The sequence below is a fragment of the Rhodococcus sp. C-2 genome, assembly GCF_027854095.1.
In the GTDB taxonomy this organism is placed as follows: Bacteria; Actinomycetota; Actinomycetes; order Mycobacteriales; family Mycobacteriaceae; genus Rhodococcus_F; species Rhodococcus_F qingshengii.
In genome coordinates this window covers 1-55,888 of record NZ_JAQGFI010000021.1, presented here as the reverse complement: position 1 = coordinate 55,888, position 55,888 = coordinate 1, and the positions used below count along the sequence as shown (strand labels likewise).

The window sequence follows — 55,888 nt, the reverse complement described above, 5'->3', positions numbered from 1 at the left end:
ATTAGGTGCTTACGTCTTGGTCGTATCGAAATGATCCGATAGGTTTCTCTAACGGCTGTGGATATGACTTGGGTGCAAGATTCGCGGGTCTTGGGTGAGGTGTCTCGTCGCACCCGAGCTGTCCAGGGAGGGCTGTATAACTCTCAGCAAGATCACTTTAGGTTTTGAGCGAGCGTGTCTCGTTCCCTGTTCAGTATCGGAGATTGACGTGAGTAGCACGCATAACCAAGGCCCGTCTCAGTCGGCTGGCGGGCACCGACCACTCGCCGGGACCTTCCGTTCGGCCGCGGCCCGATCGGTCGAGAGCATCGCTTCCGCGTACATCGAGGGTCACGACGACGAAATTGAACAAGGGTCGGAAGTACCCGCGCATGTGGAGCGCCCCGCCGAGACTGAACCTGCTGGAAGCCAACAAGATCGGGAGTCAATCGACCGTTCCTCTGACCTGGATGGGGGAGGGAAGTCGTCAAGTGTTCGGGTGCCGGCAAGGTGCCATGCGAAGCTCGAGGAGATGCGGGCGAGCACGGGGATGACGAACGGTCAGATCTTCATCGTCGCGATCGAGGAGACTCATGATCGACTGCCGGAACTGCTCTACCCTGGCGGTCGAATCGGTGGGGGATTATTCGCAGCCCGCGGCATTCGCGCCAAAACGTCACGTGACGATAGTGAGACGCAGGTAACTTACCGACTATTTCATGCCGACTTCGACGTGATTGACCACCTTGTGGCGGAACTGGGCGCAAAATCCCGCTCGCATCTGATCGCGGCGGCGCTGAGCGGATACTTCTTCAAAGACGACGAGCCCGCAATATGACGAGGGGAGCGACGAGGGCGCCTTCAGCGCTTCTTGTTTGCGAGTACCCAAAGGAAAAGAACAAGCACGGGGGAAAAGGCGACAGGGACGGCGAGTACCCAATGCGTCACTGTCCCTGTCTCCACCTCCCTGTTGATCCAAGTCAGTAGAAGGGCTGCGACGAGCCACAGGAACGCGACGTGGCGCCAGCGCAGCCGCCGCAAGAACAGGTTCAGTCCCGCAGGCAGTTTCAGTCTCGACATTCGGTTTGGCATAGCTGGCTCAATTCAGTTGGATATCGACCATGCGGAGTCGGTCGCCGGCAGAAAAGTAGGCAAGCGCGTCAAAGCACGCTGCCGCCGCTTCAGCCATTTGGACGGCGCTTCCGCGCGCCCGTACAGAAACACCCCATAGATTGCAGGTCTGTTCAGTGGTGGGCATATGGGTAGGTGGGATTCCCAATGCGCCGGCTGTCAGCTGCCGTATATCAGAGTTCTGGTGCCATTTTGGGAACAGATCCAGTTGTGAGAACAGGTGCCTGAGTAGCCCTGTGTGCTCCTCCGGATGGAAGCCGCCCGCGATATGTCCCTCAATGCTGCGGGCCAGCGTTGCGAGCGTGAGGGCCGCCGCGTCGTCGACCAAGGCGTCTCCACTAGCCAGAGAGATCTCCCACGATCGCCCGCTGCCTGTGTCTATTGCCGCAATTTCCCGTACCGGGCGCTCGCCGTTGTCGGTCGCTGCGGTATTGACGTGAACAACAAACAGATCGCGACCGCTGTTGCCGAACGGTGAAGGAGGTGCCATGGCGTGGAGGGTAGCTGCCGGCATGGACTGGATTGCGATCCTTGCCGATGCGGCATTGTCGATCTGAAGTGTCGAAGTCAGTTGTTCTGTGTAGGGGACCGACGATCAGGATAATCGGCGAGGACTGCGGTGGTGAATGCCTGATACTGGGACTCCGCGAAGTCGGCGAAAAGAGTAGCGACCGTCCCGTCGTATGGCTTGCCCTCGATCGTGATTGTTGTTTTCGGCGGGCCCTCGCCAATAGTGGTCTGTCTCTCCAGCGCTCGATGAGTGACTTGGTCCCGCACCAGTTTGAGGAGTCTGAACTTGTTATCGCCCATTAAGGCCTGGCGCCACCGTTCCTGGCCTTCGTGGAGCTGCACACCGTTCTTCCTGATCGCCTCCCTCAGGTGTTCCAGGTCAGACTCGCCATGGCAATCGAACCGCCCTGCTCGTCGCAGTCGATACGCAGCAGCTGCGCAAAGATCGAGGCAAGTCAGGGCCGTGCGCGAGGCAAAATCGATCGGGGCTAGTTGTAGGACATCGAATTGCTCGGGTGCGAAGCGTTCATGGATGTACGTGTCACCCTTGGGGCCAGCAATCTCTTGCGCCAGTCCCGCAGCTATGCGAGTGAACCCCACTTGAAAGGCAGCTGAGGCAATCAGTGCTGAAGCGGCCTCATAGTCTGCGGGGAGTGACTTGAGGCGATCCGAAACAGTGTTTGAGATCGTCAACAGGCGAACGTCGTCACTCGGTCTGCTCATCCCTAATTCTCTCGCACGTCGACGAGTGGATATGTAGAAAATGGGAAAGCGAAAAGGGCCCCACCGTTGGACGGTGAGACCCTTCCCTGGCCGTGCGGTTCATTGTTTGACTGCTTGACTGTGCAGAGATGAGGTCAGGGGAGTCAGGTGGTCACTTTCGCAATCGCGTCGCGGAAGTGGTTGGTCAGATCCTGGAGGGCGGTCGTTCCAGCGGAGTCGATGACCATTTCTCCGTAGCTCTGGTGAGCTCCGGAACCGATGAACGAAGCGAACTTCAGTCCCTCGGTCCCGATCTGTGCCAGTGCATCGGCGCCGTCAGAACCTGCCAGCGCGGTGAGATTCGAGGCGAGCCCACCAAGGTCCCCTGTCTGGGACTGCTGAGTTAGCTGCTGGCCGGTCGCTGACGATGCGGACGCTGCTCCGAGTTTGGCCGGATCAGTCTTCTGTCCACCCCCGAGTGTGCCTACCGCGATCTTCGCGAAGTCGAGGATATGGGGGAGTGCACCCAGACCGGCTCCGATGACATCGCCAGTTTCGATCGCGTGCCAGAGCTGCTTCTGCAGTTCGCCGGCGGAGTTGGCCAAACCGATGATATCGAGGTTGCCTACGAGTCCGACGATCATCGACACGATCTGAGCGGTACCGGACGGGTCGGGGATCATCGCGATGAGTGATGCTGCGGTCTTGTAGTCCAGTCCTGCAGCGAGCTTGACGAGTGGTTCGAAGAGAACATTGATTTGGTCGAACTCGGCGTGCACCGCCTTGACCTTCGCCATGGGATCGAGCGCGGGATCGAGAACGATCTGCGGGATCCGAGTCGTGAAGATGTCGGCGACAGCTGGAATGTTGTTGGCCAATGCGAAGGCATTCGTCCCGATGTGGGTGACCTGATCGATGAGGACACTCGGCTTGATGATCGAGAGCGCGTTCGCGGCAACGGAGAGCCCATCCGCTGGGGTGGACGTCAAAGGTGAAACCTGATTGGCGAGAGCATCGACGGAAGCCTGCAACTGCGGCACCTGCGCCGCGCCTGTGGCTCCCTGGACTGCCTTCGTTATCGAATCGGCGGCCTTCAATGCGCCGGCCACATCGATACCCTTGACCGTCTCGACGATCTTGCCGGCCGCGAACTCGGGCGTCGATGCGTCCGCTGACTTGAGTGATTGTTCGACGGCGGGATTCTGAGTCACCCACTTGGTCGTATCCGCTACAGGGACCAGAGTGTTTGCAATATCGGATGCCGCTGCGCTCACGCTGGCGAGGTCGGGAGATCCAGACTGGAGCTGCTTCTGCAGAGCGTCGACGTTGCCGGCAAGGCCCGGGAGATCAACCTTCGAGTAGTCCGAAACCAGGGCGTTCTGCAGGGCCGCTGTGTTGGGCTGAGAGCCATCACTCTGCTGTGGACCGGATGCAGTAGGGGGCTGTGAAAGTACTCGGCCGAGACCGGCAAGTAACCCGTCCTTGTTGCTGTTCGTCGAGCAGTACAGGTCGTCGGGTGCGCAGTACGACCGCGTTACCGAGGCGGTCTTTCCGAATCCGCCTGGCCGCGCCCCCGCAATACCGACTCCGTCGACAGCTGGACCGACGAGAGTGTTGTCCTCGCTCGGACTCTGTCGGGGATCGGCAACCAAGCCGACCGCGATCAGCTTCTCCGCGGGAATCGGACCCTTGTCGTGCCCGATCAGCCACGTCAGATCGCCCGCGACATCCGCCCCTTGGCTGTAACCACCGAGAGCGAAAACAGTACTAGGGCACTCCGCTGCCCGGGTCTGCATGACTTTCGCGGCAGCCTCTATTCCGGTGGCCTTACTCGTTCCGTAAGTCTTCCCCTTGTTGAACGCGGATGCTTCGTAGGCAGGGTAAGTGACTTTGATGGAGCTTCCGAACTGCTGAACAAGCGGATCAGTCACTTGCTTGAGAAGACCCGTCGCCACCGAAGAATCTGCTTCCGAATCTGTCTCGAACGTCCCCGTCATCATGACCACCTCCGCAGTGGGGCAGCCTGCAGAAGCCGGTGCGGCATGAGCGGTCCCCGGCGTTGAGATCGTGAGCAGAGTTGACGCCACGGCTGCTGTAAGAAGGGCCGCCGAACCCACCGAACGGGCGCGTCGGTAGTCGGCAAATAGGGAAGCGATGGTCGTCATGACAGATCTCTTTTCGTCATCGATTACAGCGAGGGGGAAGTGGAAAAACCGCTGCCCGAATGTGCGGCCACGGTGTTCGGCAGAAGGTCGACGACCGTGAAGACGGCGCGGTGAGCGAGCGACATCAGCTGTCCCAAAAGTTCGGGATGACTCACGGAAGGGATACGTAGCGCAGCGTCGAAACTTCCAGCAGTCTCGAAAAGAAGGGACGATTCCTTCATCACGAAGCCAGCGATCAGGAAGCACACCAGCAACGAAACTGCGTCGAGAGTTCGAGTCATCACAAAGCCTGTTCGATCGGCCGGGCGCTGCGCGATGCACGGGCGAAGCGCGCATGATCGGACGTCTGATTCGAAGTTCCTACGCTGTTCCGAATCTTCGACACAGCGCGATAGAGCCGCTGACGAAGTGCGGCCGAGGTCATGCCGATCTCAGCCGCGATCGATGTCAGATCGGTGTCGGTCTGGTCGAGATATGCGCGCTGAATCAAAGCTCGGTCGGTGCCGGTGATGACTCCGTTCCGTACAGCCCAAGCGAGCAAGTCCTGGGCGAGAAATGGGTTCTCGGTTTCCGCCTCAGGAGCATCGGAACGATCCATCAGATCCGACGCCGGGATCTCACCGGCAAAGGTGTTCTCGTGTGCGATCTTCTTCAAAGTCCGCAAAAAGAGAGCTGCATAAATGTTCTCTCCGGACGGACGATACTCGGCTATCAATGACATGAAAGTGGCGATTGTGGTGGCCGCACGCTCGTCGTAAGCGTGGTAGGAATCGAAGCCGGCCACCCGCGCGTGACGGGTCAACGAGATCAACTTCCCGAGCATCAGCTGCAACAGCGCTCGCCCCGCGAGAACGCTGCCCTCCTGGTGGAGGGTCAACAGTGCCAGCAGTACGGCGTCGCGATCGAGACGATGGGCGCCGGCCAAGTCGTTGAGTTCCTGAACCTGACTCAAGGCCGGCTGATTGACCGACCATGTGAGCACCTCTGCCGCTGCTGAGGGTCGTGCGCACAACTGCATCCATTCGGTGTTCAGACGGCTGTAAAGGTCGCCTCGAGCCGCGACATGGGACGGCAGGGCGGACGACGAATGGCTGGGGGCGGTTGCTGCGTGGGTGGACATTTCCACGGGTCTCCTCTGTGCGCGTGCGAGGTTGGTCTCGCGCCCAGTAGAGCAGCCCTATATTGCCTCTGACCTGCATGTTTGTTGTTGCCAGGGGAGTGTTTGTTGTTGCCGGAGATGTTGTTGCCGCGAGCTTCGCCGTGAGTAGATGCGCGTGCATCGAAGGCATCGACGAGCACGTTTGAACCTCTGGCAACAAGCACCTGACCGCGCTCGGAAAAAACTTTGAAAAAAGTTTGGCGAGCTCTGTCACTCAGGTCTTCGCGCCCGGATCTTCCTACAAGTAGAAGCCCACAAAATCGGTGCGGCTTTCACACTCGCCAGTCGCCAGGAGGACCGGATGCACGACTCGATGCAAGCGCTACTGCACGATCTCGGCTACGCCCATGCCATTGCTGAGGAGATCCGTCGAGTCGCCGCGGCTCTCACACGAAACCCATTCGACGAAGAAGCCAGCGCCGCGCTCTCGTTGTTGGTATTCGCAGAGGCGCCGGCCGCTCATGCAGCGCTTGCGCGGGCAATGAGCGCCGACATCTCGGACGGCGAATCAGACCACGACTCGTCCGAGCAGCCGTCCGAGGCAGGTATCCGATGAACATCGATTGGAAGAAGATCAACAACTTCGGACGCACTCCGAAACGGAAACAGGATGGCTCCACAACCGCCGATTCCGCCGAGACGATCGTCGATGAAGTAGAGGAGCGTGTCCGCGCAGAGCGAGTCCAGTGGGGCCTTCGTCAGCAGTGGACAACCCGCGCAATTCGCGGTGCGATCATCGCCGCTCTCGTCGCAGGAATTGTCTCACTGCTGCTCGTCGTATTCGGCTCATCGTCAACTCCGGCAATCGTCAAGGCAACTGACAACGAAGCGCAAAGCATTGACACCGCAGCACAAGCCCAAGCCGAAGATGTAGCCCGTCAACTGGTCGTGACGTGGCTTCAAGGCAGCCGAGGAAACGAACGCGAGATCGAACGGTTCGTTGCCACGCCACCGAATCTTCCGGCATCTGCGCTCTACGTCGCGACGGACCCCGCCATCGCATCAATTGCCTTCGATCACGACGCACGAACCTACGCCGTGACGGTATCGGTCTCGGTACGCCCCGCCAACGATGCCTCCGCAACAATCGTTCGGCGCTACTTCCAAGTTCCTGTTGTTGTGACCGAATCCGGCGCACGCGCCGCCACACTTCCTTCCGAAGTTGCGCAGCCGTCGACAGCCGTGGACGTTCAACTCGGATATAAGTTCCGAGTTGCGAATCACCCGATCGGAACCTCGGCCAACCAGTTCCTCGCCGCCCTCCTGACAGGCAACGGCGAGGTTGCTCGCTACCTGACGCCGGGGGTCTCCATCGCCCCGATCGTCCCGGCGCCATACCGCAGCATCGCACTCACCGATGTGCTGTCCTCGGTCGATCTCAGTGCCTCGAACTCGGCAGCGCCGCGTTCAGATGGCGACGTCGTGCGCTTGTTGATCACTGCATCTTTGAAGATCACCGACGCCGAATCTGTCAACGGTCAGTACGCGCTGACGATGACTTCCCGCGGCGGCCGCTGGGAAGTCAGCGCCATCGACTCAACGCCGCTCTTTGCCGCTACTGCTCCTCGCAGCGGAGTCAATTCGTCGACCACGAGCGCCCCGGCCCCGCCGACTCCGAAGAACGCTCCGTCGACTTCCGCACCGACATCCGTAGCGCCCACTCAGGCTCCCGCGCCAAGCCAAACACCCGGATCGTCGCTTCCAGCTGTCGGCGAAGTCCCACTGTTTTCCCCTTCAGGAAATTGACCCATCGAACCGAAAGGTGACCCATCATGTCCCTCGCACTCGCCGCCGCTGACCCCAACACCGCGATCGTCGCCGCCGGTGTCTTCGAAAAGATCGGAGAGCTGACCAACAACGGAAAGGTCGCCCTCCAATCCGCAGCCAGCTGCCTGGTCCTGTACTTCCTTCTCCGGAACTTGATGCAGTCCTTCACGATCGCCCGGCTGGTCGTCTCCGCCCTCATCGGTGCTGCAGCGCTCTGGGTTGTCTTCAACATGGACTCCCTCAAAGACCGAACCGGAGAGGACCTGGCCATCTCTGTCGTGCAGGTCGTAGAAGCACCGGATCCGGGTCTGGATCTGCCGGTGTAATCGGCGACCGCGCGCCCACTCGAATCGCCCTTCACCGACCCTGACAAGGAGGACTGCAGATGTCCGAGGTAACCACCGCGGCAACGGACGCGACCACACGAGCACACCGACAGAACTCCTCACGCGAGTCGGTGCCCGCATGAACGACGACAACAACGTCGAAGTCATCAAGGACTTCACAACAGCTCGGAAAATCCCTCAGCTGATCGGCCGCACACCCGACGGTAAGAAGCTCCCTTTCGGCCCCTACACAGTCCCGCAAGCAGTCAGTGGCGCCTCTGTCGGAGCAATCCTGTGGCTCCTGCATCCGTTGTGGCTCGGCGACAACATCACGTGGAACGTCGGATTTTTCGTCGCATGCTGCGGCGGCACGGTGTTCGTTGTCGGCAAGCTCCGATTGGCCGGCCGAAGCCCAGCATCTGTCGCTCAAGGGGTCAAAAAGGCCGTCTTCGCGCCGCCTGAGGCCAAGCTGAAGATCAACGGCAAACGCGTGAATATCCGAGCACCGCACCTTGTTCACGCCGGCGGTTACATCACGGTCGATCCGCGCATCGAGGACCAACTCGTCGCTGCTGTGGTTCCCGAATCTTCTTCTGCATCTGTACCGGTCGCATACAACGCTGTCGGCACTCGGTCGCGACCTCAGGAACTGCCCGCCCTGTCAACAAACGACCCCGCCCCGCGTCCCGGCCGATCAAGCGTCAAGGAACTTCTTGCGCTGGCCAACGCCGGAAACCCCGAGTAGAAAGCGATCCGCCGCAATGGAACAGCCAACTCTGTCGATGGCAGCAAATATCCGGTGGACGAAATCCGGTGTCGTGTGGGCCGACTACGTACTGAGCGGAATGGACTACGGCTACCGACCCAACGTCGACAAACGCACCGCCCGGACTCTGCACACGATGCTCGTGCGCGCACTGCCCGGCGAATCGATGTTGATGGGCATCGCGTCGTCGCTGAGTGCGGAAGCGGTCGTGGCGAGGATGACCGAAGGGGTTGATCTCGACGTCCACACAGACTGGGCGATCGAATGCGAAGCGACCCTCGACTCCATCGAGCTCTATCGCCCCGGCCAACGAGTGTTCTATCTGAGCATCCCCCTGACAACGACCGGACTCGCAGGACAGGCAAAAGCCGCCACGCACGCGGCGTGGACGTCGCTGTCGGACTTCATCGGACTCCCTCGAACCTCCGTCCCCGAAGACGAGGTCCGGGCGCGTATTCGCCAAGCGGATCTCATCGTCGCCGATATCCCCGCAGTCTTCGAAGCTCGCCCGGCAACACCAGCACAGATGGTTTGGCTCTGGCAGCACTCCATGACCCGCGGCCTCCATGTCGATCGAGACATGCCTGGCGCCGCGTCCACGCCTTCCCCGAAATCGGGAGCGGCGCTCGCCCCAGCACGACTCGACGAAGGCGCGCAATCAGATCGCGATGCGCCCACGACTTGGTGGCGTCCGAAGGTTCCCACATTCAGTCGAGTTCTCAAGGTCGACCAGCCCTACGACATCGATGATCGGCCGGCGTCGTACCAGGTGATTCTCGCGCTAGCGGATATGCCCTCCGGTGGTGTCCTCTTTCCCGGCTCGGAATTCTTTTCCCTGGCGGATGACTTCGGAGACATCGACGTCGATTTCGTTGCTCGACTCAAGGTGACAGCAGGCGCTGACGTGATGCGTGCGAACAAGCGTGCGCTGGAAAACCTCAAAGAACAGTACGAGCAGCGGGAAGGCGAGCTGGCAGGCGGACAGGGCGCCCTCGATATCGCAGCCTCTGCACTGACCGAGTACAGCTCGCTTCTCGAAACCAACCGTGACGAGGTCGAAGTTGCCTGGACAGCGCTTTTTGCCGTAGGCGCGCCCACCGAAGAGCAGGCCCTCGCTGAAGCCCAAACAGTGAAGAAGTCCTTTGAACATCAGGACTACAAGCTGGTCGCGCCGCTCGGATTTCAAGAGGACTTGTGGTGGGCGATGATTCCCGGCGTTCCCTCGTCGAAGATCGTGCGCGAATTCGGGCACATCACCACCTCGACACATTTTGCTGCCTACATGCCGTTCACTCGCAACGATCTGGGCGACAGTTCCGGACCTCTGCTCGCACTGAACATCACGGCAGCCCGGATCGGTGCGGTACACAACGACATACTCGGTAAGTCCCTCCGCGACCAGTCCTCTTCGTGGGCTGTCACCGGGGAGCTCGGATCCGGAAAGTCCGTCACCATGAAGGTGATTGCCGGTCACGTCGTCGACTGCGGCGGCCAGGTCATCGGTATCGATCAAAGTGACCTCGGTGAATACGCCAACTGGGCTCGGGCGGTCACGGATGCGGTAATCGTTGATCTGGTCGAGCCCGATTACAGCACCGACCCACTGCGGATCTTCCCGCCCAACATCGCGGCGGAGATGACGCAATCGGTGATGCTGGCGTTGCTGCGAATCCAGCCGACATCAACGCACGGCAAGGCGCTGGCCAAGGTGCTCGAACCGTCCTATCGGGCGAAGCACCCCTACGCAGGGCTTGGCGAGCTCACCGAGCACCTCCTCTCCGCTGACTGCCTGATCGACGGTGCCTACGACCTCGGCGAGGAGATGAACGTCTACGCCCGGTTGACCTATGCCGCAGCGCTCTTCGCGAAAGACCTTCCGGCATTGCCGATCACCGCGCCGGCGATCATCTTCCGCACCCACCGCGTGGAGCTCCCCACCCAGCTGCAGACAGAGAAGCAGCACCTGTACGACAATCTGCCGCTCGAGAAGCGATTCGGTCACGCCGTCTACACACTCATCGCGAAGATCGCCCGCGGTCAGTGCTTCGCCGACGCCGACCAGATGGCGCTGTTCCTCGTCGACGAAGCTCATCACCTTCTCAACGCCGACGACGGTATCGACATCGTCGAAGATTTCGTACTTCAAGGCCGAAAGTCCTCTGCAGCAGTGGGATTAGGTGATCAGGACTGCGCGTTCGGGACACCGAAACTTCGCGGCCTCATCAAAACCCGATTTGTTCATCGCCACACCGACGAAGGCCTCGCCAAGCGCGCGATCGAGTGGCTGGGCCTGGACCCAGAGAACCAAGACCTGGTCAAAGAGCTCACGGAGCAGACAGCGCCGGTCACGGGAAAAGACGGCTACGTCGAGCCGCACCGCCGAGGCGAGGGCTACATGCGAGACGGCAGCGGAAACGTCGGCCGCATCAAAACTCTTCTCCCCGCCACCGAATCGCGCCGTGAAGCCGCGCTGACCACCCCGAAAGACAACAAGAAGCTGGTGAAGGCATGACCTCGACCGCGGCGCACCCCCTCGACCAGGACGCTGTCGAGGGCAGTCCCGAAGCCCGCGAGTACTTCAGCGTCCGCGCCGCGGTCACACACTCACTGCGTTGGCTCCTGCACTCCGCCAGCCGGATCGCCCAAGCGTGGATTCCCGAATCCTGGTTGGTCGTCATCATGTACGTGAGCAAACCGATCTCTCGCTGGCTGTGGTCACGCTGGTGGAGCCGCCTGCTCATTCGGGTGGCCGCGGGATGGCACGCTCTTGGTGCACTTTTGCTGATTTTCGCTACGCCCGCGGCTGCGGACCCCAGCGGAGGAGGAGGTGCATCACCGTTCTTCGCATGGATGGCGCTCAAGGACACGCACGGAATCGACGCCTGGAGCTACTTCCTCTCGATCGACAAGGGCAACGCCTCAATGGGCGGCGGCTGGAGAATGATCTGGGCGTACATCATCACCCTCGAATACGAGGTCTTCCGATTCATGATGGCGACGGCGATCTGGTTCATCACTTACGCGTTGTCCTTCGACTGGATCGAAATGATTCTCACGCCGGTCCGCACCATCGCAGACTCCGTCACCTCGATCACCGACCAATTCGCGCTCACCCCACTGATGTTGACCATCGCCGGATTCAGCGTGGCCGTGTGGTTCGTACGCGGGCGCTTCTCCACGGGCATCTACGAACTGCTCATGTCGTGTGTCATCGCGGCCGCGGCCGTCGGATTTCTCGCCAACCCCCTCGACCGGGTCGTCGGTAACGACGGCCTGGTCTTCGCTGCACGCGATGCCGGACTCGAAGTCGCGTCGGGACTGGCGAACGGTGGAAATACCAGCGGCAACGCCGATCAGCAGATCGACACCATCAAATCGACCCTCGTAGATACCTTCCTGCGCCAGCCCACTCAGCTGATCAACTTCGGGGTCGTGCTTGATGCGCCGGACAACAACGGCAAGTGCGTCAAGGAATTCGACGAGGCTTACGCCGCGACCCCGGACGGGCCCGGGGTCATGGACAAGGTGCAAGAGAAGGTTGGTGACATTCTTCCCGGCGCGGGGGCGGCCCTGGATCTGCTCAATCCGGATGACAAGCCTGAAGATCGCATCAAAGACGCGATCGCGGCGTGTGATGGCGATGACGGTCCGATGAAGCAATACGCCGACAATCCTGGCCCTGGTCAAGCGATGGGTCTGCTCTTCTTGATCTTCGCCGGCACTCTGCTGATGCTCTTCGCGATCTACCTGGCGGGCAGGTTGGTTCTCGCTGCAGGGGTTTCGATCGGCAACGCCATCAAATCCATCCCTGGCATCGTCGTTGCCATCGCACCGTCGATGCGTGGACAGTTTTGGCGCACGATCGCCAACGTCGCGATGTCGCTGCTGCAGATGATGTTTTCCATAGTTTTCCTGGTCGGATACGTGCTCGTCGTCCAGGACCTTTTCGCTTCAGACGAATCGAATCTCATCCGCACCGTCTTCTTCGTCGACATCTTCCTGATCGTCGCACTCCTCCTCTTCCGTCGCGCGATCAAGGGTCTGCAACGGATGTCGGACAGTCTGGCGTCGATTTTGGCGAAGCGACCCGATGCCGCACCGACATCCATCACCAGATCTACCCCTACGTCGGGTCGAGATATCGCGTTGATGGCTGCGCAGGGCCGGCAGATCTACCGTGGCGGCAAGGCCGCGGTCCAGGGTGCAGGCAAGATCGCGAAGAAAGCGACTACATCAACCAAGGCCGTTGGCTCAGTAGCTGGCACCGCGACGTCGACTGCGGTAACGGGAGGCGTCGCTGCCGCAGTCTGGGCGGGCACGAAAGCAGTTTCCGGAGCGAAGAAGGCCAAGAAGTCGATCGACAATCTCTCCGACCCGGCCACGATGGCCCGTTCACAGTCCTCGGGTTCACGGTCCTCTACGAGCTCACCGAGCCGTGGAACCGGTGCGGATAGCGCGGCGGCCGCGGTGCGCAGTCGACTTTCGAAATCGGCTGTCGCAGACAAACCGGGCATCAAGAAGTCGATTGGCACGGCGCCGTCGGGTCTTGCTCCGGACCGTGGACAAGTTCGCAGTTCAGCATCGAAAACTGTTGCACCAGACGGTCGGGCCTTCCGCGAATTCACCACCGATTCCGGTGCGCCGCTGCTGTTGCCCACCACTCCCACCCGCGCCCCGAAGGCGCCGAAGCCAACCGCCGCGCCGGCACGTCCGCCCGCCGCTCCAGTTGTTCCCGCCGTCAACATTCCCACCGGATCCGGCTCCAGAACTGCCGGACTGATGGCGGCGGCAGCTCAAGCAGGAGCGGGTAACGCGAGGACCCCGCAGCCGAGCTCGCTGACCCGGCGGCCTCGCTGATGACGCTCCTCGCCGCACCACCGTCCCCCGATTCGGAAAGTTCGTCGAAGAAGTGGTGGTGGATCCTCATCTCCGTGCCGATCGTGTGCATGGTCGTGCTGATGGCGCCGATTCTCGTCATCTTGTCCCTCACCGGTGAGGACACCACCTGCGGTCAGCCGACCGGTACCGACATTCGTGCAGACGGATCGTTGGTAGGTCTGAAACCCGGATCTCTGGCAGTTCCGATGGCCGAAGGTACGTACACGATCAGCTCGCCGTTCGGCATGCGAGAAGGCGGAATGCATGACGGACAAGATTACGCGGCCCCGCTGGATACCCCCTTCTACGCTGCAGGAGACGGTGAAGTCGTCGTCGCTGGACCGGCCTCGGGCTACGGACACTGGATCCGCATCCGGCACACCATCGACGGGCAGACCGTCGAATCTCTCTACGGGCACATGACCGCAGCAGGAGTGCTCGTCAAAGCCGGCGACAAGGTCACCGCAGGCCAACTCATCGGCAAAGTCGGCAGCGAAGGACAATCCAGCGGCCCGCACCTGCACTTCGGTATCTACCCAGGACAATGGTCGATGGGCGGTGGAGTCGACCCGGTTCCCTGGCTCAAGCAACGAGGAACCGCCTCCCCTGCAGCAGCCTCCGCCCCAACGCAGCCCGATGCAGAGTTGGTGGCGAAATCCACCCCCGCCGGCACGGGCGGTCTCAACGCAAGCCAAACGGCGCTGGCGAAACAAGCTGTCGCCATAGGCGAGTCCATGGGCGTTCCTGATCAAGGAATCGTAGTTGCCTTGGCCACCATGAGCCAGGAATCGACCTACCGAATGCTCGCCAGCTCCAACGTGCCCGAGTCGCTGCAATATCCCCACGACGGCGTCGGAAGCGATCACCTCTCGGTCAATCAATACCAACAACAAGTCGGCATCTGGGGCACCGCGGAAGAGCTGATGAACCCCGTAACGGCGAACGTCAAATTCTTTGACGCGTTGCTCAAAGTTTCGGGCTGGCAATCCATGCCAGTCACCGTCGCCGCCCAAACCGTGCAGGGATCGGCTCACCCGGAGGCATACGCCGACGACGAAACGCTCGCTCGGCAACTAGCTTCGCAGTTCAAAGGTTCAGGCAAAGACCTGACGCCGCAGGAGCTGGCAGACATCGTCAAGGGTGGCGCCGCAACAACGATCATCGACGGCGGCGCCTGCGCGCCTGGGACCTCGAACCCCGGTGGACCTCAGTTCAAGCCGGGTGGGCCGTTCGGAGCGAACGTGATCGCTGCGGCCTCCCAATGGATCGGAACAACGTACGCGTGGGGAGGCGGAGATCAGAACGGTCCAACGAAAGGCATCAGTGATGGTGGCGGGGCAGGAGATGCGAACGGCGATTCGAACAAGGTCGGCTTCGACTGCTCAGGCTTGGCGTTGTACGCGGTTTACCAAGCCTCCGGTGGCCAAATTTTGCTCCCTCACTTCACCGGAAGTCATTCCAACCCCGGCCAGCTGTACGACTCCCGAGGCCAAGACATTCCGTTCGACCAGAAGCGTCCAGGTGACCTGATCTACTTCGGCGCAGGCGGCGACACCCATCACGTCGGCATTTTCTACGGCACCGAAAACGGTCAGGACATGTTGCTCAACGCCCCGGAATCGGGGAAAAGCGTCTCGATCATGCCGCTCTCCGGCTGGGCCGGCGAAGAGATGTACGTCAAACGATTCGGATAGGAACCTTCACCATGATTACTCGCAATCGCTCGCTCGCGCTTGCTGCTCTCACATCTGCCGCGTTGGTACTGACAGCGTGCGGAGGAAGCGACGAACCCGAAGATCATCCGGTGGAAACGAGTGCCGAGGCCGACACCTCGTGGACGGTGCCCCCACTCCCATCGACAGACGTCTTCGCTGAGGGTAGCCAGTCCGGCTCGGCGCCGACGACAGTTCCGTCGCCGCCGACCGCCCCTCCAGCCCTGACCACCACTCCGCCTCCAGCGCTCCCCGACACACTGGCCGGAGCCAACGAGAACGATGCAGAATCGGTCATGCTCGCCGTCGCTCGCACCCTGCTCTCCTACGCGCCAGGCAAGGACGTAAACCAATCCGCGGCAGCTCAACGGGCGGCGCCACTTCTCGACGAGAGGTACTACGCCGCGAATGCCGACTCATTCATTGCGCTTGCACCGATCACCGGTAAGCAATGGCAGAACTGGGCAGACGACCACGCGATCGTCATTGCCACAGCGAGCATTGCCGGCGACGAACACCCTGCTGATCAACCCGCCAAAGTTTCCCGTGTGCTCGCAGTGACACAAACTGCCACCGGACCTGATGGAAAAGAACTGAGCAAAAACACCTTCGCTGTCTACATGAGTGCCATCAAAATCGGCGTCTGGCGTGTAAGCGCAGTAGCCGTCCGATGAACTAGTGCCCCGTCGAGGGGGCGACATGTGTGTATCCGTAGGCCGGCCCCAGCCACGACGCCCGCAACGCCTTCGATCATCTCGGTGACAGGTCCGGTCGTTGTGGGGCGACCACCGCGGACATGCAGCCTGCGAGGGCGACGAGGGGCAGCCGGAATCGCGCGGATGCCTTCGTGAGTCAGTCGTCGACGTTCTCCGCCAACAGCGTGCGGAAACTGGCAGCCAGTCGAACAACTGTGTTCGCGTTGTCATGGTCGACCAAGCGCACGCTTCCGTCGGCAGCGATCCAGATCGGATTCCCCGACCCGTCGTCAGCGAACACCACCCCGTCGATGGGGGCGCCGTGGAAATCACTGCTCGATCCGTTCGCCCCGGTGTTGTTGCCACAGCTCGACCACGCGATCTCCGCGAGGTCGAGCTCATGACGACTTTCGGATTGCAGGATCTCGCCAGCAATGTACGTTGACCAGCTCGAATGATCGTTGGCAATAACGGCCAGTGCTCGGATCCGAACATCAGCGTCGAACCCCGCCACCTGGAGACCACCGCAGATCGCCGCGCTGGATCCAACGAGTCGGCATCTGCATGTTTTTGCGTCGGTCATCTGTCTGATTCGGGCAATGCCGGCCGTTACGATCGCACCGAGCGCCGAAGCTCCAGGCCGAGATTCCGGCGCCGCGATGGAGGGGTCAGGATGTTCGGTTGGAAGAAGAAGCGCAACGATTCGAAGATGACGCTCGACGATGTGATGTCGAAGCTCAGGCCTGACCTGAGTCGGGAATCGCTCGGCGTCGGGCCCGACTTTCCGGGCGTCGCCCCGAACCCGCTCATGAGCAGTGATGCACGCAAGCGCAATGCGGAACTGCGGAGGGGGGTGCTTGCGCTCGGCGTTCTCGTCGACTGGCGGGAGGTCAACAGCAATCCACGCGTGGTCCTGATGTTCGACGTGGAGACCTCCGACGGCATCTTGTTCCGCGGTATCGCAGACGAAGACCTCACGATCACCGAGCTGACACGACTCGCCCCAGGACAGACGTTGCCCGTGCGCTACCGGCCGGCCGTCATGGACCACTACGTCGCCCTTGCCCGGGACGCGGACGCCGCCCACGTTCAGCAGCTCTCCGACGAGATCGCGAGCCGCAAGCGGACCTGACCTGAAGCCATTGCCCGGGAACCCTAGGCGCGACCCGTCGCCCTGGGTCAGGGTCGAAAGGCATTTGCAGGACCGGCGAGGACGTTCCCCAACTTGTGTGCCGAAACTTGCGATGTGGGAATCTGCTCGAACTTGTGTGGGTGAGACTCGCGCGAAACGGCTCGCGGCCGGACACATCGCAGGCTGTTGAACAACAGGTGCGTGGCCGTTGATTGGCTAAGGGGACGGGCTTGGGACGCCCATGGGAGAAGGTTCTTTTCAGATTGTCTGTTGGCTGAGGCGTGGGATAGATGGACGGCTCGGATCTTCGTTCCGGAGCCCCGCAACCTGCTGAGCAGCGCGAATCGGTGTAGTTGCCGGGGAGAGAATTTATCCCCTACGCGGGGGGTCGCTCCGATCCATGCTCACTTCGTTGTGCTGTTCGGAGCGTAACCCACGTGTCAAGGGGTGACGGTGTCATTTCGCGATTGATGTGAGCGCGAGTTTGTTCTACGAGTTCCGCGAAGGGGAGTTGCCGTGGGAGTGCCATGGGATGCCTCCCATGAACATCTCACTCGTGGTGTATCTGATGCGGGGCGGTGTCGGATTTACACGTAGCTGTTCCGGCTTGAGTGAAAGTGGAGAGAGATTTCTTCGGCCGCGATGTCACTCAGCTCGGGTTGGCGGGATCTTCCTGTGAGTAGAAGAACCATTCGAGGCAACTGCGCGTGCGCGCGGTTGGCCGACCACAGGAGGAGCGCCATGCAGATGCAGACCGGATTCGATTGCCGTCGGGTGATCGGGGGTCGGCGATGACGAGTCCTGCGCAGGAAAAGGCTCCCGCCAGATTCGCTCGTACCCCTCGCATAAGTTCACTGCCGGCGCGGTCGCGGACTTGGGTTCGCGACAGCTTCTGCCTCGGAAGCGCGGCAGTGGGTGTCGGCGCCGGGGCGCCGCTGTTCGGGTATGCCGCCTTGTCAGTTCCGGCGGCCGCAGGACTGTCGATAGGCGCGGTGTACGCCGGAGTCGCGGGGAAGAAAAAACAACTGCGCGATGTCGAGGTCGACGAAGTAATCGAACGACTCTGCCCCGTCATGGGCATCCCGGAAGCGACGCGGGCGGTGTTGTCGGTATCGAAGTGGAGCGGAGGGACTCCGGGCGTGCCGGGAAAACTCACCGTGTATTACACGTCGGCGCAGCCGCTGAACGACGACACATGGTTCGACGACATTTGCGAGGTTTTCGAAGACCAGGGGTGGGGGTTCTTTGCACTCGCCGAGCACGATCCCAACCGTCGGCGGTTGATTTTCACGCCCGCAGCGGAGCCGGAACGAGAGCCCTCCGACAGTGAAGCGGTGGCGCGTGCAAAACGCTATGTCGGGCAACTGCTGGGACCGACCGCAACAGTGACTGCGATTGATGTCGATACCAAGACCGGTGAAGTCACCTCCATGATGGTGCGGCACGAAATCGGATCGAAGCTCGTGTCTGATGGCTATCGCACTCGTGTCGAACGCGCGATCAATGCGATGTTCCCCGGACGCTGGCGTGCAAAGTGGAACCATCACACGGACGAGGTGACGTTCGAGCAACGTGCTGCGTTCCCCGACAGCGTTTGGTTGCCCGCCCCGGACATCGACCCGGATGTCGATTTGTTGGCCAGCTACGACTCGGTGGAGATCCCCTACGGGGTCGACGAAGACGGCAACGAGGTGGTGTGGCGCCCCGCGATCGATCCGAATCTGATGCTGATCGGACCTCCCGGTAGCGGCAAGACAGTGACGGCACACAACCTGTTGGTCAACTTCTCGCGCCGCGGATGGCCGATCTGGGTGCTCGATGGAAAATATGTCGAATTCCTCGGCTTCCAGGACTGGCCCAACGTCCAAGTGGTCGCCACGACCATCGAGCAGCAAGTCGCGATGGTGCATCGTGCACGCGACTTGATGGAGTACCGCTACCAGAAGATCGTCACCGGCGAGGCAACGGAAGCGGATTTCGAACCGGTGCTGGTGTTCCTCGACGAGTGGGCGGAATTCCGCGGCAATGTCGAAGACTGGTACACCTCGGTCAAACCGAAAGGCGGCCCGAGACAACCACCGGTGCTCGCCATGCTGGCGTCGATGGCACGCAAAGCGCGTACCTCGCGAGTGCATCTGGTCTTCGGTACTCAGCGTCCCGACGCGATCTACTTCCTCGGCGACATGCGCGACAACTTCGCGATGCGCATCTCCATGGGACGGCTCTCGCCTCAAGCGGCCACCATGATGTGGCAGTCGCCGACGATTGGCACGAGCGTTCCGCGCAAGTGCCGCGGGCGAGGCACCACTGTCACCGACAACTATCAGCCGCTCGAAATCCAGTGCTACCGCGTGCCGGATCCACGAAAGACCCGTGACGGTACTCCGGACGCTGATCTCCTCGACAGGCTTCGGCCACCGGTGACCAGACACCCGCGGTTGCTGATCGTTCCTCCGGAATCTCTCCCGGACATCGACGCCTCCGACGAAACGTCAGAACCCGCTCCTCTGACCTATTTCGACTACGTCGCCGCTGACTGGGTCCTTGCCAGTGACCGACCCGACCTCGACCCGGTACTCAAGCGAGCACGGATGAACCGCGATACCGATCGCCGAATCGCATCGCCGACCGCATTGTTGGGTCTGTTGGGGGCGCCCGAAACTCCGACGAAGCGACCAGCGATGGCGGACTTCGTCGACCTCGACACCTACCGCAGGCCGACGCTCGCGAAAAACGATCCCGCAGCTGCGGCGGCGTTTCTCGACAAACTGGCCGATCCTGCAATCCGAACAGAACAGTCGAACCTCGACCAGACCCGAACCAGACTCACCGTCGTCAAGGAGGCGGTCGATGATGCGGCTCCAAGCGAGGAATCGGACTATGCATTCGCCAGTGGAGACGAACACGAGGACCAATACGGACCTGTCCAGGATGTTCGCGCCGCTGACGTGGCACTGGGTGATCTGTTGTTGATGGAGGACACCGACGAGTGGGTCGTTGTCGACACCGAACCCGAGCCCGACATCATCGAAGACTCGTTGCTCTCGTTGACCTGGCGCAGTGACACCGACGAGGTGGGCGATCTTGCGATTCCGGACAGTTCCTACGTCTCGATCCGCAAGCCTGTTCAGGTACCTGAACTGGTGTGACCTCAGTCGAGCTCGGCCGGCACCCACTGCCGCGCGGCGGGGTCCCATGTCCCTGTGGATCTCCGCCCCGACAGCAATGGAGACAGTGCACGGCTGAGCTCGGCGAGTGCGTCGTCGAGCGTATGAAGCTCGGATTTCAACGATGTCTTCGACGCGAGTGCACGATAGCCGGCGGCCCAGCTCGGCCCGGGAGATGCAAGCGTGTGGGGGAGTGTGAGCACGCGGCGGGTTTGTTGGGCCCGTAGTGCGTTCACAGTGTCTTCGGCGTCGACCGTGCATGAGGTGATGATGAGTAGCAGATCAACGAGATCACGGAATCGCGTTGAGGGGGTGACCTTCTGAGGCCCGTGAAGTTCGTACATCGCGCACAGTTTGTCAGCGATCTGGTCAGCGATAGGTACGACCGTGAAGGCCGGCAGCGTCGAGACGTCTGCGATCTCGACGGCGGGGCGGGGCTGCAGTCGTTCCACCGGTCCGATCAAGGTGCGTTCGATCGCAATGTCGATCGGAAAGTTTCCTACGCGCGTAGTGCCGAGATAAACGGTTGCTTTCAATTGAGCACCCCGACTGACGCCGGTCAGTGATCCTTTCGCCTCGATCTCGAAAGTGAACCGGTCCAGGTCCGGGCGGACGCTGAGAGCTCGTAGTTCGTCGACGGCACCGATGATGTCTGTTCCGGGATGAAGCAGATCGACGTCTTGGCTGTGACGGGCCCCAGGGATGCGAACGAGCATTCCACCGCCTCCGGTGAGGATCCACCGCGAATCAGGTGACGAGAACACCCTCGCCAGGAACCGCTGGGTGAAGTACTCGCGTTGAAGTTCTTCAGTCGTGCGACCGGATGTCTTTGCCTGGCTTCCCAGGCGTGCCAGCAGTGCCCGGTGAAATGCTGCTGCCGACGGATAGTGTTGTGCCACTATACGATTCCTTGTTTACGCAGCGCGCGAAGTGCGGCGGGCAGGGCGGGATCACGCAGAATATTCAGGACGCCGGGACCGTGCCCGACCTCGTCAGCGGCTTCCTCCTGGCGAGAGGCTCTCGTATCGGTCGGTGTGGACATCAGGTCCGAGGCGGCGACATCGTCGATGAGGGCGGCGATCAATCCTGCTCCGTCACCGAGGGGTGCGCCGTAGAGGTGCGCAAATGGGCGCAGTTGGGACTCCAACTGTCCCCGCGAGACCTGATCGGTGCGCAATGCATCCCACACCACGCCAGCGAGGTGTCCACCGTCTGTTCGAGAAGATGCGAGGTCGACGATCGTCCTTGCTGTCGTCGTGACGGGCAGGCCGTCGAGTAGAGACCAGTGTGTGGGGTCCAGCGTGGCGACGTGGAAACGGACTCCGTCGCTACGTGTGTTGCGCCGGCGCGGAACGGTGAACTCTGCAATGTCAGCATCGATGTCGCCGAGTTGTCTCAAGTCGGCAGCCGTTCGATGAGAGGCGACCCCGCGGGGATCGGCACTGCCGATGCGCTCTGTCGCCGAGCGTGTCGGGTCGAGTGCAAGCCACTGGGCGCGCACGTGATCGGTGGGGTGAATCGGCGTCCCTGTCAGCCGGTACACGCCATGTCTGATGCGGGTGAGGATGAATCGGTCTGCCAACCGCTTGAGGTGTTGCGCACTTACGCCCGACTCTGCGGCCTGCGCTGAGGTGAACATGCCCCACTGGTCCTGGGCGAGGTCAGCCAGTGCGAGGAAGCGATCATCACCTTTCATGCACCAATAATATCACTCTAGGTGTAATTATTGACGATCCAAAGTGGAGTTTCAGTGAAACTTCCCCGCATCTGACGAAGACCGCAAGCGTGTCAATCACCTGCCCGTCACGTGCGCCGCCCAGGTTCCGAAATTTGTTTGCTGACGCGTGTCACACAGGACGTCTCGACCGGATCTTCCTACTCGTAGAAGCCCAATTCCGGCGACACGAGGAGATCGGTCATGTTCGAGAGCCAGTCAGAACCCCAGCGTCCCACCCCGGGTACGGCGAACGCGGCAGGACTGTCTGACGCGGATCAGATGTCCCTGCTGATGGCAGCCCCACTGATCTTCGGAATCGTCGTCGGCGCCATTCCGGCCATGTCGGCAAGGGCCACGGCCTGGCTTCTCGAACACAACATGATCATCGCCGCAACGGAATCGCCCTTGCTGGCCCTTCCTGGCGCGGAAGGCGCTGGCCTCGATATCCGCCGGCTCATCGTCGTCGCTGCGGTGCTTGCGGTAGCGGTAACCCTGGCGGTCAGCGGCTTACGCCAGGCAGTTGATCGTCGTCGTCAGCAGCGGCTGCGAGTGGGTGATCAAGGATGAGGAAACTCGCAGGTCCGGGATGCGCGCTAGCTGGTCTTGGGAAGAGGGCGGAGAGGTCTGGTTCGAGCTCGGATGAACGCGGCACGGATCGTCTGGATCTCCACATGCAGAGCCTCGCTAAGTGCGGTGGCGTGGCGATCGGCGAGAGTCCCTTCGCCGCGCTCGATCCTGCCGATCGTCGTGGTGCTCAGGCCCGTGCGGCCGGCGATATCCTTCTGGGTCATTCCCGCGAGATTGCGCAGGTCAGCGATCGTCCTGTTCTTCTCTGGCACGACGATCAGTTGATCGAGAGGGATGCCGAGTTGCTCAGCGGCACGCGCCAGATGGTCGGGCGACGGTTGCGATCGTTCGGTTTCCCAATTGTGAACGGTGGTCGGGTCCACGCCGATTGCGCGGGAGAGATCGCCACGGCTGATCTTGGCCGCGGTTCGAGCCTTTTCGAGGGCCTTCGGCTGGAAGCCGTTCAAAGGCAGTCTCACCTGGATTGTCCGTTCATCGCTGGACATCCTATTGAAGATGTAGATACCATCGTTGCATACCGGGTTTAGATTCCAGTGATAAACACCAGAACGGCCTCAACCAGCGAGCATTCGCTGTTCTCGACGACCCGGTGCGCTCGAGTACGAACTGTTCACACGTACATGCGGCCTGACCAGCCGCTAACGGAAAAGAGCTTCCGATGACCACCAGCACCGCAGCACCACAACGCACGTCCGAAATCTCCAGCAGCCGACGCGGCTGCCGTTCCTCTGCACGCCAAGCGTCGGTAGCTAGACTGAATACAGCCGGAATCCCCGCCCGGTCTACTACACCCAGTCGCGACGACGGGTGGTTCCAGACATCGCGACAATCGGGTTCAGGGGGACGTGACGGGCAGGCTTGGACACCTGCCCGTCACGTCGATACATCAGTCGACCTCGCAGACGTTCGCTACCACGTCAACGCTCTGATGTGCGCCGGAATGACAACCGAGCTGATCGCTCAACTTGCATCACTGCCCGTCGAAATCATCCGGGCGTTGCGCAAGACTTCCACGACGTCAGCACCACAGCGTGTCGTCGACGCTGTCCTTTCAATCACCTTCCACCCCAGCCGCGGCCGCGATCTCACGCCGGCTGTCGGAGCGCACCGACGTCTGCGTGCACTCAACGCAATGGGCTATGGAGACGGTCTCCTGGCAGCTCGTCTCGGCGTCGACATCGACGTCGTCACTGGCATGCCGACCAAGAGCCTCATCCCCAGTGGGCTATGGAAGGCGATCGCCGGCATCTACGACGAGCTGTCCATGCACCCGGGCCCGGATGCCGAAATTCGTGACCGATCACGCGCGGATGGCGTCGTACCGCCGCTCGGGTGGGACGACGACGAAATCGACAACCCCAAGGCGCGGAGTCAGGAACGAGTTCAACCGCGACACGGTGGGGGAGGTGTTCCCGTTGACGAGGCAGTCGTGATCCGCCGGCTCGGTGGGGAGCAGTTGCCGCTACGCCTCTGCGAGCGACGCGAGATCGTGCGCATTGCGTTCGAACAAGGTTGGTCTCCTTCCGAGCTCGCGGCACGGCTTTCCATCAAATACGACTCGGCAGTCACCGAATTGAGCCGCTACCGGCGCGCACTTGCACGTGATGCAGCGGTCGACAGCGATTCATCGACAGAAGAGAGTGGCTCACAGGAAACAGCCGTTGAAGTCCTTGGTGTTCGCGAAGAATCCGACGAACTGTCTCCTGTCGAGCCCCTGTCGGGTCGGGAGCTGGAACCGATCTCGCTCGACGAGGATTTGTCGGAAGATGCGACATCGAGCGCTCACGCGTCCGCCGCGCTCAACCGGAGCGTCGAACGAGTCCAGTTGTCTGGTTCTCGGTCGGGACATAGGAATGGCGCGGCACGGCTCCGCCCGCCGCGCCACATGATGCGCACTCTGAGTACGCGGTGCCCCGGTGTAGGCCCTGGCGGCATTTCTCGCCACAAATCCAGCCGAGACATACTGCGTCCCAATCTGATTGATCGATCCATCAAGCCAAATCAACAGGTAGACGATGCAATGCAGCGCTCGCCATCGGCGCCCGCACGCGCCTCGCGGCGGCCCGGTCTCTTTTTCTCAGGGGCCGGCGGGAGGGCATTCACATACGGCCCGGTGGATGGTCAGCTGCGGCGAGAGGTAAACCGTGGCAGTCAACCGCAGGGATACTTGCGCCCGATCGACATTGCCGACACCGGCTGAAGTACATCTCGGCAAGATCTCCCTTGGACTCTGAAAAGCTGTCTCTGACAGCGGATTACAAAATCGCATCACGTTCTATTCATATACAGACATCTCCGGTCTCGACCCGAGACCCCAGACGGGACCTGCTCATGAACACGACATTCGCCTCCGCGCTCAACACCATGACACCCGGCGACGCTGTTATGTGTCTTGCTGCCGGAACGGTCGAGCTTGCTCTCGATGACGCACCTGAATCAATGCGCTGGCACTGGTTCGCCGATCTCCTCGACTCGCAATGGGGGTTGACCGGCAGGCTTGCGCCCATCCTGACCGAGCCGGTCATGTCCGAACTGGAGCAAGCTGCCCGTATGTGCCGCGCCGCAGCACAGCATCCGCTAGACCCACAGGTCTGGTTATCTGCATACCAATCCACAACAGCGCTGGTAGAAGACCCTGCGGTGATCTCAACAGACGCCCTGCACCTCGCGCTCTCCGCAGCCAACGACATCGCACTGGAAGCAATGGACACTCCGCATCCTGATTTTTCGGTCGCCGTCACGCTGGCATTCGAAGCGCTGACATCGGTGGTGGCCGTCGACCGCGAGGTGTCCAGAAGTTGGATTCTGACTGCAATCGGAGAATGGGTCGCGAGGACAGAATCGGATCAGTCAGGCCTCCGATCTGCACAATCGCGCACTAACGCTGACAATAGGCAGATTGCAAATGCTTCCGTTGTTTCTGCAGGATGTAGCGAGAAGACACTGCTGAAAGTGAGAGGGAATGCGTGAAACCGTCGTCCAATCAGAGCCGGTGAGTCCAGGTCATTTCGGTTCACCCAGCCCATCCGTCGTCGGGGACGCGGTCAAAGGAAGGCGACGGCAGAAACGGGCGGGGATTACTCGCGAGAAAATCGTCGATGCTGCCGCACGTCAGTTCGATGCTTGTGGATTTGCCGCGGCAAGTATCAACACCATCATCGAAAACGGGAACCTGACCAAAGGTGCAATATATTTCCATTTCTCTTCCAAAGAGGAACTGGCACAACAGGTTATCGAACGATGGTCAAATATGGTGAATGACGAGTACGTGGCTCTCGGAGAGGCTGGTGATAGGTCCCCCTACCGCCAGCTGGTGCGGTTCTGCAGCGAGATGGCGCACCGTATCGATGCCGATCCCATCCTGCGTGCTGGGTTACTTCTCACTGTCGAACCGTCCGTTACGGGCGGGAAAATTGCATATATGGAGTGGCACAAGAGCATTGATGAATTGGTTGTCCGCTCCATAGAGTCAGGCGAGATAAGAGACCGTCCCGCAAGCTACCGACTATCTGATCAGGTGTGCGCGACATTCATTGGCGGGGCTCAACTTCAGTCGGTTGATGTGGGCTCACCCAATCTGCGAACACGGATAGTCGACGTGTTCGACGGACTTACCGGCGGTCCGGACTAGCCGAAACCTCGCCTTCTACGACGACCCGCAGAGGCCCTGGATCTTCCCCCGGAGCCTTCCAAACCCTGAAAATCTACCGCGCCCGTGTATGCACGTGAGCGGACTCGAATCCCCGGTCGGAAAAGGCCACCCCTAGTATCGGGTTCGTGCCGAACGTGAGAACGCCCGACGCCGATATCTATTACACCGACAGTGGGGGAGAGGGGCCCGTCCTGCTGCTCGGGCATGGATTCTTCATGGATTCGTCGATGTTCGCCCCGCAGATCGATGCCCTCGCCGGCAATATCAGGGTGGTTGCCTGGGACTCGCGCAGGCACGGACGAACAATCGATCACGGCGCCGCATTCACGTATTGGGATTTGGCTCGAGACTCCCTGGCGGTCCTCGACGATCTCGAGATCGAGACAGCAATCGTCGGCGGAATGTCGCAGGGCGGCTACACCGCGCTACGGACGGCTTTGCTTGCTCCCGAGAGAGTCCAAGCGCTCCTGCTACTCGACACCGAAGCATCTGCCTGCACCGATGGCGAGAAAGCCGGATACAAGGCCATGTTCGATCAGTGGTGCAGCGATGCCCCGATCGAACCACTTGTCGAAGCTCTGGCACCGCAATTGATCGGCGGTGACTCGCGAGAGTCGTGGGCGCCGTGGATCGAGAAATGGACGACAAGCGATCGTCGAGCGATTCGACCGGCCGCAGAATGCTTGATCGAGCGCGACGATGTCGTCGACCGGTTGAGTGCTATCGAGGTGCCGGCGTTGATCATCCGTGGCGAACATGACATGTCCGCGCCTGCGGCCAAAGCAAAACAGTTGTACGACCATTTACCGCTCGCAGTTCCAGTCCTCACCATTCCTGGCGCAGGTCACGCAGCCAATTGGACCCACCCGCAGCCCGTGAACGAGACCATCGCGGCCTTCGTGACGATGGTTGAAACAGGCTGGCTGTAGAAGTTTGAGCAGCTATTCGGTTCCCGGGATTCGCACGCCTAGGTACATCTGTACGGGGTAGTCACCACGCATTTCCGTGTGTACCTGGACGTGAACGCGGTATTCCTCGCCGGTGTCGGCATCGCGCAGATGCATGAATGGCTGGTGTCGGCCGAATCGAACATCCTCTTTGTCCCACAGGCGCCGAAATGCAGGGAACTTGCTCAGTTCTTCCAGGGTTTCGATCGCCCATTCAGGGTTGTAATAGCGTCCCATCAATGCGCGGAACCAGTTCACCGTCAAGGTCGTCTCGGCTTCCCACTCCACCATGACTTGCTTGGACTGCGGTGTGGAGAAGAACCAGCGCAAAACATTGCCGTCGTCGAGAAGGCCTGGAAAGGCGCGATCATAGGCAGCGTTGCATTCGATGACATTCCATCGCTCATCCAGATAAGCCACCAGATGTGGATTGAGCGCTGTGATGACCGTGCGCATCTCGGGTGTGATGAGTGATCGGTATTGCTCGATCGTCCACGGGGTGGTCGATGTTTCCCGTTCCGTTTGAGTGCGGCGAGCAAGGTTGTACAGGTGTCGGCGCTGGGCCGGATCGAGGCCGAGTTCCCGTGATGTCGCTTCCAGAAATTTGACTGAAGGGTTCGGCGATTCGTTACGTTCGATCTGCGTGATATGGCTCACGCTCCAGAAAATATTCGCCGCGAATTCGGTCCTTGTCAGACCGTCCGGGTGCTGCGGTGTGGATCTGGTGCGCAACGCGCGCAGGTAATCGCCCAGGTTGGGCGGTCGGACGGTATCCATGCATGACCTTTCGTGAGTATCTGTAACGGGACAAACACCCAAAAGCTGACCTACGGCGAAAAGTCAATACTCGCAGGTAACACTCTTTAGTGGTACCGGCCAGACTCGCGCCGGTCACACAAACCTGCTGTGCTGTTTCGCGAAAGACTCACAGCTGCGTGGCAGGCAGGAGAGTGAAACCAGCAGGGAGGCGAGTCAACACCGGGGTGGGGAGACCCTCGGAGTTGACTCCAGAGGGGGATAGCCATGCCACGTTTACGGCGAGGCTCAAGCAGGCGTTCCAGGAGGTCGCCGCTTGGCCTTCATATACGCCCGATTCACCTGTTCCTCAGAAATCCCCAACGCCTCCGCCAAAGCGGTCTGGATCTTGTCGGTGAGGGCGATCTCACCGCGTTCAATGCGCGTGATCGTCGTGGTCGTCAACCCGCACACTTTGCCGAGCTGGGGTTGGGTAAGTCCGACCAAGCATCGATAGTCACTGAGAAAGCGCTGCTCCGGATCCGTGACGACGACGTCGCCGACTTGGATGTTCAACGCCTTCGTGGCTCTGGCCAGGAAATCTATCTGAGGAGACACGGCGCCGATCTCCCAGTTGCGGATGGTCGCGGCGGTCGTGTCCGCCAGGCGGGCGACATCGCCACGGGACATCCGAGCTGCCTTTCGGGCAGCTGCGAATGCGTCTTTATCGAAGCCGCGCAGGACGTTGCGGCTCATCGGATTGGTCCGTCCATCGCTAGACACCATGCCGCAACCCTTCTAATATGCCATCCAGATTGGCTTTTAGATTTGTCACCAAGATTGACAGGGATTGCGGCGAACGTACCGCCACCGAAAAGCCGAGGCAAACCGTTCTGCAGCGCAGTTGGCGCCAGCCAGTCCAGGTCCCGACCTACTGTCCCCGTACGACCTGCCCACCCTGTCCACTCGTCCACTGTGAAGGACCACCACACATGGCATCCCTACTGACCAAAAAGATCGATTCCATCCGCTCGTCCAGTGACAAACAACCAGCACATAACGGCGCAGACCCGGATAGCCCACCCGACCTGACTACCCGCGCGCGAGTGCGCAGACGCCCGATCTATCTTGCTATCGGCGTTGCGCTTGTCGTCGTCGCCGTGATCGGCATGCTCGCCGCAGTGAGCGCGATGCGCGCCACGACCGACGTCCTGGTCCTCGCGCGCGACGTCCAACAGGGCCAAATCATCGAATCGAAGGACCTCACGGTGAAAACCGTCAATGTCGATGCCGACCTGGGTGCCCTCTCGGCGGGTGAACGAGGTCGTGTCATCGGAATGAGTGCCGGCACTCGATTGCCGGCAGGAACAGTGCTGATGCCTGCGGCGGTCACCGACCAGGTGGTGCCCGGAGAAGGCTTGACGATGGTCGGCATCACCGTGGGATACCCACACCTGCCGTCGGAAGCAATTCTTCCCGGAGACATGATCCGCGTCGTAGACACACCCCGAGAAGGCGACGACCCGCCGGTTACTGGACCTATCAACACAAAGGCGCAGGTCTACTCGACGACCACGATCGCGGAAGCGGGCGAAACCACTCTCAACCTCCTGGTCCCGGAAGCCGAAGCAAACTGGGTCGCCGCGCGGGCTGCGACCAAGCGCGTGTCCATCGTCCTCGACAACCGAGTGCGGTGATTTCCCATGTACCTCGCACTCATCTCTGCATCCGGGGCACCAGGAGTCTCCACGACAGCACTCGCTCTGGCCTTGAATTCACCAAGTAAGAACACGCTCTTGGTCGAAGCCGATCCAATCGGATCCTCGCCCGTGCTGGCCGGATACCTCCTCGGCGGCCGCTACCACGACAAATCATTGATCAACCTCGTCGACGCCAACCGCCACGGACGCCTCAAATCAGCGCTGGCCTCCGAGGTGATCACCTTCCCTGACACCACGGTCTCTGTCCTCCCTGGCCTTCTACATTCCGCTCAAGTCGATGCAATGCGCGGTGTCTGGAGTCCACTCGGAATCCATCTCGCAGGACTTGCCGTCGACGATGCCAACGTCATCGTCGACGCCGGCCGGATCGGACAACACGGCTCACCGGTCGAAATGATCGTCAGCGCCACGACCATTGCCATCGTTACCCGCACGACCCGTCCGGCACTGGCGGCACTGCGCGCTTCGATCAACGGATTGCGTCAACAACTGTCAGCGACACAGTCCACGGCAAGCCTCGGACTCATCCTCATCGGTGAATCTCCGTACAACGCCGACGAAGTAGCCAAGGTCACGGGACTCGATGTCATCGCCGTCATCCCGGATTCGAAGGACGCGAAGATCTTCTCCGACGGCGAGGTGCTGACCAAGTGGCGTCGCCGCCGATCGCTGTATCTCCATGCGCTGCACCGAACCACGTGGCCCAAGATCGAAAAGTTCTCGGCCACCCACCAGGCCGACTGGAAGTCCAGCCTCGCCGTGACAGGAGACCGACGATGACAACTGACGAGACAGCACAGAGTGCGCACAAGAACATCACCGATCTCCCGTTCTTCTCCGCGACGCTTCCTTCCGTCGATCAGCACTCGGCTTCCCCCGAACCAGTGACCCCGGTGTCGGCAGAAACCGCTGATTTCTTCCGCACCAACCACCTTCACGATCTACCTCCAGCACCACGGCATAGTCCTCCGGACGAGGCCGTGCGGTCGCGGCGGAGTACGCCCCCGAAAATCGCGGTCGACCGACAACTCGTCCGCGCCCTGCAGCGAGAAGCGGCCGAGCTACTGCGCGAACACCGCACCAAGCGTGACCGAGAGCTCAACGATCCGAAGAACACCAAACTCGTCGTGCCGTTCACCGAAGACGAAGAACGCGAATACGGCCGAGAAACAATCACCGGATTGGTGAAAAACCACGTCCAACAGACGATCCGCTCCGGCGGCGAAGCCTTCAACCTCGACCAAGAACATGCCCTCATCAAGGCGATCTTCGACGCTCAGTTCCGCCTCGGGCCCCTCCAAGATCTCGTCGAAGAACCCGACATCACCGACATCTACCTCAACGGTGACGCCGTATACGTCAAATACCCCGACGGACACTACGAATACCGAGCTTCCGTCGTCGACAGCGGCGACGAACTTCTCGAGTGGATGAGCCTGCTCGCATCCAGGGCCGATAACGGTGGCAGGCCCTTCTCCAGAATCAATCCCTCGCTTCGACTCAACATGCAAGGCAACCATCGACTTTCGGTCCTGGGGTACACCACCATCCGGCCCTCCGTCGCGATCCGCATCCACCGCCTGACCAACATCACCCTCGAGCAGCTATCGCTCGATCACCACATGATGCCTCCGGAACTTGCGCACATCCTTGGATGCGCCATGCGAGGCGGAGCGTCGACCGGCGTCGGCGGCGGAATGGGTTTCGGCAAAACGACATTCGCCCGCGCTCTCGCCAACGCACTCCCCGTTCACACACGAATCGGAGTGGCCGAAACCGAACGAGAACTCTTCCTCGACGAACTGCCCGGCCGGCGAGACTTCGTCGTCGACGCCGAAATGATCATGGGCGGCGGCGAACGCGGTCCAGACGGACAGCTCGCCGGCGGCTTCAGCCTGAGCGCAATTCTCTATGAGTTCGTCCGCCAGGGACTCGACTACCTCGTAGTCGGCGAAATCGCCGGCCACGAGATCCTCGCCCTGGTCAAGGCGCTCCAAACAGCCAATGGTGGCCTTTTCACTACCCACGCCTACACCGCACGCGGCGTCATCGACCGACTCGCCAACCTCGCCCAAGAGCCCCCGATGAACGCCACCGCGGAATACATCGAACGACAGCTGGCAGAACACGTCGACGTGATCGTCCAGTTGGCGACGAAGGTCAGGGTCAACCGCGAAGGCACCACAACCGCAGTCCGGTACGTCTCCGAAGTCGTCTACGTCGAACCTGGCGACGACAAGCTACCCAGCTTTTCCACCATCTACCGCGGATACTCCGACGGCACAGGGGTATTCGGCACCATCCCACAGCCGCTGCTACGCAAGCTTCTCGCCGGCGGATTCAAGAGACTGAACCTCCCCTCCGACACTCTTCGGAGTTTCGACGAAGAACGTGAACTCTTCGACGACGAAGGAGCTGCATGATGTACCAGCAAATCGGCGTTTTCCTCGTCCTGCTTCTGTGCGCGGGAGTCGGCTGCCTTGTCCTGGGGTGGAGGGACCGCCGCGATCCCACAGCCCCCACTCGGCAGCGTCCACGTAAGGGCGAAAGAGTGAAGATATCCGGGACCACCCAAATGCTCCTGGCGGTCGGGATCGTGGCAGGTGCCAGCGTCTACTACCTGAGTGGATGGCTCTTCACGCTCTTCCTCGTCCCGGCCCTTCTCGTGGGTCTGCCCTACCTCCTGAGCCGACCGGAAGCGGAACACCAGATCCGCCGTCTGGCCGCGATGGACGAATGGACGCGCAACTTGTCGAGCAGCATGCGAGCTGGCTCCGGAATCGAACACACCATCATCTCGACTCCTATCCCGGAAACGCTCAAAGACGAGATCACTGCCTTCATCAACAGGCTCCGCAACAATGTCCCACCGGCCGAAGCGGTCACACGATTTGCATCCGACCTCAACGACAGCGTCGGAGACAAGATCTGCGGCGCCCTCCTCCTTGCCATGCAACTGCGTGGTGTCGGTCTGGCCAATGTTCTCGAAGGCCTCGCCGAAGACGTGGGCGATACCGTCGCCCGCCGCCGGCGCATCGAAGCGGACCGCAAATCGACTCGAACACAAGCCAAATGGGTCACCATCATCACCATCGCCGTCCTTGCTGCAGCTTTCGCCTTCACGAATTTCATGGAGCCATACCGTTCAGGCGGCATGCAGATCGTCCTACTGATCCTGCTGACGCTCTTCGCTGCGGATCTGTACTGGATGAAACAAGCCACCAAGCCGCCGACCTACCCGCGGTTCATCGGAACCAATGACCGCGTCGAACGCACCGACCTTGTAGGAGCGCAGCGATGAGTATCACCATGACGATCATCGTCTATACCAGCGTCGGCACAATCGGCATCTATCTCGTGGCCCTGTACTTCCTGCGAGCCCAACCTGCCCTCACCGACGTGATGTCCAGGATGTCCGGACCCGCGCCGGAGAAGGCAAGCACAGCAGGGACATCACTCGTCGACGGGCTAGCCAACAAGCTCGGCCTGCGCGTACATCCCTACCTACAAGACAGTCGATTCCTCACCCTCCCCACATCGGACCTCTCACTGCTACACAAAGATCCGGCGCACGTCCTCGGCGAAAAACTTGTCGCGGCATTCTTCGGTCTGTTGATCTTCCCGATACTGAATCTGGTTCTGACCGCGTTCGGATTGGGATTGGCATGGTCGATGCCGGCGATCCTCTCACTCGCGACCGCCGTCTTCCTCTTCGTGATTCCCGACATCGACATTCGGCGCCGCGCCGCTGCGGCTCGCGCCGAATTCGCACAAGCCCTCAGCTCCTACATCGACCTGGTCGCGCTATGCCGACGAGGCGGAATCGGATCCACACAATCCCTCGAGATCGCCGCCCAAGTCGGAGACAGCTGGGTGTTCCTACGACTGGACGAGGAACTGTACGAAGCCGGCCGCTCCGGCGAAGCGCCCTGGAGTGCTCTCACCCGCGTCTCGCAGCAGCTCGGACTCGCAGAACTCGGCGACCTCGCAGACATCATGACGATGACAGGCGACAAAGGCGCCAGCGTCTACACCTCACTGCGAGCCAAAGCCGCCAGCCTGCGCTCCGCACAAACCTCCGCTGAGCAGTCCGCCGCCGTCGAGGCAACAGAGAAGCTCGCCATGCCCCTCGCCGGCCTCGCCGGCCTGTTCATGGCACTACTCCTGATCCCGGCCGTGACCGTCATCAGCGGCTAACCAACAACAAGAAAGGAATGCCCTCTGAACAGGCAAAACAAAGAAGGACCCATCGACCGGACTCATCCAGTCCAGGACAACTGCTACACATCCAGCACACCAATAAGGAGCACGCCATGACCACCAAAGCCATCACCACCACCCGACGCGCAACCCGCGCCGCCATCACCTCCTACCTCACACTCACGATGATGTTCGTCGCCGCACTCGCAGGCAGCCTCCTGCAGCGTGCAGGCGGTAAAAATTCGGACCGCGGCCCCTCCACCCTCGAGTACGTCATCCTCGCCGGAATCTTCGCCGTCGCGGCGATCGCTGCCGGCGCCGTAGTCGTCCAGAAGATCCAGTCCCGCGCGGACTCCATCCCCGACTGAAACTGCCGAGCGCAGTTCGGATGCTGGAGAACAAAACCATGGGCCTATCGATAGCGCTGAGGACATGGAGTGCAACGTCGCTCTTCAGTGCTCGGCGCTATCGATGCACGACCTCAGGCAGTAACCGAAGGGGACAGGAGGAAATGCCGTGATGACGATATTGACAGCGGTAGCGATTCTCTTGCTGTTCGGAATGCTGCTCCTCATCATCCTTGGTGGTGGGACACCGCTGGAGGAAGTGATTTTGTGGGCGGGGTGGTCAGTTATGGTGCTGGCACTTTCTTTCTGCGTATTGGGTCCGTTTTGGGGAGCCGTGGCCGGAGTCGGTGTCGTCGCACTCGCGGGGGGCGCTTCCTACGTTTATCACTACGTCACCTTCCGTCTATCGCTATGCCGCCATCGGTCGTGATTGTTCGTTGCCGAACGAATGATTTGGATCGGCGTCATACGAAACAGAATTCACAGACCCCCAGGCACTGAGAGGGGTGAAGGAGAAGATCAATGATTATCACGATCAGCGTATTGGCAGTCACGAGCTTTTTAATACTGTTCGGTGCCTTCTACACGTTTGACTTGGGGCCGGGCGTCTATTTTGCGCCTGTTGTCGCGGCGACGATCCTGTTGGGGCTGCCGGCGGCGACTCTTCATGTGCTCACCGATGAAAGCACTTCGGGCGCAGTGCAGCTCGGCATACTTGCGGCCGCATTCTCTCTCTCCATAGCCCTCGTCGTTGCCGCGATCTGGACTGCCATGTTCGCGCGCAATCGCGTCGACACCAAACGCAGTACCGCAGCCCAAAAAGGGCTCGCCACCTAGCCCACCCCGCCAACCGGACCGCAGAGAAACGGACAGTCATGACACTGGAACAGCTGATCGACCGGTGGCGCCACGACGACCGGGGCCCCACGACGCTCGTCACCGTCATCGCGATGGTCGCTTTCCTGATGATGTTCTCCGTGATGCTGCAAACCGCCCTGTTCTTCCACGGACGGGACGTCGCCAACACCTGCGCCGAAAAAGCCTTGCAAGCCACGCGTTCTCAGCAAGGGAACCAGGCGCTCGGCCTCGCCGCAGCGAACGCGTGCATCGCGAAATCCGGATCGGGTGACCTTCAAGCGCCGGTCGTGTCGGTGAACAAGACACTCCGCGAGACCACGGTCACGATCACCGGAAAGTCCCCGTCCCTCGTACCGGGGCTGGAATTCGCCATCACCGTCGACCACACCAAACCCACTGAGCGCGTGACCAATCCCGGAGGTGTCGGATGAAGCTGAGCCAGTGGATCGCTCGCTCCCGCTCAAACGATCGAGGAGATGTGACCATCGAGTTGTGCCTCGCGATCATCGTCCTCCTCGTCCTACTCGGTTGGATGTACGCGTACGGCATCAACCGTCAGGCGCATCAAAAGGTCGAGCACGCTGCGGGAGAAGCCGCCCGAGCAGCATCGCTCTCACGTACCGCCGCTCAAGCCAACCCCCTCGCATACCAAGCGGTCCTGGACTCGATGGATGGTCAAGGACTCAAATGCACGACGATGAACGTCAGCGCTGATACCACCGGGTTTCGCACTCGCCCAGGAGTATCCGCCACCGTCGAAGTCACCGTCAGTTGTGAAGTCTCCTACGACGCCCTCGGATGGCCCGGCGTCAGTGGAGGACGAACTATCGAGGTCACTGCAATCTCACCCATCGACACCTTCCGGGAGCGCACCAGATGATTACTGCACTGCGTAAGCGACTCACTTCCAGGCTCCCCGAGGAACGCGACAAGGGGGCCGTGACGCTGATGACCGTGATACTCGCTCCCATCCTCATATTCTTCGTGTGGGGACTCATCGTCGACGGCGGTGGAATGCACACCGCAGCTCAACGCGCGGACAACGTCGCCGAAGACGCCGCCCGCGCGTCCGGACAGCAGATCGTCGGATCCCTCAGTGCGCGAGGGATCGATACGGTTGTCGACCCCGTACGCGCAGTGGCGGCCGCGAAACGCTATCTCGCCGACGCCGGGGTCGAGGGCGAGGTCATCCCCACAGGGCCTCGCACACTGCTGATCACCACCCGCATCGTGTACGACAACAAGCTTTTGCCCCTTGGTTCGAAAGTGATCACGGGTAGTGCAACGGTGAACCTCAACCGCACCAACGCGGGGGAGGTGTACCGGCCATGAGTGCTCGCACAGTCCGATCCCGCCTCGCAGGACTCGGGTACCTCCTGATCCTGCTTCTGCTCGTGGCAGGGATCCCCGCAGCACTGTGGGCATTGCGCGGTAATCCTCTCGACATCCCCTTTTCGGATTTCGAGAGTCTGCTCTCTAGCCCCGACGACGGCAGCCTCCTCGTCGCACTTCTTCCGCTCGTCGGCTGGGTCGCGTGGGCGACATTCACCCTCCCGATCCTTGTCGAGCTCGCAGCCACACTCCGGGGCGTCAAGGCACCGAAGATCCGGCTTCTCGGGTCGCAACAGAAAACGGCGACTTTCCTCGTCAGTGGCGCACTGCTTCTGCTGACAGCCGGCACAGCAACCGCTACACCTGCACTCTCGCAACCGGCGGACAGCGCATCACCTGCGCCCTACGCACCGATCTCCGCACAGCAAGACCCGAGCGGCCCCGCCCACACTCAGGTGGACCCGCGCGCTGCACGGCCCGCAGTTCAACCCGCCGGCCCGACCGTGACCACCGTCCGCGGAGACACCCTGTGGGGACTCGCCCAAACTCACCTCGGCGACGGGCGGTTGTTCACCGAACTGCTCGAACTGAACAAAGACGTTGTGCCCGAAGCGGGATTCCTCGCAGAGGGAATGACGCTGCAACTCCCTGCTGCAGTGCAGGACGTCGTACAAGGCGCCTACACCGTCCAAGCTGGAGATACACTCTGGGACATCGCCGACCGAGAGCTCGGCGATCCTTTGCGTTTCTCTGAGATCACCACTGCGGACGGGTCGCCAGCCGGAGACCTGATCACAGTCGGACAGCAATTGATCATTCCATCCGCGTCCGCCCAAACACCCGTGCCGGCAGCGGAGGCAGCCCCCCAGCCGGCGGCCGTACCTGCGCCGGTTGAGGCGCCGGGGCCAGCTCCCCAGGCGCAGGTGCCCGACGCGGCACCGGAACCGATCCCCGAAGTTGCAGCGACACCGAACTGGCAACTCGACCCCGTCGAGCCTCAGATGCCTGCGAATATGGCTCCTGATGCCGAAGCATCCGTTATCGGCGCCGAGGTAGAAGACGACTCCTCCAGCTCGTCCGACGTCGTCTACATCGCCCTCGGTATCTCCGCGCTCGCCGCCGCCGGCCTGACCGGTCACCTCGCGCTACGCCGTCGGCAACAACAGCATCGCCGCCGCCGCGGCGAGCGCATCGCCCTGCCTGCAAAGGAAGCGATTCTTGCCGAACAGGCATTGACTGCCGCCGTCGATCCGCTGACCACCGCCCATGTCGACACTGCACTGCGGAACCTCGCGCAGTACTGCCGAACGAACGAGATCTCCATCCCCAGTCTCCTTGCCGTTTTCATCGGTGACGACACGATCGAGCTCGGACTGCTCGAGGAGATCTCTCTGCCCCAGCCATGGATGCAATCAGACGACGACACGTGGATGGTCGACCCACGGGCGTTCCCTCGTTCGGTTCCGGACATCGACGTCAGCCCATACCCAGCCCTGACTGCGATGGGAGCCAGCGACGACGGCCGAGAGCTCATGCTCAATTTGGAGGAAATCGGGCATCTCTCCATCACCGGCACACCCACCGCGACCGCAAATGTGCTTCGCGCGATGGCCGTCGAGCTTGCCGTATCGCCTCTAGCCGATTCCCTTCACCTCAACGTCGTCGGATACTGCGGCGACCTCGCAGGCGCAGTGAATACCGGCCGTATCACGCACTCGGACAACACCGACGAGGTGTTGGCGCGCTTGGCCCGCCACCTCGAACGCGACGCCGACATCCTCGACGAGAACGACATCGAATCCATCGCGCATGCACGGAGCGTGTACGAAACCAGCGAGCTGACTGCTCCGGAAATCGTCCTCATCTCCGACCCGTTGACAGCTGAACAAACAGAAATCCTGACCTCGATCGCCCGTAGCGCCCCGCGGATCGCGTTCGCTGCAGTCACAACGCAGAACTCGAACACTCGCTCCGACTGGACATTGGATGTCGCCGACGACGGCACTGCAACACTGGTCCGCCCAGGTATCGCAACCGCACAGCTCACTGTCACAACACTCGACGAAGCCGGCTACGAAAGCATCGTCAGTCTGTATGCCACCACCACGCAGGATCCTTCCCCAGCTACCCAACCCGAAACTGCGGACTTCAGTTGGGAGGGGGCACGTCTCGACTTCGACATCACGACCGAAAATCTCATCACCAGTGCCGACCCTGCGGCATTCACCGTAGTTCGCAACGACGACAACGTAATTGAGGGAGTCAACTCCGAGACAGTCGGTGACATCGACACCGACCGTGTCGGCTACACCGAAACCGAAACCGTCGCATACGAGGCTGACGTCCCCGCAGCTCCACACATCTGGATCCGCGTCCTCGGAGAACCCACCCTCACCCCACTCACCCCAGGCTCAACGGACCGAGAAAACTCGCGAAGCCTCACCGAAATCGCTGCTCTACTCGCATTCAGCGACGACGGAGTGCCCGCAACTGAGCTCACCGCAAAGATGTGGCCCCACGACGTCGAACTCGTCAACGCGGCCAGCACTGCCGAAGAAGCGAAGACGGCAAACGCGCGGCTCCGTAGCCGCCGCAACCAAGCCGTCACACGACTGCGCAGCTGGATGGGAGATACCGACACCGGGGACGCAGCGCTCATCAAGTCCGGAGACCGAACCGGCCGAACGCCACTTCGCCTCCACCCTTCAGTGACCACAGACTGGGACTACTGGAACCAGCTCGTCGACGCTCACCCTGCGACGACGACAACCGAACGCCTTGAATCCGCACTCGCGCTGGTGACCGGTCAGCCCTTCACCAGCGACGACCCGATTGCCTACCGGTGGGCAGATCACATAAAGCAGGAAATGATCTCCGCGATCACCGACGTCGCAGAAGAGCTCGCCGGCCGCTACATCCGCGGCGAACAGGTCACCCAGGACCTCGATGCCGCAGGAAAGGCAGCCCGGGCCGGCCTCACGGTCGACAGTGCTCACGAAGGCTGCTGGCGAGCGGCCATCATCGCCACCCACTTCTCCGGGGACATCGAAACCACCCAAACCCTCATCGACACCCTCAAAAGCGAACTCGACGAACTGCAAGTCGACGCACACCCGGAGACCAACGAACTCCTCAGACAGCTCGACACCACCACCGACTACCGCATCGGAGCCGCATCATGAACCGCCGCATCGCAGCCATGCTCACCCTCACTGCGGCGGCCTGCCTGACCGCAAGCTGCAGCATCCTCAGCCCGGAGCCCGGCACCCTCAACACCAGCAGCGGCCCGACCTTTACCGGCCCCCCTGGATCGGGAAAATCACCTGAACAGCAAGCAGGAGAAGGTGCCCTCGCCAAGATCAGCGAGTACTACACCGTGCTCGCACGATTGAACTCCGACCCCGCTGCCCCGCTCTCTGACCTCGATGCCGTCGCGGCAGGCCGCTTCCTCGACAGGACCAAGAAAGAGATCACAACCAGCCGCAACGAAAACCCGACGCCACCAAGCGATCTCAAAGTACTCAAGAACGTGATTACCAAACACGACATCCCCATCGACGAGACCGGCGCACCGACAGCGGGAACTGCCACGCTCCAAATGGACGTCTGCATCAGCAAGCCTGTGGACAAACTCGAACTCGGAAAACCGATCCTGACGAACCCGTCATGGCCCGACCCAGCAGGATGGAGAGTCACAGCCGACTACACACAACCCGGAACACCCTGCAGCGCCGGAAGCTTCTAGGAGACAACAACATGGCCCACAACAGAATTCGACGAACCACAGCAGCAGCAGTCACAGCTGTTGCCCTACTAGCCGGCGTCGCAGCTTGTTCCAGCAATTCCGACGAGCCGAACGTCACTCTCACTGCGACCGGAAACCCCGCTTTCGATGGTCCAGACGGCAAGACCGAGGCGAAGACGCCCGACGAGCAAGCACGGAGCCAAGCGATCGCCAAGGTCAACGAGTTTTATGCTGCCCTCGGAAGCATTGAAGCTGACCCAACAGCTTCTGTGGATGCGATCAGCGGTGTGGCTGGCGACCCAGTCTTGAACGACCGAGTCGGGGACATCATGCTTCGACGGTCGCAAGGCATCACCAGTACCGGAGCCATTTCCGTCATCAAATCCTCGGTGACGGATCTGAGCGCTCCAGTAGATGATCAGGGAAAACCCCGAGCGGAAGCCGCCTGGGTTCACGTTCAGGCCTGCACTGATATCTCCGGCTGGAATGCCGTATTTCCGGACGGATCAAGTGCGATGAAGCCCGACCGCGGCCAGTTCGAGTCCACCAACATCACCGTTCGGAACCCCGCGTGGCCTGATTCGAATGGCTGGCGCGTCACAAGTCAAACAGTTGAGAAGGTGCAATCATGCGACTAGCAATGAGAATTTTCGCCACTGCGACACTGGTTTGCGGCGTTCTGGTCACGGGGAGTCAGTCAGCGTTGGCGCAGCCAGGCGTAGGTGGAGGTGGAGTTGACGTATCGTCCTCGCCCGGTGGTGCGAATGTGACAGTGGGCGGCGGCTACGTGAGTGCACCCGCGGGCTCAGGCGCCAGCGCGGGGGCCGCGGCAGGCGGAGCGGCTGGCAACGCAGGAGGCGGCGGAGGCGGCGCGGCTACTGGCGGCGCCGGCCCCGCCGCTGCACCTCCGTCTGGGGTCCTCAACGGAATCCTGCAAGGCGCATGCCTCGGCACACCTGGGGGATGCCCCGCACCGCCTGCGGCACCCGGTATCGAGGTCCCGCCGACGCCGCCCTCAATGGCGGAGATCATGAATACGGTGTCTATGGCGATCACCGCAATGCAGCTCGAAAAGCCTCCAATGTGCTGGACACCTGAACCTGCGAACTCAGGTGGAGGTCAACGTACCGGTCTCGTGGGTAAGGAGAGCTGGGCTTTCATGTGCCCCAACGATGTTCGCGAATCCACGACAGGTCCGGTCAACAGAGCGGCGACCTCGGGTGTTGTAACCGTCACCGCGAACGCCATCAACACCGGTGTCCTCATTAATCACGGCGATGGAGACGTGCAACTGTGCCCGGGTGCATTGCTGCCGTTCACTCCGTATACCGATGCTGTTGACGCCAGCCCTCTTTCGCCCGCCAGCGGAACTCCATCGCCCACATGCGGACATCGTCTCGCAAAATCGTCCATCGGACAGCCGCAAGACGTCTTCAAGGTCAGCGCGACCAGCAACTGGGTGGTCACGTGGACTGCCACTTGGCCAGGCGGCACGATGGGCGGCGTAGCCCCCACTCCGTTGACGTCGATGTACGACCGGCGGGTAGGCGAATTGCAGGTCTTGGTCACACCGAACTGAATTCAGCCAATGGATGCCCGCGTCATTTTGAACTGTCCAGTTCGAGTGGCGCGGGCATTTTTGTCGGCAGAACGAGAAGGGAATCACAGGTGGGCACCTATCATCACGTGGTCCTACGCTCGGCGCCAGGCGAATACGTCGCCAGGATAAGGCCGAGCGCATTCGGATGCGACATCAAGGTCGGTAGGGGAGGTTGGTTTGATCAGAATCGGCTCCCGGCCATCATGGCGTTCGCGGAGAAGTATTTCGACTGTTCCCTGACGGCGATCTGGGTAGACGACCTGTCCTGTGACGGTTGGGAATACGACTCGTCACTGGTAGCTCCGTGGGACGGCCCGGTGTCCCTTGATGACGAACCTGAACTTCCTCACCTGGTACCGGCCAGCTCGCCAGGCAAGGCCGTCGCCGCTTATCCGAACATCATTGTCGAGGGGATGTAACTACACGTGCTGACCGGGGATCCGAGCGAGAATACATCGTTGTCATTGAGCGAAATACGCAGGGCCATAACACAATCTCCTGATATGACAGGGAGACAGAAGCTCTCGTATCTGGGTGCGTGGTCGTTTCATGCTCGTGGGGCGTCCCGTAATACAGCCAGGGTTGAGGACTACAGGCAAGTGTCTGATTTTACTGTCCACGTCTCGGCATTGCGCGCCTGCGTGAATGCGGTTGACCCGGAGCTGATTTCGGACTTGTCGGCGACGTTGACCCCATACCCAGAATCTTCCTATTCCACGTCCTTTGAGGATGCGCTCAGGTCTGAATTCGGGGATCCGGTGGGTTCTGCGATCAACAGGCTGTCGCTGGAATGGGATGCGTGGCCCGACCGTCCGTGGCCGATGTCGCTGCACCGCGCCGTTGACAGCACAAGCAGGTATCTGGCCTTGGACAGGGACCGCCTGTCGAGGCTCGATCGGGGAGAGACGCGGTTGGCTGCAGCTTTGGCAGTTGCGATCCCGATGGTGGTGCGTAGCGAATTCGCCGAGATCGGTGTTCGGGGTCGCTATATTTTGTTGTGGCGGGGGCTGGGGAAGTTCGGGGTAAGCCCGCGGCCAGAGGTTTGGCCTGAACTGGCGGCTCGCCGGGTACCTCATGACTACAGTGCGCAGCCGCTGTCGTCGTTTACGGCCAACTTTGAGGTTGCCTTGGATTTCGCGAGGGACGGTGAGGGGATTTTGTTGGCTGAGTTGGTTCCGTTGTCGGCTGTATTTTCGACTCCGCTCGTGATGGGAATTCCGGGATCTGAGGTGGTCGTGCGCGATCATCGCCACCGCTGGCTGGTGCCTCTCCGCCGGACCGAGGGCGCTTGGGTAGTTGACTACAGCCCGCCCTGATTGATTCATCTCCCGAGCGGCCATCGCAGTCTCGCCGTTGCTTGCAGTTGCGTGCTTGTGTTGCGTGTTGGATTACCTTGTGGCGGTGTAGAACTGTGGAGCGTCAGTCTGGTTGAGTTGTGGGTGTCAATATTGTGAAATTCGAGCGGGTGGGGGAGTTTGGATGAGGCAGCTGCCGACTTCGATTCAGGAGGAGAGCGCTTCAGATGGGGGGACGGGCCGTTGGTGGGCGTGGTGGAGCGAGCGGATGCATTTGGTTCTGCCGATCGGTGTCCCCGCGTCAATCCTGCTGTTGTTCTGGGCCAACGTAATTTGGACGTCGATCGACCAGTATCTCAATCCAACTTCGGGGGCGGCAGTGGATGTTTCGCCCGATCCTGGAATTGCGGAGGACGTTATCGCTACTAGCGTGGCGGTGGCGTGCGGGTGGTTCACGTTCTTGGTTGTTCGCAGATTCTGGGGCCCGGTCGATCGATCTGCGCCGTGGCTCGCAGGTGTGGGCCGTCGTCGGCGGTTCCTCGGAGCTGCAGGAATTTGGGCGGTCGGTCAGGCTCTGGCAATTGCGTTTCGGGCATTTGTCGGTGAGGGCTCAACTGGCAGTCCCTCGGTCGAGGGTGGCTGGTTCTCCTGGGACGTCGTGAAGCCGGTCCTGCTGGCGGGGTTGATGGAAGAGGTCTTCTTTGCCGGGCTAGCGGTATTGGTAGGTCTGCGATTCCGGATCAACCTCATCGTGGTGATCTGCATTTCAGCGATTCTTCGTGGAGCCTTACACATATATCAGGGGTGGGAGTTCGCAGTCGGGGCGATGTTGTGGGGAGGGTTTGCTGTTTTCGCGTACTACCGTTATCGATCGCTCTTGGGATTAGTTGTGCCTCACAGTATTTTCAATCTTGGCGTGGCGGCGGGTTGGATGGGACAGCGATGGTTGGTCGTGGCCGTCGCGGTCGTAGTGGTCGGCTTTGCTGTTGTCTACATCGCAGAGATCGAGAGGTCGCGCGGTTCTCGTTTGGGCACTGAGGGTGGGGTAAACGTGGGCGATCGGCAATCGCGGTCAGTTGTGTTGACCGGTGAGCCTTAAAGGCCAGAAGCATCAAAGAAGGCCCTGTTCGAGTGCGTGAACAGGGCCTTTTGCCAACTAGATGCATCGGAGGATTCGTACGGGTGGGTCGCGGGACCGTGCTCAATGTCTGTGTCTGCCCATATCGTTGGGGATATGACGGAGAATCGAAGCTTTCTTGATCGTCCGAAACCGTGGCTGGATGCTCCCCGCCCGGGGCCGACTGTCGTTGTCGACATCGATGGCGTCGTTGCGGATATGCACAATTTCGAGGGGTTGATCGCCGCGCCGTCATACGCCGATCGAGATTGGAAGCGGTTTCATACCCATTTCGGTGAAGCTTCCCTGAACCGCGCGGGCGGAAAGTTGGTTCGGGCGCTCGACAGTGCAGGCTTCACCATTGCTTACAGCACAACCCGCTTGGACCAATTCAATCGGACCTCTGATCGGTGGATCCGGGCGAAGTCGTTGCCGCCCGGTCATATCGAATCACGGAGCTTGTGGGTGGACGGAACTGTGCGTCGGGCGTTTGATGTCAAACGTCGGCATTGGTGGCGGTGGGAAAACCACTACGCAGAGACGAGCCCGATAGTGGCCTGGATCGACGACGAACCAGACGCAGTCGACGCGCTTCGGGGGGAGGGCTGCCCGGCGTGGTTGTTCTCGGAGCTCTTCGATCGCCTCAAAGTCGGCGATGTGGTTCCTGCGCTTGCATCCGGACCGGAACCCGTTGATGTTCTCTCTGCGAGGAAGGCGGAGGCTTTGCCGCGGTGGGAGGAATTCGACGAGCGCTTCAAGGTCAAACACGCGCGGTGGCAGAAACGGCACGCGGAACGAATGCGGAGTCGCCAACAGGATCAACGAGTGGATGGCGATGGAGCTGTTCGCGTCTGAGCCATTCGGTGAAGGTGGCTCACCGCATCGACGATGACATCGATGCGGTGAGCCGGAGCACACTACGCCAGCAATGCGCCGCTGACGATGCTACTGCACCCCTGCTCGGAGGTGCGGAGATTAGGCTCAGCCGCATGACCCTCTGGTTCTTGCGCTCTCGATCCAACAAGTACGCGGTGAGAGTCGACATCGCCGCTGCTGCTGCGGATCTTCGTGGTCGAATGCGCGCTGTACGTGAGATCAGCTCTCCTACAGGCAGTGTGGACTGGGAGTCGGCGCGTGAGATCGCTGGAAAGTGTGATTCTCAATTCGTGGCGGCCGCCCGAACGCTTCCTTTTCTCGAGAGGCGCTTGGCGTTGGCTTGGGAGCGGTCACTAGTCATGAGTTATTGGTATGCCCGAGGTAATCGACACGGCTTCGAGCTCCTTGAGGAACGAGGCTTTGCGCTTATGTCGATGCTCCCGGAAGGGGTTCAAGCGTCGGTCTGTCGCGAGTTCGTCGATGCCGTCGACCACCGCCACGAGATGGGCTCCCGCGTCGACGGGGTAGGCGAGTCGGTGTCTGCGGCGGAACCTGCGCTGGTCGAAGTGACTCAGAAAGCGTTGCGCCGACGAATGAAGGACGAGCGACAACTGATCGTGCTCGAGAGCGTGATCGGTGGCCAGTCCGGACGGATCGGTCAAAGCCTGCGGCATTATGTGCCGTGGCTCGACTTCGCGTGTGAGTATCTCGAGGACCCACGGGAGGTTCAGGAGCTGGAGATGCTTGTCGCTCGTTGGCGCATCGAGCGTTCGAAATACGTTGTGGAGAACCCGGATTATGCACACGTGCGGATTGTCGACGTGAAGACGGCGCAGGGCGGACCGCACCACAGAGAGGGCATGTAGATGAGTACCGAACCATTTCGAATCAGCGAAGGCAGCGCTCTGCACGCCGATGACCCGGATCCGTTGCGGCAGTACTGGTACACCGCTGATGACCTGGTGGATACCTTCGGTTACCGGCGGGACGCCTTGGAAGGTTTGTTCGGTGAAGCGACGCCCGGGCCTGGCGGGTTGGTGGGGTGGACGACGTCGGTGGTGTGGAAGATCGAGAGTGAAGTGATTGTGCCGGCGGTGGAATTGTTGGAGTCGAGTTTCCGCGATCAGGAGTCGATTGATCTCACGGTGTATCGGTCGTCGGCTGGCTGAGGCTCTGCGATTAACTGCCGCTTGCGGGGCCTTACATGTTGAGCTGGTTGGCCAGTCGACTGATCGGGCGCGGCTCGATGCTCAGGTTCCTCGGCTGAGGAACTCCGATGATGTGCACTCCGGCGCTGGCGCGGACGTGTGCGTCGCCGTTCACGGAGACAGAGGAAGTGTCTGTCGCTGCGACGAGAGTATGGCCGGCCGCTTGGACGTGGCACTGGGAGTGGGCGAAAACGACAGCCTGATCTTCGGCGCGAATCTTGGCGTGATCGGTACCGACAATGTGGCTTTTCCCGCGCGCTTCGATGGTGACGCCATCGAATGCTTCGACGTGCGCGAATTCGTAGGCGGTGACACGGGCGCGGTGGCAGGCCTGTAGGAAGCATCGACCGGCGGCAGCGATGGATCCTCCGCTGATTCCGGCACACGATTGACCGATGATCTTCACGTCGACTCCGTGCGGGACATGCCCGAGGTCGAACCACAGGTCAGGGTCGGCGTCGATGATCAGTCGTTTGGCGCCGCCGCGGATGTGGTGGGTGTATTCGCTGAAGGTGTGAACGATCAATGCTGGACGGGAGGAACGTGCCGGGTGGAGTCGTGCGCGGCGGCGGTCAGCTTTTCCGATTGGGGCGTTCATAGGGTGATGTTGCCTCTACTGGTGAGTTTTCGAGTGGTTTTGGTGGCGGCGAGTCCGGTCACGATGCGGGAACATCGTCGTTCGAGAGCAGCACGAGCGGATTTTCAGGCATCTGAGATGTGCGGTCAGTGATAGTCCATGGCATGGACAGCGCACGCCCCAGCGGCCAAACGATGAGTTCGGAAGCCCGCGCTGTCCGGTAGAGCGGTTAGGGTCGGGTTCTGCCTGTGACCACGGGTGATGGACGCGCTGAAGGAGCTTTCCGAGATGGCCGAATCGAATGTGGAGTCGGGAAATACTGCCGACGGTGCTTCGACTTCTCTCTCCGCTGAGGAAGTCGAGTCCACAACGCCTGGCCGTGGTCAGCGACCGGGGCTTGTCACCGCCGCCGACGCAGGAAGGCGGAAACCCCCTCTCTCGACGTATCTGCCGATCCTGGGTGTCATTGCTGTGAGTGTGGCGGTGTGGATCGCTGCTCGCTGGGCGTTCGGTCGTCACGAGCAGGCTGGCCTGTGGTCGGTCGCGTCGTTCGCTGCTCTGGCTGGGGCGGCGGTGAGCGTGGCGGTGCGTCCGATGATGGAAAGTTTGTGTGCACTCGTGCAGATTCCCGTGACGCCGACCAGTCGCTCGATCGGCCCGGCAGTAGCAACAGCAGGATTGTGGTTCGGGGCCGTGATGATCGCCGGCGGCGACGCGATCTTGCCGGCATGGCTCACGGTGGCGGCTTTGTCTGTCTGGGCCGCGTGGATTGACCACTTCACCTTGCGGTTCCCCTTGCCGCTGATTCGTGCAGTCACCGCGGCGGGTCTGTTGCTCGGCGCGATGGCAGTGGTGGTCGATCAGGACCCTGCCGCGGGTCTTCGTGCTGTGGTGGCCGGGGCCGCGATACTCGCCAGTTACCTGGTGTTCGCGATCATTACTCGCGGTCACCCCGGTTTGGCGGATGTGAGGTTGAGCTTCATTCTCACTGCAGCTGTCGGATGGGTCGGTTGGATGAACGTGGCTTCGGCAGTGCTGCTGCCGAATATTCTGGCGGTAGTAGGGGTGGCGGTCACCAAGGTGTTCGGAGGCAGAAAGGTCCGGGGTGTGGAGTTCGGGTTCGCTCCGTACCTCGTTGTCGGAACCGCGCTCGCTGTCGCGTTGCCTGCGGGCTGGTGGCTGCTGTGAACCCGAGCAAACGGATCCGTACCGATGAGAGGAACTGGACATGAGGTGGCGCCGCCGGCGGAATCGTTTCCAATCACCGAACCGGGTGGAACTGGTGGATGAGTTCCTCGACCACGTTCACAAGGTCGCCGAACGCACTCTGCCGGCATCGGATGCACCGGGATCGGCCGGTGTGCGGCGTCTGCATGTGGTGGCCACCTTGATTCGCGAGTTGGAGGAGCACGTCGATACTCGTGAGGCCCGCGGTAGTAACGCTCTCGAGTCGGCGAGTTTGGGACAGTTCTACGTAATGACCGCGCACAGTTGCGCTGCACGACTGGCGGCGGATCTCGATGCGGAAGACACTCCAGGGCGTGATGACGAAAGGCTGTCAGCGCTCGACGAATTCCATGCTGTTCAAGCAGCCACCGGCATCACTGTCAGGGTTCACGGAATGCCTACCTCCCCGGAGGGGGTGAAGGCGCTGACGGAGTTGGTACGACAGGCTCACCGCGGCGAGGAACCTCCAGTAGTGGCCGCCGAGAATGAGCGTGAGGTCGGCAGATTCGGTGCACTTCTCGACGTCCCTGTCCCTGATCGGGACATTCGCGGGCTGGTCGAGCACTTCGAACGCTTGGCGGACAAGTCGTCGGGCCCGATCGGGCGTCGGATGCCGGTGGTGCGTGCCCGTGCGTTGGTCGAGTTCTTCGATCAGTACGCAGCCAGACTGACCAAGACTGGGCGGGATGCGTTGCCTAGCCCGCACGTCCTCGAACACGCAACGGTGTGTCACCTTTCCGAGCGAGCCAGCTGGCATCTCGATCGAGTCAGAAGCATCCGGCGGTAGTAAATCGTCCAGCGACGTATCGAACGGGAAAGTGGAGGAGAGGAACAGGATGGACGACAGAGCTAGGGACGTGAAGTCAGGCATCGTTCACACCGAACTTCCGTGTGAGTTCTGCGCGGAGCATCCGCAGTACTTCGCCGGTGACCCTGTCGGGTTCGTGCGCGCAGCGAGGTGGGCCGCGGTCGTCAAAGACTGTTGTCATGGCAACGCCCCCGTGGACTACTTACTCTGCGACGAACATTGGGCCATGATCCGATTTCAGCAGTTGCCCGGCCAGTGCCGACGATGTGGGCGTATCGCCTACTCGGTAGCCGATATCGTCAGCACCGAGATTCCGCTAGGCCGGACCGCTGAAGGCGCGTGGCCGTTAGTGGGACGTGACATCCCTGTTCCTCGATTCGTTGAATAGGTCCCGCAACAGACTCTTTGAAGGGTGAATAGCAGCGTGTTGATCATGGCGCTCGGAGAAGGTTTGACGCAGGGGCAGGCAACGATCATCGCGGCGGGGATCGCATTGGGGGCGGCGAGCATCGCGTTCTTGGGAATCCTTGTGAAGGCCCGATCCGACAGAGCGTTGCATGAGGCCACGCTTGGTGAGGATCGTGCAGTCCAGCATCGACAGCAGGTGACCGAAGCTCTCTTGTCTGCGCTTGAGGCGATGAACCGGGCTGATGAGTTGGTGTCGAGTAATAACCCGATCATGGAGCGGGACTCTGATGCCTACCGTGACCGCGACAGGCGCTACTACGCATGTGTTTCTGCGACGTTGAAACTGCAGATATTGGGGCTGGAGGATGCGCACTTGGCGATGTCCGAGTTTACGGGTTCGCTTGGCCTCCACTGGGCTATCGCTGACGAGGAAGGCATTGCGCGACCGCACTGGGACACGTTCGGAAAGATCATCGAAGCAAAGGCGTCGTTGCCGTATACGTTCAGCAACACGCTGGCGCAGTTGGATCAACGGGCGTTGCAACACTGACTGCGAACCGATTTGGCGGAGCTCAAATCGCCGAATAACCCGGGGGACACGGAAGAATTTGAGAGTAGATCGGTCCAGCTAGTGCTTCTCAGTCGTTGCCGCTGTCTACATCCACGAGGTCGGCGAGCGCGGTGGGGAATGAGTATCTGCCGGGGGAGTCCATGACAGATTCGATAGTCGCTTTCGCTCCGGTTTCGTCGATGTCGGCGATCACGAAAACCGAAGTGCCTCTCGGTTTGATTCAGACGTAGTCGCCGCTCGTTATAGTCCGCCGTTCGTGCGTTCTTACGGCTGTAAGTCGGACGGGCATGGGACCACGTGGGGGTGGCTCGGGCACACGGTGACAGGAAGCCCGTAATTGTCTTCCGTTGGAAGCCTTTCCGGGTTTTTGCCGTTCTCGATGACCATGACACAGGCGGTGCCACCTATGCCAGCCGCTCCGGCCAACAGATCTGCCTCGTCCGAGCCAATCTGTTTGCGAATAGTGTCCGCCACTTCGCGAATGGTTGTGTCTTTCGATGTGGTGACTTGCCAAGCGGCTTCCTCGAGCTGTCTCACTACGACGTTGTCAGGTGCTTCTGTGTATGCGCAGTCGAGCAGTTCAATCACGGTCCCAGCCGTTTTTTCGATGTCGGTCAGGGGAAGTCGAGCATCCGCGTCGGCTTTCGTGATGGTGTCAGTGTCTACACGTGTGGGGCGCTCGAGCTCACCCTGCAGCAGTAGGTCCACTTTGATCTGACCAGTAGTGGGGACGGGGTGGTATTGCGCTGAAATAGTGGAGGTAACGGCGTCGCCGGCGTCCGGACCGAATGGCACGCATATCCAACTGAGCGGAACTTCCTCCCGTGGTCGGCAGCGGCACCCTGTCGGGTACTTCGAAGGTGTGGACGCTGGCGCCTGATCGAAAGGTGCGCACGGGCAACCATTTCCTTCGTCGTCTTGCAGGTACCACTCGTAGTGTTCACAGTCGGATTCTGGTCCACAGATGGCGCACTCGGGCAGCATGACGCATGCCCGGCCGCCGTCGATTCCCGTGTTTGTGCTGCAAACACATTTTTGCGTGCTGTTGTGTTTCTCAATGACATCGGCGATGGACTGAGCGAACTCGGTGGGGCCGAATCCCTGGCTGCCTGACGAGTGATGTTCGTCGAAAATCGATCTTTCGACATCGGCGATCGACGTGCCACCGATGGTGGCCCTTCCGCTCGACGCGGTAACAAAACCGCCCGCCCCCAGGTGGTAGGTGCGAATCTTCTTCGCGTCATCGTTCAAGATGTGGGCAGGGATACCTGGTTTGCAGGTGCGGCCGTCCGAGGCGAGAACATAGCCGTTGGTTGCACGGGCGAAAATGATGACAGTCACGCGGTTCATTAGAGCTGATCACCGACGGCCCCGACCGAGGGATCCGCCATCTCGGACCGATTCCTTTCGACAGCAAACCCGTCGAGCGCGCTTTCCCACTAGGCCGGGCTTGAAAGAAGGACGGTTCGGAAGGGGACAGCGCGGTGGTTGGCGCTGTCCTGTCCAGGTCCGAACCTATGGTCCTCCCACATGCCGTTTGGACGACGAGGAGTGAGCCTGATGACAGTCGAGATTGTTCGTATTCATCCGACGGAAGCGAAGAAGATGCGCCGGCTCCACCGGCACTGGTCGCCGGGCACCGACGTTCCCGCGGGACTTGGGGGAGCAGGAACGGTGGGCATTGTCGCATCGTCGGAATACCGGCAGCTCGGGTACGCGCTGGCATCAGCGCCTCATGGGGTGGTTCGGACCGCGCGTGAAGCAGGTTGGTCTCCGGAGGGTTGTGAGCGGCTTGCTGCACAAACCCGCATCGTCGACGCTCTCGTCGTCAACCCGGATGTTCCCGACGCGGCCATAGTCAGGGCAGCGCTGATCGAGCGGTTGATCGCCGAGCTCACCGACGACATGGCAGGCAACGGTCGCTTGTACGGCTCGACGGAGGACCTTCCGGAACGGGTGCAGTTCTGGCGCGAGTTGGGCTTCGAGGTGGGGGAGCCGAATACTCCGACGACGTGGGAACATCCGGGATGCCGCACATTGCGAGACAGCGGCGAGAGCCCCGGCTTCCGGCCGTTCACCAGGACTCTGGGAGGGCCGCTGTGAACGGCGAGGAGGGCCGCTCGCACACGCTGGTTGTCGCGGACGGAACCAGACTCGCGGTCCGCGAGGTCGGATCCCGAACGGCGCCGCTGACGGTGATCTTCGTCCACGGCTTCTGCCTACACGCCGGTGCTTGGGCGCCTCAGCAACGCTCTGTGAGTAGGCAGTGGGGTGAGCGGGCGAGGTTGGTGTTCTTCGATCACCGAGGTCACGGTGGCTCAGGGGGTGCGGACGCCGGCACTTACACGATCAGCCAGCTCGGGCGAGACGTCGAGGAAATCATTCGGGTGGTAGCGCCCACCGGACCCGTTGTCCTCGTAGGTCATTCGATGGGCGGTATGGCGGTGTTGTCGTACCTCGCACAACACGCCGACTCGGCATCTCGTGTGGTCGGCGTGGGGTTGATCTCGACCGCCTTGAGTAACGTCGCGGGCGCCGGCATCGGGCGCGCGTTGAATACCCCGGCAGTCTCACTGCTCGGCGGTGCGTGCGCGCATGCACCGAGATTGGTCGGGCGCAGCTGGAGTCTCTCGCGGCGGCTGCTGACGCCCGTCATCGGCGCGACCTGTCCCAGGGCTCCGAGCTCGGGCCTCCGAGCCGCCGCGACGTCGTACGAGATGGTCCACGCGACACCGATTGCGACGGTGGCGGCATTCTTGCGGGACCTGCGTCTCTACGACGCGTCTGCCGCGGTGGGAGCGCTGGGGCGCATCCCGGTATCGATCATGTGCGGAACCAGAGATCGGGTCACTCCGATCCTGCATTCACAGCAGCTGGCTGCGCTTGTGCCGAATGCCGAACTCGTTGCCGTCGCCGGTGGCCGGCACATGGTGGGTCTGGAGCAACCGCAGGTCGTCGGCGAAGCGCTCGATCGGCTGCTTGTCCGTGCGCAGACCTATCACCGGGAGCATTCACCTACAACGGATCTGGTCGGAGCGTGACGTGAGCGTAGACAGTGCAGCAACCGCAGTGCGGTCCATGATCGCCGACATCGACGTGGACCCGGAGAGCGAAGAATTCTTGTGCGCGCTCGACCGGTTGTGGGAGCAGATGCTCAGCGAGCGCGTGGCGGAGATCGTCGGGCTCAGGCGTGAGCAGACGTGGAGTGCTGACGAGCCTGGATGGGAAGGAAATTCGTCGCTCGACTACTACCCGCGGCGCGATGTGTGGCGCACGACGGTACATACCGGTCGCACCGCCGGCGGTGAGGAGGTGAAGATTCCGCTCGCTCTTCTCGCGCCGGTTCTGATCGGACTTGTCCCGGTTCTTGCCGGCGTGACTTCGCCGGCGAACCCATTCGTCGCACTACTTGTCTGCATTGGTCTCGCCGCAGGGATAGAGGCGGTGGGGTTGTGGTGGTGGACCCGGCGCGATCCACTCCGCCTGAGCGCGGAGGACAAAACCGAGATCGGCGTCGCTGTGACAGCTCTGCAGACGTTGATCTCAGCGGGCGGAGCGCATGTCGAGCTGCGGTTGGCGTTGGCGGCATCGGCACTCGTCGACGAGATCCGCACCGTCCCTGTATGGGCCAGTGAGGATCTCGACATAGGTCGCATACGCCTGAATCTCGACGAGCAACTGGCCGAAATTCTCGCGCATGCCGGTGAACTCGCCACAGTGCGAGCAACTTTGGGAGCCCCGGCGGCGGGTAGCAGTCCGCAAGCCCTCGCAGCGAGGGAAGCTCACCTGGTGAGCAGCCGGTGGCTCGAGCGGGTCGAGCGTTCGCTGCTCACACGTGTAGCTGCGCTGTGGAGCTATCGTCGTCATCTGCTCGAGCTGCAGGAATCGATCACTGCCGGTGAATCTCTCGACAGGATTCACGACGGGGACCGGGCCATCGAGGGCCTTCTGGTCAACTCGGCCGGCGATGATGTGGCGGCTTCGGCGATAGACCAGTTGGCGACCGACCTCACAGACCTTCGGCGCGCACGAGAGTCCGCGTTGGCGGAGCTACGCGGAGAGCTCTACGAATTCGAGGAGCGGGACTGATGGGGAGAAGTCACGACAGGATCAGCCCGGACCGCGGTAACGGCGTCTTCGACCCAGATCGGGGAGAGAGCGACATCGCCACCCGCAAAGAAGGTGCCTTGATCTCGGAACACGCCTACAGCACTCGTGCCGACATTCGCAGCGGAGCACGCGAACTCGACCATGCGACAGAGAACTTGCCCGGCCTCACCCGCGCAAGTCGAGACCTCAACCGGGCCTATCCACGCCCGACGCCGGCACCGATCGAGAACCAAAGGTTGCGCCGAGAACTGCCGGCCGCGATCGAACTGCGTCGCTCGTTGTCTGCGCGGCAGAAAAACGCACGCTCTGCCACCAAACGGCAGGTGCTCGATTCGATGCCGCAGGCGCAGTACAACGCCCTGTCGGCATTGACGTCGGATCCGAACGCTTGGAAGGAAACGAACAACGCGCTTTCTGCGGTTGCCGGCGATGCCGTTGAACTCGACGACAACAGGCGTAAGCAGGTGCAACGTGTCGACCGCGCCATTCAACGGTACGAACGTGAATCCGGCCGCGGACATCTCGTCTACACATCCGTCAGCGTTCCCAATGCTGTGGTCAACCCGGCGGACTTGCCTGCCACGCTTCAACCCGGCACGGTGCTGTCCTTCGACCGGTTCACTGCGGCGACGCACTCCTTACACGAGCTCGATTCCACCACTCGCCCGACTGATGTCGTCTTCGAGATCTCGACAGAACGGGGAATGTACTACGGGCAGTCTTCACGGATGAACAACTCGCATCATTTGCTTCCGAGAGGAATCCAATTGGATGTGGTGGGTGCACATTTCGCGCCGTACGAGCGACCTGGACAACAACCTGGCGAACGCCTGATCGTGCAACTGACTGACCACAGACCCGAAGGAGAACAACGATGAGCAAAGACCAGACGTCGCGCCGTCGCCGGCCGGACCTGACATTTCATCCTGACATTCTCGGGATCCCGGCACAGTTCCGAGTCGTAGACACCCGCCGAGCGGAAGAAGCTGGTCCCGACACAGCCGGTGACGCAGTCCGCGATATCGGCGCGCAAGAGAACTGAAGGACGCACACAAAAGAAAAGTCGGAGGCCACCACATGGTGTGCCCCCGACTCACCCGGTGCATTCTCAGTGCCGCCGACACTACCCCACACGGTGGACCAACTCGGCCGGTCCTGCCATTCGCCTGTACCGAATCGGGGCCGCCTCTTGAAACTTGTGCACCCGGATACCGGCTGAATTTCCCCGGCTGACGGCGAATGAAAGGAACCTGAGCTGCAGGTTCTGTACGGAGGTGCGTGCACGGCGTCAACCAGTCCAGGTCCGGAGTTAGCGTGCGGCGATGCCGGACGCACCGCATCGGCTCGCCAGGAAAGGGAGAACCATGACCACGCCGATCGAACCCCCCGATACAACTGTCGCCACGCTCGCCGCACGAGCCAGGGAAGCTGCCGCCGCAGCACGAAACGCGGCCGAAAAGGAACAGCAGGACAGCTCCGAATCCCAAGGTGACGAAGACAGCGGTCGACTGATCGTGATGCTCGACGAACACCCCGCGTTTGCTCCTGCTGCGGATCCGAGCGAGGTGGCCTCCAATTTCGCCCGCAGAGTCAGCCTTTCGTCCGTCGCACCTAACGCCGCCGAATTGATGTGGCCGTCAGCGGAAACGAAGAACCCGTGATGAGGCGCAAGGTCGCCACGTGTGTTGCCGCAGCGGGGCTTCTTATGACCGCGGTCTCGGGGTGTGCAGCGGTTGCCCAGGGAGGCCCCTGGACGGGAATCGAGACGAGTGCACCTGCTGCACCTCTCGTGGTCGCAAAAGTGGCCGACGAGTCGACGCCTCACCTCGACGAATTGCTCGGATCGGTGACTGTCGTCGACAAGTTGCCGAACATCCCTGGTTACGAAAGAGGCTGCGGCACAGGCGAAGCCCCGTTGACTGAACTAAATGCCGAACGGTGCAGGTCTGAAGGGGTGGGGTCGATGTGGGTCGGTAGCTTGCGGACATGAGCGAAGGCGAAAGTCCGAGAGATCTGTCGGGGCTTGTGGTGGCCCGAGTGGGTCGGTTGACAGCGACCGGCCACACGTCGGAGCCTTATATCCTGCAGGGCAGCGACGATGAACGAGTGGAGTCCGTCGAGGTGTTCTTCCGGGAGCTGATCGCTTCCGGGAGGTCGGTG

The 55,888-nt window shown here is 61.2% G+C and carries 60 protein-coding genes; 46 read left to right on the top strand and 14 right to left on the bottom strand.

Annotation, left to right across the window (positions count from 1 at the left end; all coding sequences use genetic code 11):
• Positions 1-529: 529 nt before the first annotated feature.
• Positions 530-817: a hypothetical protein gene (locus PCS43_RS31155; RefSeq protein ID WP_256922264.1), complete on the top strand. Its 288-nt coding sequence runs from the start codon at positions 530-532 to the stop codon at positions 815-817.
• A 261-nt stretch (positions 818-1,078) separates the two neighbouring features.
• Here the strand turns inward: PCS43_RS31155 and PCS43_RS31150 are convergent, their stop codons facing one another.
• From PCS43_RS31150 to PCS43_RS31130, 5 genes are all read right to left on the bottom strand, one after another.
• Entirely contained in the window at positions 1,079-1,600 is a 522-nt protein-coding gene (locus PCS43_RS31150; protein WP_270923197.1) for a hypothetical protein, read from the bottom strand.
• Positions 1,601-1,677: 77 nt separating this feature from the next.
• Positions 1,678-2,343: a hypothetical protein gene (locus PCS43_RS31145; protein ID WP_270923196.1), complete on the bottom strand. Its 666-nt coding sequence runs from the start codon at positions 2,341-2,343 to the stop codon at positions 1,678-1,680.
• Between the two features lie 143 nt (positions 2,344-2,486).
• Positions 2,487-4,487, bottom strand: coding sequence for a cutinase family protein (locus PCS43_RS31140; RefSeq protein WP_270923195.1), 2,001 nt, complete (start codon positions 4,485-4,487; stop codon positions 2,487-2,489).
• 23 nt (positions 4,488-4,510) lie between these two features.
• Positions 4,511-4,768, bottom strand: a complete 258-nt coding sequence (locus PCS43_RS31135; protein WP_270923194.1) for a hypothetical protein — start codon at positions 4,766-4,768, stop codon at positions 4,511-4,513.
• Positions 4,768-5,607, bottom strand: coding sequence for a sigma-70 family RNA polymerase sigma factor (locus PCS43_RS31130; protein ID WP_270923193.1), 840 nt, complete (start codon positions 5,605-5,607; stop codon positions 4,768-4,770). Before PCS43_RS31130 ends, PCS43_RS31135 begins: the two co-directional genes overlap by 1 nt.
• A gap of 340 nt (positions 5,608-5,947) precedes the next feature.
• Here PCS43_RS31130 and PCS43_RS31125 point away from each other — a divergent pair, with 340 nt between their 5' ends.
• The 8 genes from PCS43_RS31125 (at position 5,948) to PCS43_RS31090 (ending at position 15,769) form a co-directional block, all read left to right on the top strand.
• A complete protein-coding gene (locus tag PCS43_RS31125) occupies positions 5,948-6,202 on the top strand; it encodes a hypothetical protein (RefSeq protein ID WP_270923192.1) in 255 nt (84 codons plus the stop codon).
• On the top strand, positions 6,199-7,392 hold the full coding sequence (locus PCS43_RS31120) for a conjugal transfer protein (protein ID WP_270923191.1): 1,194 nt from the start codon (positions 6,199-6,201) through the stop codon (positions 7,390-7,392). Before PCS43_RS31125 ends, PCS43_RS31120 begins: the two co-directional genes overlap by 4 nt.
• 26 nt (positions 7,393-7,418) lie before the next feature.
• Positions 7,419-7,739, top strand: a complete 321-nt coding sequence (locus PCS43_RS31115) for a hypothetical protein (RefSeq protein ID WP_270923190.1) — start codon at positions 7,419-7,421, stop codon at positions 7,737-7,739.
• Positions 7,740-7,878: 139 nt separating this feature from the next.
• Positions 7,879-8,484: a hypothetical protein gene (locus PCS43_RS31110; RefSeq protein ID WP_270923189.1), complete on the top strand. Its 606-nt coding sequence runs from the start codon at positions 7,879-7,881 to the stop codon at positions 8,482-8,484.
• A 37-nt stretch (positions 8,485-8,521) separates the two neighbouring features.
• Positions 8,522-11,017, top strand: coding sequence for an ATP-binding protein (locus PCS43_RS31105; RefSeq protein ID WP_225320451.1), 2,496 nt, complete (start codon positions 8,522-8,524; stop codon positions 11,015-11,017).
• Positions 11,014-13,362, top strand: coding sequence for a hypothetical protein (locus PCS43_RS31100; protein WP_270923188.1), 2,349 nt, complete (start codon positions 11,014-11,016; stop codon positions 13,360-13,362). Before PCS43_RS31105 ends, PCS43_RS31100 begins: the two co-directional genes overlap by 4 nt.
• Positions 13,362-15,077 (top strand): peptidoglycan DD-metalloendopeptidase family protein, encoded by a 1,716-nt coding sequence (locus PCS43_RS31095; RefSeq protein ID WP_270923187.1) that lies wholly within the window; start codon positions 13,362-13,364, stop codon positions 15,075-15,077. The genes PCS43_RS31100 and PCS43_RS31095 overlap by 1 nt, the downstream gene beginning before the upstream one ends.
• An 11-nt stretch (positions 15,078-15,088) precedes the next feature.
• Complete coding sequence (locus PCS43_RS31090; protein ID WP_270923186.1) at positions 15,089-15,769, top strand: hypothetical protein; 681 nt, start codon at positions 15,089-15,091, stop codon at positions 15,767-15,769.
• Between the two features lie 178 nt (positions 15,770-15,947).
• On the opposite strand, the gene PCS43_RS31085 is transcribed toward PCS43_RS31090, so the two are convergent.
• Entirely contained in the window at positions 15,948-16,373 is a 426-nt protein-coding gene (locus PCS43_RS31085) for an SMI1/KNR4 family protein (RefSeq protein ID WP_270923185.1), read from the bottom strand.
• Between the two features lie 90 nt (positions 16,374-16,463).
• On the opposite strand from PCS43_RS31085, the gene PCS43_RS31080 reads away from it, so the two are divergent.
• Complete coding sequence (locus PCS43_RS31080; protein WP_058037113.1) at positions 16,464-16,922, top strand: hypothetical protein; 459 nt, start codon at positions 16,464-16,466, stop codon at positions 16,920-16,922.
• A 791-nt stretch (positions 16,923-17,713) separates the two neighbouring features.
• Entirely contained in the window at positions 17,714-20,071 is a 2,358-nt protein-coding gene (locus tag PCS43_RS31075; RefSeq protein WP_253741145.1) for an FtsK/SpoIIIE domain-containing protein, read from the top strand.
• A 2-nt stretch (positions 20,072-20,073) separates the two neighbouring features.
• On the opposite strand, the gene PCS43_RS31070 is transcribed toward PCS43_RS31075, so the two are convergent.
• The gene (locus tag PCS43_RS31070) at positions 20,074-20,988 is read right to left on the bottom strand and encodes a nucleotidyl transferase AbiEii/AbiGii toxin family protein (protein WP_011331704.1); all 915 of its coding nucleotides are present in this window, start codon (positions 20,986-20,988) and stop codon (positions 20,074-20,076) included.
• On the bottom strand, positions 20,988-21,785 hold the full coding sequence (locus PCS43_RS31065) for a type IV toxin-antitoxin system AbiEi family antitoxin domain-containing protein (RefSeq protein WP_058037110.1): 798 nt from the start codon (positions 21,783-21,785) through the stop codon (positions 20,988-20,990). The genes PCS43_RS31070 and PCS43_RS31065 overlap by 1 nt, the downstream gene beginning before the upstream one ends.
• Before the next feature lie 222 nt (positions 21,786-22,007).
• Between PCS43_RS31065 and PCS43_RS31060 the strand changes: the two genes are divergently transcribed.
• The gene (locus tag PCS43_RS31060; protein ID WP_228233062.1) at positions 22,008-22,373 is read left to right on the top strand and encodes a hypothetical protein; all 366 of its coding nucleotides are present in this window, start codon (positions 22,008-22,010) and stop codon (positions 22,371-22,373) included.
• A 26-nt stretch (positions 22,374-22,399) separates the two neighbouring features.
• Here the strand turns inward: PCS43_RS31060 and PCS43_RS31055 are convergent, their stop codons facing one another.
• Positions 22,400-22,852, bottom strand: coding sequence for a helix-turn-helix domain-containing protein (locus PCS43_RS31055; protein WP_228233067.1), 453 nt, complete (start codon positions 22,850-22,852; stop codon positions 22,400-22,402).
• Between the two features lie 482 nt (positions 22,853-23,334).
• Here PCS43_RS31055 and PCS43_RS31050 point away from each other — a divergent pair, with 482 nt between their 5' ends.
• The 4 genes from PCS43_RS31050 (at position 23,335) to PCS43_RS31035 (ending at position 26,975) form a co-directional block, all read left to right on the top strand.
• Positions 23,335-24,594, top strand: coding sequence for a hypothetical protein (locus PCS43_RS31050; RefSeq protein WP_256922263.1), 1,260 nt, complete (start codon positions 23,335-23,337; stop codon positions 24,592-24,594).
• Positions 24,595-24,725: 131 nt separating this feature from the next.
• On the top strand, positions 24,726-25,364 hold the full coding sequence (locus PCS43_RS31045) for a hypothetical protein (RefSeq protein WP_270923184.1): 639 nt from the start codon (positions 24,726-24,728) through the stop codon (positions 25,362-25,364).
• Entirely contained in the window at positions 25,357-26,025 is a 669-nt protein-coding gene (locus PCS43_RS31040; RefSeq protein WP_270923183.1) for a TetR/AcrR family transcriptional regulator, read from the top strand. The genes PCS43_RS31045 and PCS43_RS31040 overlap by 8 nt, the downstream gene beginning before the upstream one ends.
• A gap of 146 nt (positions 26,026-26,171) precedes the next feature.
• Positions 26,172-26,975, top strand: coding sequence for an alpha/beta fold hydrolase (locus tag PCS43_RS31035; protein WP_228233076.1), 804 nt, complete (start codon positions 26,172-26,174; stop codon positions 26,973-26,975).
• A 12-nt stretch (positions 26,976-26,987) separates the two neighbouring features.
• On the opposite strand, the gene PCS43_RS31030 is transcribed toward PCS43_RS31035, so the two are convergent.
• Together PCS43_RS31030 and PCS43_RS31025 are read right to left on the bottom strand one after the other, a co-directional pair.
• Complete coding sequence (locus tag PCS43_RS31030; RefSeq protein WP_058037103.1) at positions 26,988-27,770, bottom strand: helix-turn-helix domain-containing protein; 783 nt, start codon at positions 27,768-27,770, stop codon at positions 26,988-26,990.
• Between the two features lie 267 nt (positions 27,771-28,037).
• Entirely contained in the window at positions 28,038-28,484 is a 447-nt protein-coding gene (locus PCS43_RS31025; protein ID WP_058037102.1) for a helix-turn-helix transcriptional regulator, read from the bottom strand.
• Between the two features lie 236 nt (positions 28,485-28,720).
• On the opposite strand from PCS43_RS31025, the gene PCS43_RS31020 reads away from it, so the two are divergent.
• The 21 genes from PCS43_RS31020 to PCS43_RS30920 all read left to right on the top strand — a co-directional run bounded on the left by PCS43_RS31020 (position 28,721) and on the right by PCS43_RS30920 (position 45,988).
• The gene (locus PCS43_RS31020; protein WP_270923182.1) at positions 28,721-29,425 is read left to right on the top strand and encodes an SAF domain-containing protein; all 705 of its coding nucleotides are present in this window, start codon (positions 28,721-28,723) and stop codon (positions 29,423-29,425) included.
• Positions 29,426-29,431: 6 nt separating this feature from the next.
• On the top strand, positions 29,432-30,229 hold the full coding sequence (locus tag PCS43_RS31015) for a hypothetical protein (protein WP_270923181.1): 798 nt from the start codon (positions 29,432-29,434) through the stop codon (positions 30,227-30,229).
• Entirely contained in the window at positions 30,226-31,872 is a 1,647-nt protein-coding gene (locus PCS43_RS31010; RefSeq protein WP_270923180.1) for an ATPase, T2SS/T4P/T4SS family, read from the top strand. The genes PCS43_RS31015 and PCS43_RS31010 overlap by 4 nt, the downstream gene beginning before the upstream one ends.
• Positions 31,869-32,750 carry a type II secretion system F family protein gene (locus PCS43_RS31005; RefSeq protein ID WP_228233078.1) on the top strand — a complete coding sequence of 294 codons (882 nt, stop codon included), beginning with the start codon at positions 31,869-31,871 and terminating at the stop codon, positions 32,748-32,750. The genes PCS43_RS31010 and PCS43_RS31005 overlap by 4 nt, the downstream gene beginning before the upstream one ends.
• Complete coding sequence (locus tag PCS43_RS31000) at positions 32,747-33,646, top strand: type II secretion system F family protein (protein ID WP_161121599.1); 900 nt, start codon at positions 32,747-32,749, stop codon at positions 33,644-33,646. The genes PCS43_RS31005 and PCS43_RS31000 overlap by 4 nt, the downstream gene beginning before the upstream one ends.
• A 116-nt stretch (positions 33,647-33,762) precedes the next feature.
• The gene (locus PCS43_RS30995) at positions 33,763-34,017 is read left to right on the top strand and encodes a hypothetical protein (protein WP_011331689.1); all 255 of its coding nucleotides are present in this window, start codon (positions 33,763-33,765) and stop codon (positions 34,015-34,017) included.
• Between the two features lie 151 nt (positions 34,018-34,168).
• Positions 34,169-34,426, top strand: coding sequence for a hypothetical protein (locus PCS43_RS30990; protein WP_270923179.1), 258 nt, complete (start codon positions 34,169-34,171; stop codon positions 34,424-34,426).
• A 92-nt stretch (positions 34,427-34,518) separates the two neighbouring features.
• Positions 34,519-34,833 carry a hypothetical protein gene (locus PCS43_RS30985; protein WP_228233082.1) on the top strand — a complete coding sequence of 105 codons (315 nt, stop codon included), beginning with the start codon at positions 34,519-34,521 and terminating at the stop codon, positions 34,831-34,833.
• Between the two features lie 38 nt (positions 34,834-34,871).
• Complete coding sequence (locus PCS43_RS30980; RefSeq protein ID WP_011331686.1) at positions 34,872-35,285, top strand: hypothetical protein; 414 nt, start codon at positions 34,872-34,874, stop codon at positions 35,283-35,285.
• 47 nt (positions 35,286-35,332) lie between these two features.
• Positions 35,333-35,734: a pilus assembly protein TadG-related protein gene (locus PCS43_RS30975; RefSeq protein WP_270923178.1), complete on the top strand. Its 402-nt coding sequence runs from the start codon at positions 35,333-35,335 to the stop codon at positions 35,732-35,734.
• Complete coding sequence (locus tag PCS43_RS30970; protein WP_058037093.1) at positions 35,731-36,186, top strand: TadE/TadG family type IV pilus assembly protein; 456 nt, start codon at positions 35,731-35,733, stop codon at positions 36,184-36,186. Before PCS43_RS30975 ends, PCS43_RS30970 begins: the two co-directional genes overlap by 4 nt.
• Positions 36,183-39,368 (top strand): LysM peptidoglycan-binding domain-containing protein, encoded by a 3,186-nt coding sequence (locus PCS43_RS30965; RefSeq protein ID WP_270923177.1) that lies wholly within the window; start codon positions 36,183-36,185, stop codon positions 39,366-39,368. The genes PCS43_RS30970 and PCS43_RS30965 overlap by 4 nt, the downstream gene beginning before the upstream one ends.
• On the top strand, positions 39,365-39,931 hold the full coding sequence (locus PCS43_RS30960; protein ID WP_270923176.1) for a hypothetical protein: 567 nt from the start codon (positions 39,365-39,367) through the stop codon (positions 39,929-39,931). Before PCS43_RS30965 ends, PCS43_RS30960 begins: the two co-directional genes overlap by 4 nt.
• Before the next feature lie 11 nt (positions 39,932-39,942).
• On the top strand, positions 39,943-40,569 hold the full coding sequence (locus PCS43_RS30955; protein ID WP_228233091.1) for a hypothetical protein: 627 nt from the start codon (positions 39,943-39,945) through the stop codon (positions 40,567-40,569).
• A 149-nt stretch (positions 40,570-40,718) separates the two neighbouring features.
• Positions 40,719-41,510, top strand: a complete 792-nt coding sequence (locus PCS43_RS30950) for a hypothetical protein (protein ID WP_156423062.1) — start codon at positions 40,719-40,721, stop codon at positions 41,508-41,510.
• A gap of 89 nt (positions 41,511-41,599) precedes the next feature.
• Positions 41,600-41,950 (top strand): hypothetical protein, encoded by a 351-nt coding sequence (locus tag PCS43_RS30945; RefSeq protein ID WP_058037088.1) that lies wholly within the window; start codon positions 41,600-41,602, stop codon positions 41,948-41,950.
• 180 nt (positions 41,951-42,130) lie between these two features.
• Complete coding sequence (locus PCS43_RS30940; RefSeq protein ID WP_270923175.1) at positions 42,131-42,847, top strand: hypothetical protein; 717 nt, start codon at positions 42,131-42,133, stop codon at positions 42,845-42,847.
• 247 nt (positions 42,848-43,094) lie between these two features.
• On the top strand, positions 43,095-43,925 hold the full coding sequence (locus PCS43_RS30935; protein ID WP_270923174.1) for a CPBP family intramembrane glutamic endopeptidase: 831 nt from the start codon (positions 43,095-43,097) through the stop codon (positions 43,923-43,925).
• Positions 43,926-44,060: 135 nt separating this feature from the next.
• On the top strand, positions 44,061-44,798 hold the full coding sequence (locus tag PCS43_RS30930) for a hypothetical protein (protein WP_225320442.1): 738 nt from the start codon (positions 44,061-44,063) through the stop codon (positions 44,796-44,798).
• A gap of 134 nt (positions 44,799-44,932) precedes the next feature.
• Positions 44,933-45,685, top strand: coding sequence for a hypothetical protein (locus PCS43_RS30925; protein ID WP_270923173.1), 753 nt, complete (start codon positions 44,933-44,935; stop codon positions 45,683-45,685).
• Positions 45,686-45,988 (top strand): hypothetical protein, encoded by a 303-nt coding sequence (locus tag PCS43_RS30920; protein WP_054827418.1) that lies wholly within the window; start codon positions 45,686-45,688, stop codon positions 45,986-45,988.
• A gap of 31 nt (positions 45,989-46,019) precedes the next feature.
• Here the strand turns inward: PCS43_RS30920 and PCS43_RS30915 are convergent, their stop codons facing one another.
• Positions 46,020-46,625 (bottom strand): hypothetical protein, encoded by a 606-nt coding sequence (locus PCS43_RS30915; protein ID WP_011331673.1) that lies wholly within the window; start codon positions 46,623-46,625, stop codon positions 46,020-46,022.
• Positions 46,626-46,892: 267 nt separating this feature from the next.
• Here PCS43_RS30915 and PCS43_RS30910 point away from each other — a divergent pair, with 267 nt between their 5' ends.
• The 3 genes from PCS43_RS30910 (at position 46,893) to PCS43_RS30900 (ending at position 49,597) form a co-directional block, all read left to right on the top strand.
• The gene (locus PCS43_RS30910; RefSeq protein WP_270923172.1) at positions 46,893-47,792 is read left to right on the top strand and encodes a hypothetical protein; all 900 of its coding nucleotides are present in this window, start codon (positions 46,893-46,895) and stop codon (positions 47,790-47,792) included.
• A gap of 40 nt (positions 47,793-47,832) precedes the next feature.
• A complete protein-coding gene (locus tag PCS43_RS30905) occupies positions 47,833-48,618 on the top strand; it encodes a hypothetical protein (RefSeq protein WP_270923171.1) in 786 nt (261 codons plus the stop codon).
• A gap of 454 nt (positions 48,619-49,072) precedes the next feature.
• Positions 49,073-49,597: a hypothetical protein gene (locus PCS43_RS30900; protein WP_270923170.1), complete on the top strand. Its 525-nt coding sequence runs from the start codon at positions 49,073-49,075 to the stop codon at positions 49,595-49,597.
• Positions 49,598-49,685: 88 nt separating this feature from the next.
• Here the strand turns inward: PCS43_RS30900 and PCS43_RS30895 are convergent, their stop codons facing one another.
• Together PCS43_RS30895 and PCS43_RS30890 are read right to left on the bottom strand one after the other, a co-directional pair.
• Positions 49,686-49,811 (bottom strand): hypothetical protein, encoded by a 126-nt coding sequence (locus tag PCS43_RS30895; RefSeq protein WP_266104741.1) that lies wholly within the window; start codon positions 49,809-49,811, stop codon positions 49,686-49,688.
• A gap of 71 nt (positions 49,812-49,882) precedes the next feature.
• On the bottom strand, positions 49,883-50,968 hold the full coding sequence (locus tag PCS43_RS30890; protein WP_270923169.1) for a hypothetical protein: 1,086 nt from the start codon (positions 50,966-50,968) through the stop codon (positions 49,883-49,885).
• Between the two features lie 210 nt (positions 50,969-51,178).
• Between PCS43_RS30890 and PCS43_RS30885 the strand changes: the two genes are divergently transcribed.
• The 6 genes from PCS43_RS30885 to PCS43_RS30860 all read left to right on the top strand — a co-directional run bounded on the left by PCS43_RS30885 (position 51,179) and on the right by PCS43_RS30860 (position 55,389).
• Positions 51,179-51,721: a hypothetical protein gene (locus tag PCS43_RS30885; RefSeq protein ID WP_270923168.1), complete on the top strand. Its 543-nt coding sequence runs from the start codon at positions 51,179-51,181 to the stop codon at positions 51,719-51,721.
• Positions 51,718-52,659: an alpha/beta fold hydrolase gene (locus PCS43_RS30880; protein WP_228233105.1), complete on the top strand. Its 942-nt coding sequence runs from the start codon at positions 51,718-51,720 to the stop codon at positions 52,657-52,659. The genes PCS43_RS30885 and PCS43_RS30880 overlap by 4 nt, the downstream gene beginning before the upstream one ends.
• Position 52,660: 1 nt before the next feature.
• Positions 52,661-53,707 carry a hypothetical protein gene (locus PCS43_RS30875; protein ID WP_270923167.1) on the top strand — a complete coding sequence of 349 codons (1,047 nt, stop codon included), beginning with the start codon at positions 52,661-52,663 and terminating at the stop codon, positions 53,705-53,707.
• Entirely contained in the window at positions 53,707-54,606 is a 900-nt protein-coding gene (locus tag PCS43_RS30870; protein ID WP_270923166.1) for a hypothetical protein, read from the top strand. Before PCS43_RS30875 ends, PCS43_RS30870 begins: the two co-directional genes overlap by 1 nt.
• Entirely contained in the window at positions 54,603-54,770 is a 168-nt protein-coding gene (locus PCS43_RS30865; protein WP_156423061.1) for a hypothetical protein, read from the top strand. The genes PCS43_RS30870 and PCS43_RS30865 overlap by 4 nt, the downstream gene beginning before the upstream one ends.
• Positions 54,771-55,092: 322 nt before the next feature.
• Positions 55,093-55,389: a hypothetical protein gene (locus tag PCS43_RS30860; RefSeq protein WP_166813935.1), complete on the top strand. Its 297-nt coding sequence runs from the start codon at positions 55,093-55,095 to the stop codon at positions 55,387-55,389.
• Positions 55,390-55,888: the final 499 nt, after the last annotated feature.

What these genes read in the sequence shown, in the direction of transcription:
- PCS43_RS30920 (WP_054827418.1), top strand. Translation starts at nt 45,686, where the DNA reads ATGAGTACCGAACCATTTCGAATCAGCGAAGGCAGCGCTCTGCACGCC.
- PCS43_RS31040 (WP_270923183.1), top strand. Translation starts at nt 25,357, where the DNA reads ATGCGTGAAACCGTCGTCCAATCAGAGCCGGTGAGTCCAGGTCATTTC.
- PCS43_RS31135 (WP_270923194.1), bottom strand. Translation starts at nt 4,768, where the DNA reads ATGACTCGAACTCTCGACGCAGTTTCGTTGCTGGTGTGCTTCCTGATC.
- PCS43_RS31030 (WP_058037103.1), bottom strand. Translation starts at nt 27,770, where the DNA reads ATGGATACCGTCCGACCGCCCAACCTGGGCGATTACCTGCGCGCGTTG.
- PCS43_RS31150 (WP_270923197.1), bottom strand. Translation starts at nt 1,600, where the DNA reads ATGGCACCTCCTTCACCGTTCGGCAACAGCGGTCGCGATCTGTTTGTT.
- PCS43_RS30865 (WP_156423061.1), top strand. Translation starts at nt 54,603, where the DNA reads ATGAGCAAAGACCAGACGTCGCGCCGTCGCCGGCCGGACCTGACATTT.
- PCS43_RS30860 (WP_166813935.1), top strand. Translation starts at nt 55,093, where the DNA reads ATGACCACGCCGATCGAACCCCCCGATACAACTGTCGCCACGCTCGCC.
- PCS43_RS31080 (WP_058037113.1), top strand. Translation starts at nt 16,464, where the DNA reads ATGTTCGGTTGGAAGAAGAAGCGCAACGATTCGAAGATGACGCTCGAC.
- PCS43_RS30960 (WP_270923176.1), top strand. Translation starts at nt 39,365, where the DNA reads ATGAACCGCCGCATCGCAGCCATGCTCACCCTCACTGCGGCGGCCTGC.
- PCS43_RS31145 (WP_270923196.1), bottom strand. Translation starts at nt 2,343, where the DNA reads ATGAGCAGACCGAGTGACGACGTTCGCCTGTTGACGATCTCAAACACT.
- PCS43_RS31120 (WP_270923191.1), top strand. Translation starts at nt 6,199, where the DNA reads ATGAACATCGATTGGAAGAAGATCAACAACTTCGGACGCACTCCGAAA.
- PCS43_RS31050 (WP_256922263.1), top strand. Translation starts at nt 23,335, where the DNA reads ATGACAACCGAGCTGATCGCTCAACTTGCATCACTGCCCGTCGAAATC.
- PCS43_RS31010 (WP_270923180.1), top strand. Translation starts at nt 30,226, where the DNA reads ATGACAACTGACGAGACAGCACAGAGTGCGCACAAGAACATCACCGAT.
- PCS43_RS30905 (WP_270923171.1), top strand. Translation starts at nt 47,833, where the DNA reads ATGAGGTGGCGCCGCCGGCGGAATCGTTTCCAATCACCGAACCGGGTG.
- PCS43_RS30870 (WP_270923166.1), top strand. Translation starts at nt 53,707, where the DNA reads ATGGGGAGAAGTCACGACAGGATCAGCCCGGACCGCGGTAACGGCGTC.
- PCS43_RS31155 (WP_256922264.1), top strand. Translation starts at nt 530, where the DNA reads ATGACGAACGGTCAGATCTTCATCGTCGCGATCGAGGAGACTCATGAT.
- PCS43_RS31110 (WP_270923189.1), top strand. Translation starts at nt 7,879, where the DNA reads ATGAACGACGACAACAACGTCGAAGTCATCAAGGACTTCACAACAGCT.
- PCS43_RS30915 (WP_011331673.1), bottom strand. Translation starts at nt 46,625, where the DNA reads ATGAACGCCCCAATCGGAAAAGCTGACCGCCGCCGCGCACGACTCCAC.
- PCS43_RS30935 (WP_270923174.1), top strand. Translation starts at nt 43,095, where the DNA reads ATGCATTTGGTTCTGCCGATCGGTGTCCCCGCGTCAATCCTGCTGTTG.
- PCS43_RS31065 (WP_058037110.1), bottom strand. Translation starts at nt 21,785, where the DNA reads ATGAAAGGTGATGATCGCTTCCTCGCACTGGCTGACCTCGCCCAGGAC.
- PCS43_RS31075 (WP_253741145.1), top strand. Translation starts at nt 17,714, where the DNA reads ATGACGAGTCCTGCGCAGGAAAAGGCTCCCGCCAGATTCGCTCGTACC.
- PCS43_RS31045 (WP_270923184.1), top strand. Translation starts at nt 24,726, where the DNA reads ATGAACACGACATTCGCCTCCGCGCTCAACACCATGACACCCGGCGAC.
- PCS43_RS31100 (WP_270923188.1), top strand. Translation starts at nt 11,014, where the DNA reads ATGACCTCGACCGCGGCGCACCCCCTCGACCAGGACGCTGTCGAGGGC.
- PCS43_RS30995 (WP_011331689.1), top strand. Translation starts at nt 33,763, where the DNA reads ATGACCACCAAAGCCATCACCACCACCCGACGCGCAACCCGCGCCGCC.
- PCS43_RS30900 (WP_270923170.1), top strand. Translation starts at nt 49,073, where the DNA reads ATGGCGCTCGGAGAAGGTTTGACGCAGGGGCAGGCAACGATCATCGCG.
- PCS43_RS31095 (WP_270923187.1), top strand. Translation starts at nt 13,362, where the DNA reads ATGACGCTCCTCGCCGCACCACCGTCCCCCGATTCGGAAAGTTCGTCG.
- PCS43_RS30955 (WP_228233091.1), top strand. Translation starts at nt 39,943, where the DNA reads ATGGCCCACAACAGAATTCGACGAACCACAGCAGCAGCAGTCACAGCT.
- PCS43_RS30930 (WP_225320442.1), top strand. Translation starts at nt 44,061, where the DNA reads ATGACGGAGAATCGAAGCTTTCTTGATCGTCCGAAACCGTGGCTGGAT.
- PCS43_RS31115 (WP_270923190.1), top strand. Translation starts at nt 7,419, where the DNA reads ATGTCCCTCGCACTCGCCGCCGCTGACCCCAACACCGCGATCGTCGCC.
- PCS43_RS31025 (WP_058037102.1), bottom strand. Translation starts at nt 28,484, where the DNA reads ATGAGCCGCAACGTCCTGCGCGGCTTCGATAAAGACGCATTCGCAGCT.
- PCS43_RS31105 (WP_225320451.1), top strand. Translation starts at nt 8,522, where the DNA reads ATGGCAGCAAATATCCGGTGGACGAAATCCGGTGTCGTGTGGGCCGAC.
- PCS43_RS31015 (WP_270923181.1), top strand. Translation starts at nt 29,432, where the DNA reads ATGTACCTCGCACTCATCTCTGCATCCGGGGCACCAGGAGTCTCCACG.
- PCS43_RS31000 (WP_161121599.1), top strand. Translation starts at nt 32,747, where the DNA reads ATGAGTATCACCATGACGATCATCGTCTATACCAGCGTCGGCACAATC.
- PCS43_RS31130 (WP_270923193.1), bottom strand. Translation starts at nt 5,607, where the DNA reads ATGTCCACCCACGCAGCAACCGCCCCCAGCCATTCGTCGTCCGCCCTG.
- PCS43_RS30925 (WP_270923173.1), top strand. Translation starts at nt 44,933, where the DNA reads ATGACCCTCTGGTTCTTGCGCTCTCGATCCAACAAGTACGCGGTGAGA.
- PCS43_RS31090 (WP_270923186.1), top strand. Translation starts at nt 15,089, where the DNA reads ATGATTACTCGCAATCGCTCGCTCGCGCTTGCTGCTCTCACATCTGCC.
- PCS43_RS31125 (WP_270923192.1), top strand. Translation starts at nt 5,948, where the DNA reads ATGCACGACTCGATGCAAGCGCTACTGCACGATCTCGGCTACGCCCAT.
- PCS43_RS31085 (WP_270923185.1), bottom strand. Translation starts at nt 16,373, where the DNA reads ATGACCGACGCAAAAACATGCAGATGCCGACTCGTTGGATCCAGCGCG.
- PCS43_RS31005 (WP_228233078.1), top strand. Translation starts at nt 31,869, where the DNA reads ATGATGTACCAGCAAATCGGCGTTTTCCTCGTCCTGCTTCTGTGCGCG.
- PCS43_RS30970 (WP_058037093.1), top strand. Translation starts at nt 35,731, where the DNA reads ATGATTACTGCACTGCGTAAGCGACTCACTTCCAGGCTCCCCGAGGAA.
- PCS43_RS30910 (WP_270923172.1), top strand. Translation starts at nt 46,893, where the DNA reads ATGGCCGAATCGAATGTGGAGTCGGGAAATACTGCCGACGGTGCTTCG.
- PCS43_RS30980 (WP_011331686.1), top strand. Translation starts at nt 34,872, where the DNA reads ATGACACTGGAACAGCTGATCGACCGGTGGCGCCACGACGACCGGGGC.
- PCS43_RS30885 (WP_270923168.1), top strand. Translation starts at nt 51,179, where the DNA reads ATGACAGTCGAGATTGTTCGTATTCATCCGACGGAAGCGAAGAAGATG.
- PCS43_RS31140 (WP_270923195.1), bottom strand. Translation starts at nt 4,487, where the DNA reads ATGACGACCATCGCTTCCCTATTTGCCGACTACCGACGCGCCCGTTCG.
- PCS43_RS31020 (WP_270923182.1), top strand. Translation starts at nt 28,721, where the DNA reads ATGGCATCCCTACTGACCAAAAAGATCGATTCCATCCGCTCGTCCAGT.
- PCS43_RS30990 (WP_270923179.1), top strand. Translation starts at nt 34,169, where the DNA reads ATGACGATATTGACAGCGGTAGCGATTCTCTTGCTGTTCGGAATGCTG.
- PCS43_RS30965 (WP_270923177.1), top strand. Translation starts at nt 36,183, where the DNA reads ATGAGTGCTCGCACAGTCCGATCCCGCCTCGCAGGACTCGGGTACCTC.
- PCS43_RS30985 (WP_228233082.1), top strand. Translation starts at nt 34,519, where the DNA reads ATGATTATCACGATCAGCGTATTGGCAGTCACGAGCTTTTTAATACTG.
- PCS43_RS30890 (WP_270923169.1), bottom strand. Translation starts at nt 50,968, where the DNA reads ATGAACCGCGTGACTGTCATCATTTTCGCCCGTGCAACCAACGGCTAT.
- PCS43_RS31060 (WP_228233062.1), top strand. Translation starts at nt 22,008, where the DNA reads ATGTTCGAGAGCCAGTCAGAACCCCAGCGTCCCACCCCGGGTACGGCG.